Origin of the sequence: Clostridiisalibacter paucivorans DSM 22131, from assembly GCF_000620125.1 — a bacterium.
Classification (GTDB): domain Bacteria; phylum Bacillota; class Clostridia; order Tissierellales; family Clostridiisalibacteraceae; genus Clostridiisalibacter; species Clostridiisalibacter paucivorans.
The window spans coordinates 1-49161 of sequence record NZ_JHVL01000017.1 but is presented as its reverse complement, the minus strand read 5'-3'; the positions used below and the strand labels follow the sequence as shown (position 1 = coordinate 49161).

General features: G+C 32.3%; 37 protein-coding genes. All 37 read right to left on the bottom strand.

Going from position 1 to position 49161, the window contains the following annotated elements:
- Positions 1–123 precede the first annotated feature (123 nt).
- The 37 genes from Q326_RS0107170 to Q326_RS0106995 all read right to left on the bottom strand — a co-directional run bounded on the left by Q326_RS0107170 (position 124) and on the right by Q326_RS0106995 (position 48587).
- Complete coding sequence (locus tag Q326_RS0107170) at positions 124–1563, bottom strand: NAD(P)/FAD-dependent oxidoreductase (RefSeq protein WP_026894758.1); 1440 nt, start codon at positions 1561–1563, stop codon at positions 124–126.
- 125 nt (positions 1564–1688) lie between these two features.
- Positions 1689–3188, bottom strand: a complete 1500-nt coding sequence (gene glpK / locus Q326_RS0107165; RefSeq protein WP_026894757.1) for a glycerol kinase GlpK — start codon at positions 3186–3188, stop codon at positions 1689–1691.
- 94 nt (positions 3189–3282) lie between these two features.
- Positions 3283–4011, bottom strand: coding sequence for an MIP/aquaporin family protein (locus Q326_RS0107160; protein ID WP_026894756.1), 729 nt, complete (start codon positions 4009–4011; stop codon positions 3283–3285).
- A gap of 104 nt (positions 4012–4115) precedes the next feature.
- Positions 4116–4682 carry a glycerol-3-phosphate responsive antiterminator gene (locus Q326_RS0107155; RefSeq protein ID WP_026894755.1) on the bottom strand — a complete coding sequence of 189 codons (567 nt, stop codon included), beginning with the start codon at positions 4680–4682 and terminating at the stop codon, positions 4116–4118.
- Between the two features lie 283 nt (positions 4683–4965).
- Positions 4966–6414: an NAD(P)/FAD-dependent oxidoreductase gene (locus Q326_RS0107150; RefSeq protein ID WP_026894754.1), complete on the bottom strand. Its 1449-nt coding sequence runs from the start codon at positions 6412–6414 to the stop codon at positions 4966–4968.
- A 100-nt stretch (positions 6415–6514) separates the two neighbouring features.
- A complete protein-coding gene (locus Q326_RS16945; RefSeq protein WP_051531281.1) occupies positions 6515–7564 on the bottom strand; it encodes a glycoside hydrolase family 18 protein in 1050 nt (349 codons plus the stop codon).
- Between the two features lie 32 nt (positions 7565–7596).
- Complete coding sequence (locus tag Q326_RS0107140; RefSeq protein ID WP_026894753.1) at positions 7597–9468, bottom strand: polysaccharide deacetylase family protein; 1872 nt, start codon at positions 9466–9468, stop codon at positions 7597–7599.
- 3 nt (positions 9469–9471) lie between these two features.
- Entirely contained in the window at positions 9472–11292 is a 1821-nt protein-coding gene (locus tag Q326_RS0107135) for a glycosyltransferase family 2 protein (RefSeq protein WP_034601502.1), read from the bottom strand.
- A gap of 13 nt (positions 11293–11305) precedes the next feature.
- Positions 11306–13546 carry a polysaccharide deacetylase family protein gene (locus Q326_RS0107130; RefSeq protein WP_026894751.1) on the bottom strand — a complete coding sequence of 747 codons (2241 nt, stop codon included), beginning with the start codon at positions 13544–13546 and terminating at the stop codon, positions 11306–11308.
- Positions 13547–13822: 276 nt separating this feature from the next.
- Positions 13823–14260 (bottom strand): NUDIX domain-containing protein, encoded by a 438-nt coding sequence (locus Q326_RS0107125; protein WP_026894750.1) that lies wholly within the window; start codon positions 14258–14260, stop codon positions 13823–13825.
- A 237-nt stretch (positions 14261–14497) separates the two neighbouring features.
- A complete protein-coding gene (locus Q326_RS0107120) occupies positions 14498–15802 on the bottom strand; it encodes a DUF4830 domain-containing protein (RefSeq protein ID WP_245592070.1) in 1305 nt (434 codons plus the stop codon).
- Between the two features lie 42 nt (positions 15803–15844).
- Positions 15845–16345, bottom strand: a complete 501-nt coding sequence (locus Q326_RS0107115) for a prolyl-tRNA synthetase associated domain-containing protein (protein ID WP_026894748.1) — start codon at positions 16343–16345, stop codon at positions 15845–15847.
- 66 nt (positions 16346–16411) lie between these two features.
- On the bottom strand, positions 16412–16864 hold the full coding sequence (def, locus tag Q326_RS0107110) for a peptide deformylase (RefSeq protein WP_026894747.1): 453 nt from the start codon (positions 16862–16864) through the stop codon (positions 16412–16414).
- A gap of 203 nt (positions 16865–17067) precedes the next feature.
- Positions 17068–17250 (bottom strand): hypothetical protein, encoded by a 183-nt coding sequence (locus Q326_RS0107105; RefSeq protein ID WP_156936267.1) that lies wholly within the window; start codon positions 17248–17250, stop codon positions 17068–17070.
- A gap of 196 nt (positions 17251–17446) precedes the next feature.
- Positions 17447–22180 (bottom strand): S-layer homology domain-containing protein, encoded by a 4734-nt coding sequence (locus Q326_RS0107100; RefSeq protein WP_026894745.1) that lies wholly within the window; start codon positions 22178–22180, stop codon positions 17447–17449.
- Between the two features lie 28 nt (positions 22181–22208).
- Complete coding sequence (locus tag Q326_RS16940; protein WP_034601523.1) at positions 22209–22565, bottom strand: LytR/AlgR family response regulator transcription factor; 357 nt, start codon at positions 22563–22565, stop codon at positions 22209–22211.
- A 245-nt stretch (positions 22566–22810) separates the two neighbouring features.
- Entirely contained in the window at positions 22811–24658 is a 1848-nt protein-coding gene (locus tag Q326_RS17930) for a 7TM diverse intracellular signaling domain-containing protein (protein WP_051531275.1), read from the bottom strand.
- Positions 24659–24763: 105 nt separating this feature from the next.
- The gene (locus tag Q326_RS0107085) at positions 24764–25705 is read right to left on the bottom strand and encodes a response regulator (protein WP_026894744.1); all 942 of its coding nucleotides are present in this window, start codon (positions 25703–25705) and stop codon (positions 24764–24766) included.
- Positions 25706–25923: 218 nt separating this feature from the next.
- Positions 25924–27753 carry a glutamine--fructose-6-phosphate transaminase (isomerizing) gene (gene glmS, locus Q326_RS0107080; RefSeq protein ID WP_026894743.1) on the bottom strand — a complete coding sequence of 610 codons (1830 nt, stop codon included), beginning with the start codon at positions 27751–27753 and terminating at the stop codon, positions 25924–25926.
- A 381-nt stretch (positions 27754–28134) separates the two neighbouring features.
- Positions 28135–29481 carry a phosphoglucosamine mutase gene (gene glmM / locus Q326_RS0107075; protein WP_026894742.1) on the bottom strand — a complete coding sequence of 449 codons (1347 nt, stop codon included), beginning with the start codon at positions 29479–29481 and terminating at the stop codon, positions 28135–28137.
- Positions 29482–29696: 215 nt separating this feature from the next.
- The gene (locus tag Q326_RS0107070) at positions 29697–30587 is read right to left on the bottom strand and encodes a YitT family protein (protein ID WP_026894741.1); all 891 of its coding nucleotides are present in this window, start codon (positions 30585–30587) and stop codon (positions 29697–29699) included.
- A gap of 380 nt (positions 30588–30967) precedes the next feature.
- A complete protein-coding gene (locus Q326_RS0107065) occupies positions 30968–31504 on the bottom strand; it encodes a 2-oxoacid:ferredoxin oxidoreductase subunit gamma family protein (RefSeq protein WP_026894740.1) in 537 nt (178 codons plus the stop codon).
- Positions 31505–32251 carry a thiamine pyrophosphate-dependent enzyme gene (locus Q326_RS0107060; protein WP_026894739.1) on the bottom strand — a complete coding sequence of 249 codons (747 nt, stop codon included), beginning with the start codon at positions 32249–32251 and terminating at the stop codon, positions 31505–31507.
- Positions 32251–33312 (bottom strand): 3-methyl-2-oxobutanoate dehydrogenase subunit VorB, encoded by a 1062-nt coding sequence (locus Q326_RS0107055; RefSeq protein ID WP_026894738.1) that lies wholly within the window; start codon positions 33310–33312, stop codon positions 32251–32253. Before Q326_RS0107055 ends, Q326_RS0107060 begins: the two co-directional genes overlap by 1 nt.
- A 25-nt stretch (positions 33313–33337) precedes the next feature.
- A complete protein-coding gene (locus tag Q326_RS0107050; protein WP_284071428.1) occupies positions 33338–33604 on the bottom strand; it encodes a 4Fe-4S dicluster domain-containing protein in 267 nt (88 codons plus the stop codon).
- A gap of 49 nt (positions 33605–33653) precedes the next feature.
- Positions 33654–34328: a nucleotide-binding protein gene (locus Q326_RS0107045; protein ID WP_026894736.1), complete on the bottom strand. Its 675-nt coding sequence runs from the start codon at positions 34326–34328 to the stop codon at positions 33654–33656.
- 15 nt (positions 34329–34343) lie between these two features.
- Positions 34344–35420, bottom strand: a complete 1077-nt coding sequence (gene buk, locus Q326_RS0107040; protein ID WP_026894735.1) for a butyrate kinase — start codon at positions 35418–35420, stop codon at positions 34344–34346.
- 24 nt (positions 35421–35444) lie between these two features.
- Positions 35445–36356 (bottom strand): phosphate butyryltransferase, encoded by a 912-nt coding sequence (gene ptb / locus Q326_RS0107035; RefSeq protein ID WP_250160321.1) that lies wholly within the window; start codon positions 36354–36356, stop codon positions 35445–35447.
- 256 nt (positions 36357–36612) lie between these two features.
- Positions 36613–38340 (bottom strand): sigma-54 interaction domain-containing protein, encoded by a 1728-nt coding sequence (locus Q326_RS16930; protein WP_051531273.1) that lies wholly within the window; start codon positions 38338–38340, stop codon positions 36613–36615.
- Positions 38341–38352: 12 nt separating this feature from the next.
- On the bottom strand, positions 38353–39597 hold the full coding sequence (locus Q326_RS16925; RefSeq protein WP_034601497.1) for a CdaR family protein: 1245 nt from the start codon (positions 39595–39597) through the stop codon (positions 38353–38355).
- Positions 39578–40411 (bottom strand): diadenylate cyclase CdaA, encoded by an 834-nt coding sequence (cdaA, locus tag Q326_RS0107025; protein ID WP_026894733.1) that lies wholly within the window; start codon positions 40409–40411, stop codon positions 39578–39580. Before cdaA ends, Q326_RS16925 begins: the two co-directional genes overlap by 20 nt.
- A 263-nt stretch (positions 40412–40674) precedes the next feature.
- Positions 40675–41919 (bottom strand): CapA family protein, encoded by a 1245-nt coding sequence (locus tag Q326_RS16920; protein WP_051531271.1) that lies wholly within the window; start codon positions 41917–41919, stop codon positions 40675–40677.
- An 88-nt stretch (positions 41920–42007) separates the two neighbouring features.
- The gene (locus Q326_RS0107015; protein WP_026894732.1) at positions 42008–42568 is read right to left on the bottom strand and encodes a DUF5317 domain-containing protein; all 561 of its coding nucleotides are present in this window, start codon (positions 42566–42568) and stop codon (positions 42008–42010) included.
- Entirely contained in the window at positions 42562–43845 is a 1284-nt protein-coding gene (locus Q326_RS0107010) for an HD-GYP domain-containing protein (protein ID WP_034601493.1), read from the bottom strand. Before Q326_RS0107010 ends, Q326_RS0107015 begins: the two co-directional genes overlap by 7 nt.
- Before the next feature lie 232 nt (positions 43846–44077).
- Positions 44078–44737, bottom strand: a complete 660-nt coding sequence (locus Q326_RS0107005; protein WP_156936266.1) for a hypothetical protein — start codon at positions 44735–44737, stop codon at positions 44078–44080.
- 171 nt (positions 44738–44908) lie between these two features.
- A complete protein-coding gene (locus Q326_RS0107000; RefSeq protein WP_026894729.1) occupies positions 44909–46603 on the bottom strand; it encodes a peptide ABC transporter substrate-binding protein in 1695 nt (564 codons plus the stop codon).
- A 301-nt stretch (positions 46604–46904) separates the two neighbouring features.
- Positions 46905–48587 (bottom strand): peptide ABC transporter substrate-binding protein, encoded by a 1683-nt coding sequence (locus Q326_RS0106995; RefSeq protein ID WP_026894728.1) that lies wholly within the window; start codon positions 48585–48587, stop codon positions 46905–46907.
- Between the last annotated feature and the right edge of the window lie 574 nt (positions 48588–49161).

Below are 49161 nucleotides of genomic sequence, written 5' to 3'. Positions count from 1 at the left end.
CTCTTAGCTCTTAGCTCTTAGCTCTTAGCTCTTAGCTCTTAGCTCTTAGCTCTTAGCTCTTAGGGGGCGCTAGCGCCCCCTTCTTTCCTAAGAACCAAGAACTGAGAACTAGGAACTACTTTACTAACTATCCTTAGTCTCTCCCGTCAATATATAGGACTCTTTTCCATCTTTCACTATATCCTTTGGTTCCTTTTCCAATTCCCTAGCAAGTATCTCCATAACCCTTGGTCCACAAAATCCACCTTGACATCTACCTGTTCCAGGTCTTACTCTCCTCTTAACTCCATCTACTGTAGTAGCTCCCACATTTCTTTTGATACAGTCCACAATTTCACCTTCAGTTATATTTTCACATCTGCATATTATCCTTCCATATCTAGGATCTTTCTTTATCATTTCAGTCTTTTCTTCACTACTTAATTCATCAAATACAACCATTTTTCTATAAGGATTAAAATCTCCTTTTTTATCTAATCCATTAGCAATTTTCTTAATAAATTCAACCACATATTCTGCTATAGCAGGTGCCGAAGATAGACCCGGTGATTTAATACCAGCAACATTTATGAATCCCTTTGCGTCTTCTGCTTCTTCTATTATAAAATCTCCAGTACTTGGTTCCGCCCTCATACCTGCAAAATTAGTTATTGCTTTATTAAACGGTATATTTTTTATACTTCTTTTAGCTGTATTCTTAACATAGTCAAGTCTATTAGATGTTGTCTGTAATTCATCCCGTTGATTGTCATTTAAGTCTTGACTATCTGGACCAACTATAATATTGCCATGAACTGTTGGCGCTATTAAAACACCTTTGCCTAATTCATTGGGGCATTGGAATATTACATGTTTTGCTATATGAGAAGCACTTTTATCTAATATATAATATTGTCCCCTTCGTGGTTTTATCTTAAAGCTTTCTTTATTGACCATATTATTTATTTTATCTGCATATACCCCAGCACAATTTATAACATACTTTGAATCTATATTTCCTGTAGTAGCTGAAATTCTATATCCACCATGTATCTTCTGTATATCCTTCACTTCGTTATTGAGCATAAGTTCCACTCCATTATCTACAGCATTTTCTGCAAGGGCTATAGCCAATTCATATGAACCCACTATACCTGCTGTTGGTGAATATAAGGCTCCTATTACATCTTCATTTATATTTGGCTCCATTTCTTTAATCTTTTCACCATCTATTATCTCAACATTTGGTATGCCATTTTTTATTCCTCTATCATATAATTCTTTTAGTGTGTCCATGTCTTTATCATTGAAAGCCAATACCAATGACCCTATCCTCTTAAATGGAACATCTAGCTCATCACAGAGTCTGTCAAACATAGGATTGCCCTTTGCATTAAACTTCGCCATATTAGTTCCAGGTTTAGCATCATACCCACCATGGACTATGGCACTATTGGCCTTTGTAGTACCATTTGATACATCATTATCCTTTTCTATAATAACTATATCTAAATTATATCTAGATAGTTCTCTTGCTATAGAGTTTCCTATTACACCAGCCCCTATTATTGCTACATCATACATACAGACTGCCTCCTTCTATTTTCATATTAAAAAAACCACACTAAACTATACCTATCTCTCCATAGGATAATCCAGTGTGGTTCTCTTTATCTCAAACCTGTATTATTCTTTTGTATGTTTATATTTTATTCTTCTTCCCAATTCAATGATCTAGTTACAGCCTTCTTCCATCCTTTATATATCTTATCTACTTTATCTTTTTCCATTGATGGTTCGAATACCCTATCTACCATCCACTTTGCTGATATCTCTTCTTTATTCTTCCAGAATCCCACTGCAAGACCTGCCAAATATGCTGCTCCAAGGGCAGTAGTCTCTGTTATTACTGGTCTATGCACTGGAACTCCCAATATATCTGATTGGAATTGCATTAAGAAATTATTTGCTACTGCACCTCCATCAACCTTTAATTCCTTAAGATCTATACCTGAATCTTGTTGCATAGCTCCTAATATATCCTTACTTTGATATGCTATGGATTCCAATGCAGCCCTTATAATATGATTTTTATTAGCTCCCCTTGTAAGGCCTAGCATAGTACCTCTAGCATACATATCCCAATGGGGTGCTCCCAATCCAACAAAAGCTGGAACAATATATACTCCATTGGAATCATCTACCTTAGTGGCAAAATATTCACTATCTGCTGAATCACTTATTAGTCTCAATTCATCCCTTAACCATTGTATAATAGCGCCACCTATAAATATACTTCCCTCTAAAGCGTAATTTACCTTTCCGTCTATTCCCCAAGCTATTGTAGTAAGAAGGCCATTTTTTGAATGTACCATTTTTTCACCAGTATTCATCAACATAAAACATCCTGTTCCATAGGTGTTTTTAGCCATACCGTCTTCATAACATGCCTGCCCAAACAATGCAGCTTGTTGATCTCCTGCAATCCCTGCTATAGGTATCTCTGAACCTCCAAATGTCTTAGGATCAGTTACGCCATATACTTCACTAGATGGTCTAACTTCTGGTAACATTGAGACAGGTATACCTAGTTCCTTCAACAGCTTTTCATCCCATTTAAGCTCTTTAATATTATAAATCATAGTCCTAGAGGCATTGGTATAATCAGTTACATGAACTTTGCCCCTTGTCAGATTCCATATAAGCCAAGTATCTATATTACCAAATAATAGTTCCCCATTATCCGCTTTCTCTCTGGCACCTTCTACATTATCCAGTATCCATTTTATCTTTGTTCCTGAAAAATATGCATCTACAACAAGACCTGTATTTTCTCTTATATAATCTTCTAGTCCTCGTTTCTTCAAATCATCACATATATTAGCAGTTCTCCTACATTGCCAAACTATTGCATTATAAATAGGCTTACCTGTATTTTTATCCCAAACCACTGTGGTTTCTCTTTGGTTTGTTATACCCATAGCTGCTATCTCTTGAGGTCTTATTCCTGTAGTCTCCAATACCTCTCTGGCAACTCCACTTTGAGTACCCCAAATTTCCATTGGGTCATGTTCAACCCAACCACCCTTTGGATAGATCTGTTTAAATTCTTTTTGTGCTACCTTTACTATTTCACCTTCATGATTGAATAATATAGCCCTTGAACTAGTGGTCCCTTGATCCAACGCCATTATATATTTTTTTTCCATTATTTTTTTACCCCCTATATAATACAGTATATTTTTAAAATTTTCAATAAAATCATATATGAATTTCAGTATTATTTCAAATTATCAAATATTGCTATACCCACATATTAAGTACAAATTGATATATAAATGCTCCAATCACTCCACCCACAATAGGTCCAATAACAGGCACCATAGAATATGACCAGTCTGCATCTCTTTTGCCTGGTATAGGTAGTATTGCATGGGCAATTCTAGGTCCTAAATCCCTAGCTGGATTTATTGCATAACCAGTAGGTCCTCCTAAACTCAATCCTATACTCCATACCAAGAAACCTGCCAATAGTGCTCCCAATGGTCCTACTCCATTATTTGAGTGAGCAATACCTAATAAACCTATAACTAACATCGCAGTACCTATAACCTCTGTTATAAAATTCCACTTTATATTTCTTATGGCTGGTGCTGTACAAAATACTCCTAGTTTTGTATCTGCATCATCTGTAGCAGCAAAATGATCCCTAAATGATACATATACTAAAATTCCGCCTGCTATACCTCCAAGAACCTGAGATATTACATATCCAGGAACTAATGACCATGATATATTACCTATAAAAGCGTTTGCAACAGTTACAGCAGGATTTATATGGGCCCCACTCACCCATCCAGTAATATAGGCTGCCATAGCAACAGCAAGACCCCAAGCAGTGGTGACAACAATCCATCCTCCACCTTCACCTTTAGATTTCTTCAAGGAAACGTTTGCTACAACTCCGTCTCCTAACAGAATAAGTATCATTGTGCCAAAAAACTCTGCTAAATACATAGCCATATTCGACATAAAATCTTCCTCCCCTTTTTTTAATTTTTAACTTACCCACAGCTACTTATTAAGTCTATGATACAATTATGATGCAATATTGTTATTTCCACCTCCCTTCGCTCTTACATATACCATACCTTCTTATTGCTTGTAGATATGCCTACTGCTCCTGCATTAAGACTTCCAATCACATCTTCCTTATCCTTTATCAGTCCACCTGTTATTATTGGTATTCTAGTTTCTTCATGTATTGTTTTTACTATCTTAGGCATTATGCCCGGTAGAATTTCCACTGCATCTGGTCTTGCTGATTGTATTAATTTTATCCCTGAATCTAAAGATAATGAATCCAATATAAAAAGCCTTTGGATAGTAAACATATTCAACTCTTTAGATGCCCTTGCCAAATTACTTTTTGTTGTAATTATTCCATCTGGCTCTACATTATTAGCTATATATTCCAAACTCCATTTATCTTTGGAGAATCCTTCCATTAAATCTATATGTACAAAAACTCCCTTATCCTTTGCTTTACATCTGTATACTATCTCCTTGAGGTTTAATATATTGCCTGTAAGCAAAAATATATTTTCCACAGGACAATCCAATGCTTCATTTAAAGTTGATAAGTCATTTATTGCCGCTATTATAGGATTTTCATGTATATTAGTAAAAAATTTAGTAGCCATATTTAACCTCCTATATCATATTTGTATATGTATACTAATTTTATGATATTATGTCATTTATAGTCAACAAGAAACATAGAAAAAAGCGTGCTAAAAAAGCCTATCATTCCATAGGTTTTCTACACGCTCTCTTTGTCTCTACATAATATTATATTTTCTTAATTTTTCGTCAATTACATTATAACATTTTATCGTATGATTGTAAATAAAAGTAGCGTTTTTTATTAAGTTTTTATTTTAACAAAGTCTGTACAATGTTCATCTTACTTTATATAATAGCCCATCACTTGTTGATTTTCCTTATAGCTTTAATATCTACCCTTTGAGGAATAGGTGAAGCCTTTGCACCTCTTACAGTCACTTTATCTATATCAATTCCCTCTTCCCTTGATATCAATTTTTTGACTCTAGATCTACAAAAAGCCCCTTGACAATTACCCATTCCAGCTCTAGTTCTCCTTTTTATAGCATCTGTAGACTTAATAGGTATACCCCTATGCATAGCATCCACTATTTCTGCCTCAGTAACTTTCTCACATCTGCATATTATGTTTTTTTCAGGGTCATGATGATCTATTTTCCCTTTGAATCCATCTTTCTTTACTATAATAGGTGTCCGATAGCTGTCAAATTTATCTTTCTTTTCCATTTCCACACCAACATCTTTTAAAATACCTATAACCTTTTCTGCTATGGCTGGTGAAGATGTCAATCCTGGTGAATCTATACCTGCCACATTTATAAATCCTCTAACATCACTTTCTTCTATTATAAAATCTCCAGTACTACTTCTAGCTCTAATACCAGAAAAAGTAGTAAGTGCCCTCTTAATATTAAAATCAGGTATAGATTTTCTTGCTGTTTCAACAACATACTCAAGGACATCTATAGTTGTATCTATGTCCTCTCTCTCATTTATATCTTCTGCATCAGGTCCCAACATGAAATTACCATGGTATGTAGTCGTAACTAAAATACCCTTTCCCTTTTTTGTTGGAGTTTGAAACACTACAGTATTAACAAGATCTCCCTGATCCTTTCCAAATAATACATACTGACCTCTTCTTGGCAATATTTTAAATTTATCGATTCCTACCATATTAGCTATTTTATCACTATAAATACCTGCAGCATTTATAATATATTTAGTAGCTATATTACCTCTATTGGTTTCTATAACAAAACCCTCTGATTTTTGACCTATATTTAAAACTTCTGTTTCGAGTTTTAGATCTATGCCATTTTGTATTGCATTCTCCACAAGGGCTATGGTCATTTCATAGGGTGATGTCACTCCTACACTTTTACAATAGAATGCCACTTTTACTTCATCATTTATATGAGGCTCTATTTCTTTTATTTTGTCACTATATATTATTCCAATATCATCTTTTTTATGACCTACTTTTATAGCATTTTCATAAAGTTCATGGATTTTTTCTTCATCATCTTTATCAAATCCTATAACAATAGCTCCAGTTCTTTTAAAGCCAAAATTTAATTCTCTATCTAATCTTTCAAACATACTATTTCCCTTTATACAGAGTTCTCCTTTTTCAGTGCCATATTTTCCAACATAACCACCATGAACAATACCACTATTTGCCTTTGAAGCCCCTATAGAAACGTCTTCATCCTTTTCGATTAAACAGACTTTCAAATCATATTTAGATAGTTCTCTAGCAATAGCTGCTCCTACAACTCCTGCCCCTATTATACCAATATCATACATAGATATCATCCTTTCATATAATACTTAGTTATATTTCTACCCATTTTTCATTTACATAATAAAAAATAGTCAATATTCAATTGACTATTTTGTCTTGTTTTCATATTTCAACTGTCTTTATATATTTATCAATCTTATATAAAGATTCTTCAGTATTTCCATTGAGTCTCCAAAGAGAAAAATTATTATTTCCTCTTTTTCTTACAATATCCATCCAAAATGTCAATGTCTTTCCATCTGCAAACCATACTTCATGCTCCACATTATTTTCATCTATATAATTAAACGTAATACTCTTACTTTTTTCATCTCTTTTAGGCGTTATATTATACTTCTTTAGTATATCCTTGGCTTCCTTTTCCGTAATAGCCCATATTTCACCTTGATTATCCCAGTCAAAACCTCCAGTTGCAAATGCAAAATATTTTTTACCTTCTATATAATCCATCCTATCTACTAAATCTAGTATAAATCCCTCATCGGCTTTAGGTCCAGGACCACTATGTTTACCATATAAATTATAACACATCATAACATAATCAGGACCAACTGGAAGTCTAATATCTTGTAAAGGTGCTGTAGGTCCCAATACAATGCGCATCTTTATATTATTTTCTGCTAATCTAAAATAGAGCTTATTACAAAAATCAGCAAATAAATCCCATAAATCCATGTCCTTTTTGATATTTTCGTAATCTATCTCTACTCCATCATATCCCTCTTCCATAACCAATTTCAAAATCTCTTCAATATGTTCTTCCATTGTTTTTTCATTTAAAAATAATTCATACAATAATTTTGTATCCTTTAATGACGACGAACCATCTATATTTATTTTGTCATTCACAATAGTAAGGTAATGATCATAATCTTTTCCACTAAAATTAGTACTTGTATATTCAAATGTCTTTTCTGTTTTCTCTGGAATAAAAATATTGTTATTACTATCAAAGTATGCTGCAAAATAAGATATCTCTTTTGCAGCATCTCGTAACAGTTCTATCTCATAGTCAACATTTTCAGTATCCCAATACACATTCCATACCGATAAATATAAGTCTTCTTTATCTTCATTACTATTTTCTGTATACCATATAATTATAACAGCTATCATGCATATAGCTAAAAAAAACATAATTGATTTTTTCATTATTTCCCCCATAGATACTCATATTGTAGAGACTACAAAGTCTCTATAAACCAATTAAGCACAGATTCCCACTTTGATTTTATACTATACTTTATCTTAACCATACCCGACAATCTATTGTCATAAAGCACATCTCCATCTTTAGACAATTGACTCTCGGCCTTTTTTATCACAAGGTTCTTAAAAACGCCATCATAGACATCATCAGATAAATTTCTCTGACTATAGCCATACCCACTAAAGGAAGACTCTAAATAAACAGCACCTTTGCCCAAAATATCTACTTGTAAATTTTCAACTAATAATTTTTCATCCACATATATATTAATCTTATTTCCCATTAAATTAATATCAAACAATCTATCTCCAGGTTCAGAAATTTCTATTTCAGGTATATAAGCCGTATTTCCATCTTCTATGGATTGGGCTTTTTCTTTCATCTTTTCTTTCAACAATATTCCCTTCTCTTTAGCCTCTTCTGCATCCTCTGCATACTTAATCTCTGTATTTAATTCTTGAATTTCCGCCTCTAATCTATTTTCATCTTTAGATTGAAAATCTATCCCATCATGTACATTTAAATCTACAGAAAACAATGTCCTTTGTTTCTCTCCTTGTATCTTTTCACATATATAAACAATATTATCTCTCAACTGAACAGATATATAACTCTTCAAGCCTTCATCTGCTCTTAAATAAATTGTTTGGGTACCCACTTTATTTCCTTTCAATTCCACTGAAAGGTTCACATCTTTGTAGTTATTACTATTCTTTAAAAACATTAAACCTCTATCTTTAGGTAGAGAAGTCAAGATAATTGTATCTTTTATAAATTCTGATTGTCCCAGTAGAGTATCCCAATATGACTTCCTTTCCATATCTCCAGATATAAATGCCACATCCTGTTTTGTATCATCCCATATTTTCATTAATAAATGATTGGTATACCAATAGGGTTGAACTTGAAGTCTATTTAAATTATAAATGGATGCTTTGTTGGTATTTAATGCATTTCCTTCCCTATTAAAATTTATTTTAAATAGATCGTATATCCATTTTTCATTTTCATTACTTACTTTATCATTAGTTCCAAATTGTCCTGTATTAGCATGCATAAGTGTATACAATATTGGAACCCTTCCCATAATTTCTGTATAAACTTCATCTATCTGTCCATAATCATAGGCTATTCTCTGTTGCATTTGTTTAAAGTCTTCCATTGGTACTCCATATTCATCCCTTATATAATCCATAAGATAATGATTATATCTTCGATCTAAATAGGGTGAAATCCTCTGAAATTCTTTATTATTTAACCTATTTAAAAATTTTCCATATCTATCAAATACATTTATAAATTCTAGACGATAACCATTTGTTCCAAATTCCCAAAAATCACCTTTATCCATATCTAATAAATCATCACCATCTAAAAATTTGGGGTCTTTTTTCTCCAAATTCTGTGCATATGTCAATATAGTGGATTTATAATTCAATTTTTCTAATATCTTTTGTGAGAAGATTGCAGTGTCTCTTCTTCCATCCTCAAACATTAAAAAAAGTCCTTTTGACGGCAACTTTTCATCATTATTATAATAATTTAAAATATCTTGTTGAGTAATGGTAACATATCCAGAATCCTTTAATGCATTTAGATGCTTTTCAAGACGATTAGTACTTATTAGAGTCTCTGAACCTGTACGATCTACTCCAAAATATGACAATGCAATAAAACCATCTTTAGTCTGTACATATTTCTCTTTATCAATATGCTCATACCCCTTTGCTGGATATAATGTCACTACAATCAACCATATTAGCCCTATTAATATAATGCCCTGAATAATACTTCGAATTACTTTTTTTAGATCTTTCTTTCTTGGAGAGAATTCATGTCTTTTCATATATTATATTGCCCTCTCTTTTTTCTTTCTTTTCTTTTCCTTCTTTTCTCTTTCTTTTATATCTTCTGGAGTCATACGAGTTCCCCATGTGGACTTCCAAAATGTCACCCATGCTATGGGCATCTGCCATAATAATACTGCTTCATAGTAAAGACAAAAGAACATACCAAAAACCCATGTTGTGCTTTTTCTAAACAACAACTGGGTAAAACTCATCAATAAAGACATCATTAAGAGTCCCATTAAAAAAGTTGATGGAATGAAGCGATATACAATTGGAACATATATTAAATTATATAATACAATAATAGGTGCAGCTATGGGTACTATAAGTCCCATATAGAAAAATAAAGATGCAAAGGGCTCTTTTTTCCACATATATTTAGCTGCTATAATAGACTCTCTCAACCACGAACGCTTCCAACGCATTTGTTGCTTTAAAAACATCTTATATGTGTTTGGAACAATGGTTGAACATACAGCTGTATCTTGGTAACTGGTTCTATGATTTTTCAATACAAAATTTGTTAGACTTCTATCATCTCCAAAAGTAGCCCGTTGGCCTAAAAACTTTTGATTTAACCAGTCGTCCATATTTTCTTCAATAATATCTTTCCTATAGCAAGACAATGGACCTGAAAGACAAGTTACTGTATCAAAATATGCCTCTGCTGCCTTCATAATTCTAAATGCAATATAATATCTAACTGATTGCATCTTCGTTAAAACATTGGTATAGGTATTTGCAACATCAGTCCTTCCAGATACCCCTCCCATTTTAGGATCTTGAAAAGGTTGAACTAAATTCCTAATTGCAAAGGGATCTAAAAAACTATCAGAATCTACAAAAACAAGTAATTCATGCTTGGACATCCTTATTCCTTGAGATAATGCCTCTCTTTTGCCCATATTTTTTTCCTGTGCAATATACTTCAACCTCTCCTTTGTCTTAAATCTATCTGCTTCATTATGAATCCTTTCAACTATATTGCGAATCCTTTCCAATGAATTGTCATTGGAACTATCATCAACAACTATAACCTCTAACTTATCTATGGGATAATCTTGATTCATACAACTTCTTATGGTATTTTCTATCCATTTTTCTTCATTAAAGCAAGGTATAACAATAGTAACACCAGGTGTAAATTCTGGATTTATTTTCATAGATCGATATAGGGTACCAATAAAATATCTACTCAATAAAAATACTGCTGCAATAATACTGTACAAGTAAAGATATTTATTAAATTTAAAATATATTATACTTTCAGTACGCATCAACACTATAACTAAAGAAATAAACAATAATAATAGACTAGACATGAAAAGGGTATATCGATCTTTTTTTCTATTTATATATTCTGCGAGGGTCTCAGAAAATTCAAATCCACAATATATCTTCCCATCATCTGACTTAACAGTACGAATAAATCTAGATGAAATATCAATCTTTGTCTCATATCCTTCTGGCATAGTCCCTGGTATAATTTCAAATTTCAACTTTATCTTCTCTGCTGACTTTATAGTTTCAAGCTGTTTCTCACTATCTATCTCTAAAAGAATACCTGTGCCAGAAATATCCACACTATTAAATGTATAATTTACTATTGATTTATCTTTAGCAATAAAAGTTCCTTGTACTTTATAAGTATTTAAATATCGAGTACCCATTTCATTTATTTTTTTTGCATTTTCAACACTGGAATTTTCTTTCCTCGAGCCCCTTCTATCTATATTATTTCTTATTTTTTCTGCATCTGGTACATTGGGCAAAATTCTTCTATCTGGTTTAGGTTTTAAAAAAACGTCTTTAATCTTCATATAAAATCTCCTCTTAATTCAAATACTGACTCAATTTGCCAAAGTTATAGCCCTGTTTCCTCAATTTTTCAATAATAATAGGTAATGCCTCTGAAGCACTGGCAGTATCATTTAGATGCATTACAATTATACTTCCTGGCTGTACGTTGTTTAGAACATTTTCTACAACTTCATTTGCTGGTAATTTATAGTCATGGGTATTTATATCTCCTATCACGATGTATTCAAATCCCGATGCCAATATGGCATTTAAAGATGTATTATCTGTAATTAATCTAGGTGGTCTAAAGAGCAGTTCTGGTTGTCTATTTATGGCCTTTGTGAGACTTTGATGACCCTTCACAATATCCTTCAGTAGATCTTCTGGACTCATATCAGGTATTTCCTCATGGGAATAAGTATGATTGCCTATATCATGTCCAGCTTCAGATATTGCCCTTGCTAGATTGGGGTTTAAATCGACTCCATCTACCCTTAAGAAAAAGCTAGCTTTGACCTCATATTTATTCAGTGTATCAAGTATATTAGTAATTGTTGGGTCCATTCCCCAATCATCAAAGGTTATAAAGACTGTTTTTGTCTCTACTGGTATAGTGTTTATAACCTTTTCACTAGCATCCAAATCTGAATCATAATCTTTAGTCATTTTTACAGCATCCCATCCAGGTATATTCTTTAAAGGACGTGTTTCAAATCTATTACTATACAAATTCTCTACTGATTCAAAACCATAATTAGATTTTTCCACCCTATTTATAATCTTTTCCAATACCTTGTCTAAATTTTGATATAAATCTAATCGAAAATATAAAATATCACCTCTTCGAAATTTGTTCTCAAAATATTTTAATATTTCTTTAATAGACATGTTCTCATTAGTTATGGGATTTTTATTATACGTAACTACTATATGGTTAAGAGCTGAAGCTGCTTCTAACACTGTATCATTTACTTGACCGTAAGCTGGCATGAATAAATTATTCTTTACACCAAATTTATCCTTGAGAAGTTTATCACATTTATATATATCAAAGGCAATTTGGTTAAACGATTTTTCTGTCATCACATCATTGTTCATTCCACCATTGGCGACAGCATGTCCACGTTTTAAAATTCGTTGTATTCTTTTTTCATATTCTATTATTTCATTCCCTGTAACAATAAAAGTTGCGTTAGTGCCCTTTTTATCTAAAGTATCTAATACCTTAGATACCATCTCTTCATCATTAATATACCTAAATGTCAATGCCAAATCCTTCTGAGTTGTATTTATATTAGTTATAACAGGTGCTAATACACCATTATTAGATTGTCGTATTTTATTGAAATCAATATTAAAATCTGCATCTTCATGGGACATAAACTGATCTATGGGAATTATTTTATAATCCTCTTCTTTTAATTCACTTAGCAACATATCTACATTTTTTATCAATATTTCCTCTTTACTAATGGATTTCACATCTTTTTTTTCTATTTCTTGCTGAAAATCTTTAACTACTTCTTTATCATCTAACTTTTCCTCTTGTGGTTTGTTAATGCCATATTCCGATTGATCCAATACACTGTCAACTTTGATGGATATAATAGCACCCTTTTCGATCCCTTTCACATAATGCTTAGCATCTTCCTTAGAAGAAAAACTTTGATAATTTAAAAAACGTTTATTATCTATTATGGCCTCCAGTCCAGATGCACTGGCAGATTTTAATATTTCATCATTATATTTTGTAACATTGCACTTTAAATACTTTGGAATTTCTCCTGATATTTGACTTAAAATAACATTGGTACGAGAAAAATCCTCCACTAGCTCTGTATTACTATACCTATGCATCTCCTTATTGGCATTCAATGTGAAATTTCCAATTTTTTGTCCTCTATTTACGATGTTTTTTATATTTTCCGGATCTTCTGCACTTTTAATGCCTGAAACAAAAAAAATAGACTGAATCCCATGCTTATCAAGCACATCTAAAAGTTTATCTGTAGTTTTTCTATCTGATAATCCTTCAAATGTTATTGATATAATATTCTCTACTGTATTAATATCCTTAATCAAATATGCCTTTTTATCTTCTTTTAATCTTTTTAAACTCTCCTCTATCTCATTCTTTGCATCATATACAGACTCTCTCTCAGCAAAAGTTTCTTCTTCATTAACCCCACTTTTTGAGCAGGATATAGTAAATAAAATACTAATACAATAAAAAAGAATAAACATATATCTCATATTTTTTGTGAATCTATTCATAAAATACCCTCACCCTCTAGACCATTATTATAATTTTTTTATATATACCCTATTTTTTATTTCCAAATTATATAATCATATATAAAACCGACAATATTATCCCTAATTATACCATATCCAATTATTTTCTGTCATTTTTCATATGATATATTATTTTTTTTACATTTTTCACATTCTTTTTTATAATTCAACTTTATCATAAGTAAAAAATAGAGGATGGAAATTTAAGTACTGTTAAACTTCCATCCATTTAATAAAGTTCTTATCATCGGTAATTTATCTTATATGAGGTCCATTATTAGATAATGCGTCTTTTAGCCAATTGGGATGCATTTTTATTATATTTGAAGGTAAGGCATCTATAGGAAAAAATTTTACTTCAAGAGTCTCTGGAGAATCACAGGAAATCTTTCCACCTACTATCTTAGCCTCAAAACAACAAGTTATAAAGTGAGTAATTCTACCATCAGGATATTTAAAGACTTGAGACTTTGGATCCGAATACACTCCAACTAATCTTAAAATTTCAATATGTAGACCTGTCTCTTCAAAAACTTCCCTTATTGCAGCATTAGTTATTGTTTCTCCTATCTCCACATGTCCTGAGGGTATACCCCAAAACCCCACATCTGCTCTTTTTTGTAATAAAATATCCTTTTTATCATTAAAAATTATAACTGCTATACCTGGACAAATATCTTTTATCTGTTGCATAATACGTCCTCCTTTATTTTAAAATATAAAAAACCGAGGGGTGAAAATTCAGCGCATAAAAACACGCTGAACCTTCCCCCTCGGGCATTTTATTCCAGTAGGTGCCTCTTGTAAAACAAGAGATGTAGCGCTCGGTCACAATCCCTTAGTAGTTTAAGGTGGAACCCTAGCTACCTAATCCCAGTTCAGTAATAATTATATGATTTTTTTACAGTCTATAACCAAATATTCTATTTGTCAAGGACCTGTACCGATACCATCAATTCTCCAGCCACTCTTTTCAGATTCTTTTTTCATTATAACAAATCTAGACGCTATTCCATCTTCTGATGTTATAGATTTTTTGAAATCAAAATCTACTTCTACTTTATATTCCAATATATCTGATCCATTGTCCATCCCTGTAAATTCTTCTATATCTAACAACTTTGCACTTTTAATATTATTATCTATTTTGTCATCATTAAATAAATTATGATTATTTAAATTAGTTGATAAATACTGAACCAAGTTTTTCCTAGTCAAACATGCCAACATCTTTTTAGTATCATTTTTATCTAATGCATTAAAATATTCTTTAATAATATCTTCTGGCCCCATATTAGATAATTCAATTTCCAAATCATCATTATAATCTATGTAGTCTATAACCCATCTATCCCATTGTTTCCCCGTAATCTCTTTTAAACCTTTTCTATCAAGAGAACAAGCAAAAGAGTAATGTCTACCAGCATCTATATATGCTCCAATAATTTTATTATCATATTTCAGCACAATCCCTCTAGCATCTCTTCTTGGTTTCATAAATTCTGGCAATTGTTCCCTTAACCTATAAATCTCCACAACCACATCTCTCCCAAGATATCCAGTAAAATCAAATTGTATTTTTTTAGAAAGCTCATTATTATACGCCCAATATATTTTTATTGGATATTCTCCTGCTTTATGTTTGAGATTTTCAGGTAATTTCCATGTCGATGTATTTATTTTATAATCTACAGTCCAATTATACTTGTCAAACAGCTCAACTATACGCTGTTCAATCTTTGTATCAGAATTTGTATATTCTTCTAGTTCATAAACATATCTAAAAAAACTATAATCGGGCTTGATTTTTTCTCCATCTATGTCTATATAACCTACTTCATACAAAGTATCATAGGAAAAAGCCATCTCATTTTTACTTCCATCTACTTTAGTAATAATCATCTTATTGTTTTCCCTAGCCATTCCACTCATTTTGTCATTTATTTTAGATTCATCTGTCAATGGTTCGCTTTCTTCTATCATTGACATGATATCATATATCTTTTTATCTTGTGTAACTAAGATATTATTTGCCATATGAGGTCCACCATCCACAAGCATAAATTCAATCTTTATAATATCTTTAAATTCGTCTGGAGTTTTATACATATGGTATTGAATATCATAATTTAGATTCTCTTGCTGCGAAGAAGCTTGATTTTTTTCTATAGTTCTACAACCTACTAAAAAAAGTACAGTAGACATAAATAGAATTATAAAATATCTTTTTTTCAAATTATTCACTTCCCCATTATAATAATTAAAATGCTTTTATTATTAATTATTTATAGAAATATAGGTAGCCTTATTGCCACACCATTTTATGAATTTCTCAAAATCTGCATATGAAATACTAATAGTTGCTGTATTTACATTTGGAGAAAAATTGATTTCATTAGCACCTATTAGATCCTTATCTATCAAAACTTGGACAGCATTATCAGTATCATTTATCAATCCAAAAGGACTAACAGAGCCTGGTGTAACACCTAGATATTTGTATAATCTTTTTGTTGAAGCAAAAGATAGACGACTACATCCTATTTTCTCAGATAGTGATTTTAAATCTAACTGCTTTAATTCATCTACTATCACAAGGTAGTGTACATCGCCCTTTTTATTGCGAAGAAAAAGATTTTTGCAATGCTGTCCTGGAATATTTATGTCTAACTGGTTGGCTTCATCAATAGTATATATTGGTTCATGTCTATATATGTTATACTGAATTTTCAACTTATTTAAGATATCATATACCTTTTCTTCATCTCTATTTGACAAATTATCACTCCCATTCCTATTATCAAATTATATAGTAGATTAACCAAATTCTCGTAAATAATATTATTACTTAATATATTCAGTAACCAAATCAGTAAAAAGAATACCATCTAAGTGATCTATTTCATGACAAAAACATTTTGCTAAATCTCCTTTACCTGTCAATATAATCTCTTTACCATTTTCATCCAATGCTTTTACTATAACTTTAGCAGGTCTTTCTAGCTTTCCCCATATATTAGGAATACTTAGACACCCCTCTATAACCTGTTGCTTTCCTTCCTGACTAATTATTTTTGGATTAACTAATTTCATAAGTCCTTTCCCCATATCTATTACAACTAATCGTTTTAATATACCCACTTGCGGTGCTGCTAATCCTCCACCATTTCCTGTATTATACATTGTATCTACCATATCATCTAATATTTGTCTTGTTTTATCATCTACCACTTCAACTTCTTTACTTTTCTTTCTCAGTATAGAATCATCAGAAAATCTAATTTGTCTCAATGCCATTTTAAATACACCCCTACTTTTCTATGCTCTAAATTAAATTCCTCTATCAATTTAATTAAATAACTTATTAATCTTATCATATTCTAATATCCAATTGTTTATCTCCATTTTCATTCTATCTCTTATTCATACTCTTTCACTCAAATTATGAATCTAATCATCAAATATAAATTTACTATAGACCTTAGTTAAAATCTATTTTATCAATTAATATATCCACTCTTAAATTTCCTAAATACTTCAATACAAATCATCACAAAAACTATAAACATTATAGCCCCATTGAAATAGTGGCTAGATCTTACATTCAATATACTCACCATTAACGAAAGGGTGGAAGATATTATAAGCCAAATTTTTCCTTGCCCTTTTTCCTCTTTCATCATAGCATTCACCTCTATCTTTAAATTCTATAACAATTTTTAATATTTTATTGTGAAATCAATTCCATCAATATGATATCTCTATAGTAATCTAATTTCAAGCATTTCCTTTGATAAGATTAATAATTTTCAGAATTAAACTTCTTAAAAAGCTAAAACCCAATACATACCAATGTATTGGGTTTTCTCGTTAAGGATTTTATTTATTAATTAACTTTGATCCAACAAGTAAATTTCTTATTGCTGTTGCTGCTTCTGCATAGGTAAAGGTTCCTTTAGGTGCTATTGTATCTTTGGTTCTTCCATTAAATACTCCTGCTCCTATAGTTTTCTTTACGTCTTCATATGCCCAGTCTGGTACATTTCCTTTGTCTTTGTAGTTTTCAATTCTACTGTTGTCTATTTCTTCTAGCTTTACAATATCCATTGCCCTTGCATACATAACCATAGTTTCTTCCCTTGTTATCTTTGCATTAGGTTTGAATCTTCCGTCTTGGTATCCTTTGATTATGCCGTATTCTACTGCTATTGTTATGGCATCTGCATATTCATCTGTTACAGGTATGTCTGTAAATTGTCTTTCTTTAGCTACTTCGGTTCTATATACTCCAACAGCCTTGGTAATGTATTCTGCAAATTCTGCTCTTGTTATAGATTCATCTGGGTTAAATATGTCTGGATTTTTTATTACTAGCCTTGATGCCATATCATTTACATATTCCTTTGACCAATGGTTTTCTACTGATGCTACTGTAATTGGGTTCCAAATTACTGAGTAGCTTGAGTTTGTAAGGGAGTTTAGTTTTGCATAATATGCTCCATCTTTTCTGAATACCTCCGTTGGTATATGGGAAAATGCACCATCTTTGTTGTAAACTATACCTGTTGTAATATTATCTGGGTCTACTCCTTTAGGTATTTCTAATACTCTCTTTACGTATTGTTTGAATTTACCTATCTTTACTTCTCTTTTTTCTCCCTTTGTTGATTTTGTTTTTGCTACCACTTCAAAATCAACTGGTGGAAATACTACTTCATATTTATTTTCTTTTGCATTTTTTTCTATTTGTCTAGCTATTTTTTCGTATGTTTTGTTAATATTGATTTCTACTTCTATTTCTTCTAAATCTCTTTTGTCTACTTCTAATACTTTTGCTACTTTTTCAATGCCAATTTCTTTTGCTGGTATTATATAGTCAATTCCTTTTGTTTCAACAGCTAGATTAAATTTATTCTCATCCATTTTTTTGACAATGTCTCCTGTTAAGCTTGTCTTAACTTTATCGTAATCTTTTTGTGCTACTGGTATTTCTACAATGTTTTCAGCTTTTTCCTGTTCTTCTTTTGTAAGGTTTTCTTTTTCCTTAAGTACTTCGTCTATCTTTTTATCTACTGCCTTTGATTCTACCTCTAATTTTACTATTGTTTTACCCTTTTCTTTCTCTACTGTTTCTTTTCCTGCCGTTTGCTTTTCTCCGTTTACTATTATATATATTCCTTTTTCTTTTTTAGTCTTATTTCTTGATCTACTAGATTTATTATTTGATTTGTCATCGTCTTTGTCTTCATATATATATACTGTTTTTTCTTCTATTAGGCTATTTCCAAATTCATCTATTACTTTGGCTACTATTTTTGTTTCTCCTTTTTGGGTTATAGTAAATGGTTCTTTGTATACTTTGAAGTCTCCATCATTTAGTTTGTATTTTACATTTGAATATACACTGTCTTCTACTGTTTTATCTTTGTGGTCTGTAACTAAAGTTACTGTATAATCTTCGTAGCTATATTTTGTGTCTGGGTCTGTCTTTATGGTTAAAGATATATCTATGTCTTTGTTTATTGTTATTGTTTCCGTTGCTATTTTACTTTCATTTCCTGTATTATCTATTGTCTTGGCTTGTATCTTTGTTGTTCCTTCCCTTGTTATTGTAAAGGGTTTTGTGTATGTTTCCCACGATGAGTATACTTCTCCGTATACTGTCCTGCTTACTGTTTCTTTTACTCCTGAGTCTCCATCTGTTCCTGATATTAGCTCTATTGTATAGTCATCATTATGCATATCCTTGTCTGGATTTCTTATGATTCTTGGTTTTGTAGGTGCTATGTTATCTACAAAGTTAATGGTTATACTTACCTTTGCTATGTTTGATGAATATTCTATTCCGTCGTATCCTTTCCATGTAAAGGATGTACTGCCATTCCAGTTTGCATCTGGTTCAAATATTATGCTGGATAATTCTGCTAGTATTATTTCATCATTTTTGTTTATAGGTGTACTGTTTTTTTTCAATATCCCATTTGCTGGTAGTGTTGTAATTTGTATCTTGGTTAACGCATCTCCATCTACATCATTGTAATGATTTGTGAAGTCTGCTTCTATAAAGGTTACTATGTTATCTTCCGCCCCATTTTTATTTATGTTTGTTACGATTGAGGCTGTATTTGCACTGGCTGTCATCTCATGACTTTCGCCACTTGTTAGCCCTGTTGATGCTACTTGTAGATTAAAAATTTCATTCCTATCTTCTACTAACATATATTTAATTTGTAATCCTTTAAATTCTGCTACTCCTGATGTTGGTGTGAGGGTTACAGTATCAGATTTATCATCTTTGTCCCCTGTGCAGGATAATGTAGCACTGCCTGCTCCATTTATTTTTGAAAGAGTTATATTTTTTGTATAATCTGTGTCGACCAAATTATGTTTATCTACTGCTTGAACTATTGGTACAGTTGTAAAGCTTGTTGCTTTTCCATTATTGACTATAGCTGGTAACGGCTCGGCTTTTAAAATTAATTTGGTTGCTTGTACATCAGATGAGATCGCATCAGATGTAACGCTTGTTAACCCTTCACTTCTAGCTGTTAGGGCAAAGTTTTCTCCATCATTTGTTGCGATATAGACAATATCTGTAAATGTAGCTATGCCATTTGATGCTATAACATCTATATCTCCACTTAATGCCCCCTCACTATTTTCTGTTAGGGTAATTGCTTTATTAAAGTCAGTATCTATATTTCCAGCTTCATCTGTAGTTCTTACTATAGGCTGAATCATAGAAACACCACTTACTGAATCAGATGGCTGTGTAGAAAACTCAAGTTTTGTTGCCTTTACATCTATGGTGCTGCCTGTTTCATTGGTCACTGGTGATGTTGTTCTCATTTGCGTACCTATTTTTGATACTGTAACATCTGTATCCCCATCTATTGATAGTATTATTGTTTTTCCATCTGTTAAGTTAGTATTATCATTATAATATGCGTTTATTGTGTAGACTTCACTCTCTCCATGGGCTATGGATATGTTTAATCCTTTAAAACTTATGGTGTCCGTATCGGCATCATAGGTTCCAATTACGTTAGATTCATCATTTCCATTTAGTCTATAGGTTAATTGACTACGCTGCGTATCTCCCATGGTTCCACTAACGCTCAGTTTTATTTCTGATATCTTTAATGGACTATTATCACTTGTTCCTTTATCAGTGATTGTAAAGTCAAATATATCTATTGCTTGTTCTTCTGAGTTAATTGTCGTTGATATGGCTACTGGTTCGGTTACTCCTATGGCTGTGGTTATTTCTCCATCTCTATCCAATTGTAGTATATCAGTTGTCTCTAACTGTTTTTGATAAAATCCTGCTACTTTTCCCTTTGTATCTATATCATATACCTGCAGATACTTTCCTTCTTCTACCCCTGTTATTATGTTATTTTCAGATATGTAACTATCAACAAGATTATCTCCACTAGCTGGTCCTTCTTCTACTATGCTTGGTACAGTAACTGGACTTTCTGTGATATTTACTACAAATTTTGAGGTTGCATCCTTTGTAATTTCTACTTTTATTGAACCTAAAACTGTACCTGGTAATACGTTTACTGGTAATTCTTCTGCTAATGGTACGAATTTTGGGTATCCGTCGTTTTTGCCTTCTATGATTGTCCATGGTTTCCAGCCATCTTGTAAGTTTGTATTTAGGATGCTTACGAATTCTTGAGATTGCATGTATGTTGATGTCTTTCCTTTTGCATTGTCAGTACCATATCCAACACCTTTGGATTCTTGTGGCGAATTAGCAACCTCCTGTTTTGCACTAGCATTATAATATCCATTTTTTACTGTTCCATATAAATCATATCCTAGTAGTCCTCCTACTTTTGCGTCATCTCCTCCTGTCACATCCCCTGTGGCATAGCTGTTGTTTATTTTTCCATAATAATTATATCCTACTAGGCCTCCTACGTATACTGGGTATGCGTTTCCACTATTTCCTCCTGTCACATCCCCTGTGGCGTAGCTGTTATTTATTGTTCCAGAATATCCATAATTATATCCTAGTAGTCCTCCTACTTTTGCTTCGTCTCCTCCTATTACATTCCCTGTGGCATAGCTGTTGTTTATTGGACCGTTTTTGTTGTATCCTATTAGGCCTCCTACATATCCAGACTCTTTTGAAGAATATATACTTACACTTACTCCTATATTTTCTATTGTTCCTTTTGAATAACCAAATAGTCCGACATATTTATAACTATCATTAGGGCTTGATTCTGTTCCTATATATACATTATTTATCTCATGTCCTTTTCCATCAAAATGTCCTTTGAAAGTCTTATTATAATCAATCCCTATCGGTGCCCAATAATGGCCTGATAAGTCTATATCTGCTGTTAGTTCGTAGTACTTATCTGTTGTATCTGTACCTTCATTGACTTGTTTCGTTAGATAGGCTAGCTCTTCTGCACTACTTATTTGATATGGTTCATCTGCTGTTCCCGAGCCTTCACTAAAACTTGTCGTTGCATAATCTTTCCAATTACCTGTTGTTTCTGCATTTGCTGGTATTGATGATATGATTGTAAAAATTATTGCCATCATAAAAATCCAAAGCATGTGCCTTTTTAAGTTTAGTAAATTATTCATTATATAATTCCTCCTTCTATAAATTGATTTAAAATTTTAGTCTTTTTAAAGTTTTTGCTAATCTTTCTTTTTTCACAGGCTTTATAATATAATCCAATGCCCCTAATTCAAAAGCCTTCTCTGCATACTGATGATAGGCTGTTACAAATACAATCTTAGTGTTTGGACTTTGAACTACTATCTTATTAAATAATTCTAATCCATCCATTTCTTCCATTTCTATATCCAAAAAAACCACATCTGGCTTCATAGCTGAAATTTTTTTAAGTGCATCTCTTCCGTATGTATATGTTCCCATCACTTTTAGTTCTGAAAACACTTCTAATTCCATCTTAAGTACTTCTAAAGCACAGTATTCATCATCTATTAATACAGCTGTAAGCAATTTTCTCTCCCCCCTTTTTACTATTTGTTGGAAAACTTAATTGCTCCTATACAATAATAACTTTCTGCTTAATTATTACTGGCTATTATCTGCCAATTACAAACTACTTTTGACTTATTTTTTATTATACAAAACTAAACCTTTACAAAACCTTTACAAAACGACTTGATTTGATAATTTTCATTAAAAAAACAGCTAAAAATAGCTGTTTTTGAATATCTACTTAAAATTTTATATGAAAATATTTAATTATAATTTTTACTCTTTCTCCGTATAATCATAGAAATCTTCGTTCCTTTATTAGGGCTGCTTTTTATTGTAAGTCCTTCCCCATAGAATCTATGAAGCCTTTTATTTATATTTGTAAGACCTACACCTTTACCTTTGTCTATATCATCATGAATAACTTTATCTATTTCTTCCTCTGTCATTCCTAAACCATCATCTTCCACTTCTATCCTAAAATTATCATCTTCTTTTTTTACTCTTAAAATAATTTTACCAACACCGTTTCGTTTTCTAATCCCATGAATTATTGCATTCTCTACTAGGGGTTGTAAAATAAGTGGAGGAATTTTCAAATCAATAATTTCATCTAATTCATATATCACATTAAGCTTGTCTCTAAATCTAGCCTGTTCAATATTAACATATGTCTGTACATATTCAAGTTCATCTTTTAAATATACTAAATTACATTCTTTCTTAAAATCAAATGTATGTCGCAAGAATCCTGATAAATCTAATAATAATTCTCTTGCTTTTTCAGGGTCAATCCTGCATAAAATAACAATTACATTAAGAGCATTATACAAAAAATGAGGCTTAATTTGAGCATGTAAAAATGCCATTTCATTTGATTCAGCTTCTTTTTCTGCATCTTTATACAATAATAAGGCATTTTCTTTTTCTTTAGTTAAACTTTTTACCATCTGTACTAAAGCTGTAGATAATAAAACAGCTTGAATTGCAACTGCTATAAAAGTTATATTAATTGTCATAACATTATTGGGAATAACTCCATAATGCCTTAGAAAACTGATTCCTAAACTTATCAATATAAAAAGCCATCCAAGTATGAACAGTTTGGCTTGTCTAAAGCCTTTGTTATAAGCCTTAAAAGCTACAAACATCATAAATATAGATCCTATATTGGAAATACTATGTGCATATAAATTTGCTAAAACAGTCTGATTTCCTATTAAAAAAATAAATCCTAATAAAATGAGTAAAAATAATACTTTTAACATTTTATTATATATAGGGAAAAAATTTTTTATCCGAAAAAATTCTCTAAAAAATAAAACCATCGCAATCATTGCCATTAGAGAAATTGTAATAGTATTTGCCATAATCCACCTAGTATATTTGGGAAAAAAGAAATTATAAACACCTAATAAGTTGCCCTGATATAAAAACATAAATATAATATATATTCCAAAATAAAGACTAGATCTATCCCTTAGCTCCATATAAATAATAATATTTTGAATAGCTACTGCTAAAAGAATGCCGAAAAGAATGCCATGGATCATAAGATTATTTTTTTCAGCTTGATTAAATTCATCTTCTGACAAAAAAGTTATTTTATAATTTTGTGTGAAATCAGAATATACCTTAATATAAATATCTCTATCAAAATCTATATTTCCATCTAACTTAAATACTGGATAAAAAAAATCCTCATCCTCTCTATTTTCTCCAAAATACCACCCTGAAGAAAATTCTCTATATTCAGAAACATTCTCTTTTAAAACAGGCATATATAATCTTACTTCTGTTACAGTAGGATTATATATGGAAATATATTCTTTATATATACTAGAGTCTATTTTGTCTAGAGGTATTCGTATCCAATATGTAGAAGCACTTTTCCCAAACGAAAATAGATTCCCTTTATTTGTAATTGCTTTGTCTAACTTAAACTTCTCCCGCACTTCTTCAAAATCCATATTCCCACTAGTATCCTCATAATACTCAAACTCAACATTATATAAATAACTAGATTTTTTTTCTATTTCTTTTATTTTTAAAAAGCTTACTAATACTATCATTAAAATTAAAAATACTTTTTTCAAATTTATATTTGCCATTTTCTAACCTCTATTCATTTATATGAGTCAAACTATTAGCAACAATTACTTAATTTAGGAATTACAGATATATGGGGATTGCTTTTGAAGAAATTTATCTATGTATCAAAGTTTATTATGTAACTTATTCATATAGTAATTCTCTTTATCTATGTCTTTTTTTGCTTTAAAATATTTCACCATTTTTTTTAAAAGCTTAATATATATAATCTCATAATATTGACCTTGTTCTATACTCCAATCATAACAATGTTCATCTAGTAACATACCTTTATATCGCTTAACTACTTTTTCAGCACAGTCTATATTTTCATCTGTAATCTTTTCCAGTTTTTTAATTTCTTCTTTAAACTTTATAATATCCACATCTACTTCTTCTATTTTTAATCGTATTTTACCTCTAACTGATTCTAATGGAATTTCAAACCCCAATTCTTTCGATTGTTTTTTTAGATAATGATATGCCAAGTAAAAATTAGATTTGCTCTTCTTCATATCTAAATCTGGCCATAATGCTTCTGCTATCTTATTTTTTAAAACAAAGTTCCCTTCTCCACATGCTAAATATGCCAATAACTCTTCTACTTTTTTTGTTCTCCATACTATGTCCAATTCCTTCTCATCAATATTTATAGATAAATGTCCAAAGCAATTTATAGAAATTGACCTATTTGATATAGATGGAGTATACATCTTTTGCAAACGATTTGTAGTTTTTTCTAATCTTTCTTTACGTACAGGTTTTACGATATAATCCTTTGCATTGAGTTCAAATGCCTCAACCGCATATTCATTATATGCCGTAACAAAAACAATTTCGGTTTCAGGTGAAAGTTCTAATAATTTACTAAACAATTCAAGTCCGTCCATTTCTGGCATATCAATATCTAAAAAAACTACATCTGGCCTCAATCTCTTTATATTTTCAATTGCCTTTTGCCCCTCTTCATACATAGCAATTACTCTTACTCCTCCTATATCTTCTAATTCCATTTTAAGACCTTCCAAAGCATAATATTCATCATCAATTAATATGGCATCAAGCATAATTTCCACTCCTTTTTATATGCTAAAAATAACTTTGTCTTTAAAAATATTTATTTATATTATATCAAAATATACTGTATAGTTCAGTGTACAATCACAAAAAAATCATGATTCATACAGCCTGAAAAGGCACTGAATCATGATTTTCTAGGACGACTTTTTTATTATTCAGTCGCATTTTTATTGTTTTACAATATCATTTCCCAGGAAATATTACATTATTCTACGGTAACTGACTTTGCTAGATTTCTTGGTTTATCTACATCATTTCCTCTTGCTACTGAAACATAATATGCAAAAAGCTGCAATGGTATTACTGCTAATATTGGTGTGAGTTCATCAAAGGTATCTGGTATATATATTACTGTATCTGCTGATTTTTCTATTTCTGTATTGCCTTCTTTTGCTATTGCTACAACATATGCTCCCCTTGCCTTCACTTCTTTTATATTAGAAAGCATCTTATCATATAATTTATCTTGGGTTGCCAATGCTATTACTAAAGTCCCCTTTTCTATCAACGCTATAGTTCCATGCTTAAGTTCTCCTGCTGCTATGGCAAAGGAATTTATATAAGATATTTCCTTTAACTTTAGGGATCCTTCCAATGAAACCTCCACATCTAATCCTCTACCCATGAAAAATACACTTTCATTATTAAACTGGCTACTTGCTAGATGTTGAGTTGTTTCATATTTATCTAATATATTCTGTATCTTTTCTGGCATATTTTTAAGTTCCTCTATTATTTCATTATACCTCTCTGTAGACAGTGTACCCTTAGTAATTCCCATATTAAGTGCTATCATATACATTGCAACAAGCTGTGTTGTATATGCCTTCGTAGATGCTACTGCTATCTCTGGTCCTGCCCATGTATAGAATACATCATCAGACTCTCTAGCTACTGAACTACCTACAACATTTACTACTGATAATATCCTAGCACCCTTTCTCTTAGCCTCTCTTAGAGCTGCTAATGTGTCAAGGGTTTCTCCCGATTGACTTATGGCTATAAAAAGTGTCTTATCATCTACAAAAGGATCTCTATATCTAAACTCTGAAGCTACATCTACTATTACTGGCACCTTTGCATATTTTTCTATGGCGTTTTTCCCTACTAATCCTGCATGGTATGCCGTACCACATGCTACTATATATATTTTATCTATCCTTTCTAAATCTTCTTTAGTTATCTTTATTCCATCCAGATTAATAATCTTGTCATCTTCTAATCTTCTATTTAATGTCTGACTAACTCCCTTGGGTTGTTCATATATTTCTTTTATCATAAAATGTTCATATCCTTCTTTTTCTGCTGATTCCACATCCCAAGTTACTTTAAAAATATCCCTCTTCTGTTCTTGCCCAAATTCATTAAATATCTTCACATCATCTTTAGTAAGTAATACGACTTCTCCATTTTCTATTAGGTACATATCCCTTGTGTATTTCAACAATGCAGGTATATCCGATGCTATGAAGTTTTCATCTTCTCCTATTCCCACTATAAGGGGACTGTCTTTTCTTACTGCCACTATCTTATCTGGTTCATCTTTAGCTACAACTCCTATGGCATAGGCACCTTCCATCTTATCTATTGCCTTATATACTGCATCTAATAAATCCCCTTCATAATAATAGTCTATTAGATGTGCTATTACCTCTGTATCTGTCTCAGATTTGAAACTATGTCCCTTTTCCTTCATCAACCATTCTTTTAATTTTATATAGTTTTCTATTATCCCATTGTGTATTACTGCTATATTTTGTGAGTAATTGGTATGGGGATGTGCATTGGTATCTGATGGCTCCCCATGGGTAGCCCATCTTGTATGTCCTATACCCACAGTACCAGAAATATCCTTATCCTTAATTTTTTCTTCTAATACGGCTAATCTACCCTTATACTTCTCTACACATATATCTCCGTCATTAAATACTGCTATTCCTGCCGAATCATAACCTCTATATTCAAGTCTTGATAATCCATCTATCAATATATCAGTGGCCTTTTTATCGCCAATATATCCAACTATTCCACACATTTAAATTTCCTCCTCTTTTATTAGTTATTAGTTCCTATGATAAAAATCTCTAGAATTTTTTCCGCAAACTAATAACCACTAACTATTTTTCATCAAAAATAGACCCACTACTAGTGAGTTTAATCCACCTGATTATTTTGTCCCTATAATTACTTATAGGTTTTGTTAATCTTTAAGGGTAGTGGCTTATACCCCAGGGCATCCGCCGAAAACTTCGATAAACCCTGACCTCGTCAACATGATGTGCATCATGTTCTGGCGCTTTTCTATTTGATTTTTTCACTTTTCCATAGGCCTCACCCCTTTCACTAATATATATTTAGTTCCTAGAAAATAATGACGGCCAATGGCCGCCACCATATCTTCTAAGGGTTATTCTTTCTAACCCAATCTATTTTCTATAATCCCTGCTAATTCTTCCGCTAATTTTCTTATTTCTCCTTCATCCTGTCCTTCTATCATAACCCTTACTAGGGGTTCTGTACCTGATGGTCTTATCAATACCCTTCCTTTTCCTTCAAAGGACTTTTCTAGTTTTTCCACCTCAGCTTTCACTACTTCATCTTTCATAAATGTATTTTTATTACCATTTTTTACTTTGGCATTTACTAATACTTGAGGTAGTTGAGTCATTACTGTTGCCAATTGAGATAAAGATTTACCAGTCTCCTTTATTACAGATATAAGTTGTAGGGCTGTAAGTAACCCATCTCCTGTTGTGTTGTAATCTAGGAATATAATATGCCCCGATTGTTCTCCACCTAGAGAATGGCCACCTGATACCATCTCTTCTAATACATATCTATCTCCTACTTTAGTCTTAACTATATTTATATTATTTTTATTTAGACACATGTCCAGTCCCATATTACTCATGACTGTGCCTACCACTGTCTTTGTTCCTAATTTTCCTTTATTAGCTAAATGAATACCACAAATAGCCATGATATGGTCTCCATCTACTATATTTCCTGTTTCATCTACAGCAATAAGCCTATCGGCATCTCCATCAAATGATACTCCTATATCTGCCCCTGTTTCAAGCACTAATTCTTGTACCATCTCAGGATTAGTAGATCCACAATTCACATTTATATTCACTCCATTGGGTGTATTATGTATTACTTCAACTTCTGCTCCTAATTCTTTTAATAATATAGGAGCTGCTTCATAAGATGCCCCATTCCCACAGTCTATTGCTATTTTTAGTCCTTCAAAGTTTACATTTATAGTAGTCTTTAAATACTGAGTATATTCTTCTATGGCATTTTTTACAATCATTTTTCTGCCTACTTCTTTTCCTGTAGGTCGAATATCCACATCTGCATTTTCTAATATTATATTCTCTATCCTTTCTTCTACTTCATCTTTCAGTTTATATCCATTGGAATTAAAAAACTTTATTCCATTATATTCTACTGGATTATGAGATGCTGATATTACTATCCCTGCATCAGCATTATGTGCCCTAGTTAGATAGGCTACCGCTGGAGTAGGTACAACTCCTACTGACAACACATCTACTCCTACTGAACATATACCAGCTATTAGAGCTGATTCTAACATATCTCCTGATATCCTTGTATCCATCCCAACTACTATCTTGGGTTGTTTTTTTCCATTAGTCAATATATATGATCCTATTCGTCCTAATTTATATGCTAATTCCGATGTTAATTCCTCATTTGCTATTCCACGAACTCCATCGGTACCAAACAGTGTTCCCATTTTTGCACCTCCTGATATATATACTACTTTATAATACCATATACTGTGCATGTCCACAAGATTATTACAAAAAACACAAAAAAGGCGATCAAAATAACCGCCCACAAATTTTAAACAGACATATAGTTATGACAAAGGTGTAGAATAATACCTACTAACTTATTATACATCTTTATAATTAAACTGAGGATAGTCAATGACTATCCTCTCTCAACCTATATCCCTATGCTCTTAAATCCTCGGCCTTTAACTTCTTCTGTATCATTTATAGTTATAAATGCCTTCTCATCTACTTTTTCTACTATTTCTTTGAGTTTTACTATTTGAGTCGATGTCACCATACAGTATATAATCTTTTTATCGCTTTTACTGTATGCACCTTCTCCATTTAAAAATGTAGCACCTCTATTTAGATTCTCCATTATAGAATTTGCTATATCTAGAGGTTTATCAGAAATAATTATCACGCTTTTACTAGTATCTATTCCCTGCTGCACCTTATCTACTATTTGATACGCTATATATAACCCTATTATAGTATACATAGCTGGTTGAAGCCCAAATAATATTGATGATAGACTTATTATTATGCCATTTACTCCCATCAATGCAGTCCCTATATTCATATTAAGCTTTCTTTTAAATATAGCTGCTATTATATCTAATCCCCCTTGGGAGACCTTATTCCTAAACATTATACCCATTCCTAATCCATTTAACAATCCACCAAATATCGTACTCAACAATAAATCATTCACATTTATATATTGATATATGCCTTCTGTAAAACTCAATAATAGTGAAAGTACTAACATAGATATGAAGCTATATATTGCAAACTTCTTATCTATCATTTTAGCTCCTATTATAAATATAGGTACATTCATAATAAAGACTAGCCACCCTGTGGGCATATCAGTCAAATAATGTACCATTATAGCTGTTCCACCTACTCCTCCACTCAATAATTTATTAGGTATTAAGAAACCATTAAATGCTAAGGCACATAAAAGATTTCCTAAAACAATCGCAAATAATTTGGTTAAGGGTTCCGCTAAGTCAATTGTATTTAGATCTGTCTTATTAACCCTCTTAACTAATTCCACAATAAACCCTCTCTTCTTTCGGGGAAAATCCCCTTTTTTTTAATTAATTATATTATTATTTTCAAGCACATTATACTAAGGACTATTTTTCATATCAATATCGAAAAACAACCGATTACGCTAATCTATAGATACTGTACTCAATATTTGAGATTTTACTATTCAAATCAAGGGCTTAGTGGTTAGTACTCTGTTTTCCTACCAAAGGTGTTTTTTTTGCAAGTTGCATATTTTTTAGTATCTTTTTTCTCTAATATTCATTGATATATAGTACAGATATACCATTTCTATGAATACTATTTTTTTTAAAACTGCAATAGTTTAAATATAATTTCTTTAAAAAAATCATCGGATAATATTATCCGATGATTTTTAATGTTTTATTTAACTACTGATGCGCCTTTTTCAAGGGCCTTCTCATTTATTGGTAAAAGATGGGACTTGTTTTCTCCGAACACTTTCTTAAATGCCTCTAATATTGAATCAACTTTTACTGCATTAGTTAATTCTAAAAATGCTCCCAGCATTACCATATTGGCAACTTTAGCATTTCCTAAGTCATTTGCCAAATCATTCACAGGTACATAGTAAACATCTATATCATCTCTAGAACATTTTTTATCTATTAATGAACTATTTATAAATAATTTGCCTCCTGGCACAACATCTTTTTCAAACTTATCCAATGAAGGTAAATTCATAACTACTGCTGCCGTAGCCTCTGTAACCACTGGTGCTCCTATGGGTTCATCAGAGATTAATACATTACAGTTGGCAGTACCTCCACGCATTTCTGGACCATAGGATGGTAACCAAGCAACATTTTTATCTTCAATCATTCCAGAATAAGTCAAAAGCTGTCCCATAGCCATTACACCTTGACCACCGAATCCAGCTATTATAATTCTCTCATCCATTTACTCCACCTCCTCAGGGGTACGGAAATTTCCCAATGGATAATATGGAATCATATTATCTTCTAACCATTTCAATGCCTCTACAGGAGTTAATCCCCAGTTTGTTGGACATGTAGATAATACTTCTACTATTGCAAAACCTTTACCTTCTAATTGTATTTCAAATGCCTTTTTAATGGCCTTTTTAGCCTTTCTTACATTACCAGGGGTATTTACTGCAACCCTCTCAACAAACTTTGCTCCATCTATTGTAGCAAGCATTTCTGCTATTCTTAAAGGTTTACCACAATGGGCTTCATCCCTACCATATGGTGCTGTAGTAGCCTTTTGTCCTACTAGAGTTGTAGGTGCCATCTGACCACCAGTCATACCATATATGGCATTGTTTATAAATATAGTAGTTATCTTTTCTCCTCTATGGGCAGCATGAACTATCTCTGCTGCACCTATTGAAGCCAAATCTCCATCTCCTTGATAAGTAAATACTACATTTTCAGGAAGCACTCTTTTTATTCCAGTAGCCACAGCAGGTGCTCTACCATGGGCAGCTTCATGCATATCTACATTAAAATATTTATACGCAAGTACTGAACATCCAACAGGTGCAACGCCAACAGCTTTTTCTAACACTCCCAATTCTTCTAATACTTCTCCTACAAGTCTATGGACTATACCATGGGTACATCCTGGACAATAGTGAAACTGAGTATCTGTCAATCCCTTAGTTTTATCAAATACTACTGCCATTACTTTTCACCTCCAATTATAGCTTTTACTTTGTCAATCATTTCATTTGGAGTTGGTACCATACCACCGTATCTTCCATGGAAATGTACAGGATATTTACCTTTAACTGCAATCTTAACATCGTCTACCATCTGTCCTGTATTCATTTCTGTTACTAATATACCTTTACACTTATCATTTATTTTTTCAAATGCATCATAAGGATATGGCCATAATGTTATTGGTCTTATAAGTCCTACTTTTATTCCTTCTTCTTCAAGCTTATCTATGGCAGTTTTAGCTATTCTAGCTGTAGTTCCATATGCTGCTATAACTACTTCAGCATCTTCTATATTATAGGTTTCAACCTTAACTTCATTATGCTTTATTTCATCATATTTCTTTTGAAGATGAATATTATGCTCTTCTAAATCTTCTGGTTGTAGATATAGAGAATTTATTATATTAGGTTTTCTTTTTCCTTCTGTTCCTGTTGTTGCCCAATCTTTTTGTGGAAGAGCTCTTTTCTTAGGCTCTTTAAATTCAACTGGTTCCATCATTTGTCCTATCATACCGTCTCCTACAACCATTACAGGATTTCTATACTGGTCTGCTATGTCAAATCCTTCTATTATAAGGTCAACTAATTCTTGAACATTGGATGGCGCCAATACTACTAATCTATAATCTCCATTTCCTCCACCTCTGGTAGATTGGAAATAGTCTGTTTGGGAAGGTTGTATACTACCTAGTCCTGGTCCACCTCTCATTACATTTACTATAACACATGGTAACTCTGCACCTGCTATATATGAAATACCTTCTTGCTTCAAAGAAATTCCAGGGCTTGATGAAGATGTCATAACCCTTGCACCTGCACCTGATGCTCCATATACCATATTTATAGCAGCTATTTCACTTTCTGCTTGTAAAAATATTCCTCCTATTTTAGGCAACTCTCTAGCCATATACTCTGGACATTCACTTTGAGGTGTTATAGGGTAACCAAAGAAATATTTGCATCCTGCTTGTATAGCCGCTGCACCTATGGCTTCATTACCCTTCATTAAAACTTTAGCCATTGATTTTTACCTCCTTTAAATTTATTTATTCGGTTATTCTCTCTACCTTTATAACTACATCTGGACACATAGTAGCACAATTTGCGCAACCTATGCATTTATCCATATCTGTAACTACTGCTGGGTGATATCCCTTTACGTTTATTCTCTCTGTATCCAATGTAATTATTTTCACTGGACATACGGTAGTACATAGCCCACAGCCCTTACATCTGTCTTCACTAAAAGTCACCTTTCCTTTTGCCTTTGCCATTTTCAACCCTCCCTTATTAATACAATTTAATTGACAAATATTGAATGTTAAATTATATAAAAAAACTCATATGAGTTTTTTATTAACTTTAACTCATCCATTCTTCCCTCATATACATCTTTATAGGGAATATTTCTCCTTCAATCTCATCGGGATTTAAGTCTTTAGCTACTTTTTCAATAACAGATGTGTATCTTATGGGTATATTTAGCCTTTCAGATAATTCTTTAGCCAATTTTTGTCCCTTTAACACATCTTCTACTGTTGTACTTTTGAGGAGATGTGTATTGTTTATTATGCCAGTGACATTGGCCCTCGCAACTACTTCTATATTTTTAAGATAATGTATTGCACCTTCCACAGTAGAAGTTTCCTTTCTGTTGGCATTTAGTACAAAAAACATATCATACTTACCTTTTTCAAAATAATCTACATATCTACCCAAAGCCCTAGCACCTATAGGGTCTCCTCCTACATCAAGTACCGCTTCATATTGTTCATTTTGAAGAGGGGCTGCCACTTCTGATGATATAGCGGGAATATCTACTGCTGATGCACGGACTGAACTACCTATAACTTTTACACCATATTTAGCTAATTGTTCAGTTTTTTCACGACTTCTAAAATAAGGGTTTACAACATCTAAATCTGATATGACTACTTTTTTTCCAGACTGTGCCAATTTGACAGCATAATTCACAGCAAATTCTGTTTTTCCACTGCCATAATGCCCCGTTATTATCCTGATCCTTTTATCATTCATTCTAATAATCACATCCTACTCGTATATTTTAGCCCTTTCTTCACCCTTCAATATTCTAAGTCCTCCTTGGGCCAAAGCACCCAATTCATCTTCTCCTGAATATATATATACTGGACCTATGAAACTTACCTTTTCTTTAACCCAATTAGTAAATCTTTCATCATAGGCTATACCACCTGTAAGTACTATAGCATCTACCTTACCATCTAATACTACTGCACAACTACCTATATTTTTGGCTACTTGATATGCCATAGACCTATATATTAGTTCTGCTTTTTTATTGCCTTCATCTATCATTTTACCTACTTCTCTTGCATCATTTGTATCTAGATATGCAACTAGACCACCATTACCCTTTAATCTCTTCTTAATATCCTCATGGGTATACTTGCCAGAAAAACACATCTTAGCCAAATCTCCTGCTGGTAATCCCCCAGCTCTTTCAGGTGAAAAAGGTCCTTCTCCATCAAGGGCATTGTTTACATCTATTACTCTTCCCTTTTTATGTGCCCCTACAGACACACCTCCACCTAAATGAGCCACTATTACATTTATATCTTCATATCCCTTTTCCAATTCTACTGCTACCCTTCTAGCAACCGCCTTTTGATTCAATGCATGGAATATGCTCTTTCTCTCCAACTCCGGAATCCCTGATACCCTTGCTACATCATCCATCTCGTCTACTACTACAGGATCCACTATAAATGAGGGAATATTGAGTTGAGATGCTATCTCATGGGCTATTATTCCTCCAAGATTAGATGCATGTTCTCCCATTATACCTATCTTTAAGTCTTCAATCATTCTCTTATTTACTTCATAAGTACCACCATCTATAGGCTTTAAAAGTCCTCCTCTTCCTACTACTGCACTGAGTTTAGTTACATTTATACCCTGTTCATTTAATGTCTCCAAAATGATATCCTTTCTAAATTCATACTGATCATATACCTTATCATATTTAGAAAGCTCCTCCGAAGAATGTCTCAATGTCTTCTCAAATACATTCCTTTCATTATCAAATATAGCTATCTTAGTCGATGTAGAACCTGGATTTATCACCAATAGTCTATATGATTCTCCCATATTGATTCCTCCTAATTAACCTCTTTATTTTTTATTATTTGATGCCATCAAAACTCCCAATGCTATGGAATTCAGTTTTGCTTTATCACTATCTGCTCTAGATGTAAGTATTACCGGTGCCTTAGCCCCTACTATTACTCCTGCATTCTCAGCCTCTGTCAAGAATACCAGTGCCTTATACAGAATATTTCCTGCTTCTATATCTGGAACTAATAAAATATCTGTATCTCCTGCAACTTCATGGGTTATCCCCTTATGTTTAGCTGCCTCCATAGATATGGCATTGTCCAATGCAAAGGGTCCCCCAACAATACACTGCTGTATTTCATTTTTTTCACACATAGACACAAGACTTTGAGCATCTAATGTGTCTGGCATTTTAGGGTTAACCTTTTCCTTGGCACATAAAACCGCCACTTTAGGTCTTTCTATATCTAAAGAATGAGCTACATATACACCATTCTCCAATATCTCTTTTTTCTCTTTAAGTCCTGGAGCTATATTCATAGCTGCATCAGTTATAAATAAAAGCTTGTCGTATTTTTCCAAATCAAATACTGCCACATGACTTAGAACCTTACCAGTCTTCAATCCAACTTCATTGTTAAGCACTGCCTTTAATACTATAGATGTATCAACTAATCCCTTCATTACCATATGAGCCTTCCCTGTGCTAACTAATTCCACTGCCTTCAAGGATGCTTTAGTAATGTCTTTTTCATCTATAATCTTTACATCTTCTATATTTAATTTTATTTGTTCTGCTATTTGTACAATCTTTTCCCTGTCTCCAACCAATATACTATTGGCTATTTTAAAATCTAAAGCCCTTTTAATAGCCAGCAACACCTCTTTATCATGGGCAACTGCAACAGCTATAGTCTTTGGCCCTTTCTTTCTAGCCATATTTATTACATCTTCAAATCTCTTTATCACCAAATCACCCCATAAATACATTTCTATATTTTCATATCTTTTCTATATTTTCATATCTATTATATTAATAGTTGCAATAGATATGCCAATTTTCTCATAATTCGAAATTGACATATCTTAACATCTGTATTTTACTTACATTGACTTTTATATTTTAAATAAAATATTTTTTAAAGTCTACAATTTATTTTGGATTTTGAAATCAGTTGCATGCAATTATTTGCGTATTTAAAAATAGTATGCAAATTGTTGCATACTATTTTTTGATTTTATATTTTTCCATTTTATAATATAGACTTCTTATGGATATATCCAATGCTTTGGCAGTTTCCGTTTTATTGTGATTATATTTATCCAGTACTCTAAGTATATGTTCCTTTTCCGTATCCTCTACCACATTTTGTAGTGATGTAGTATCTTCAAAATCCTTTGATTTATCTGTGCTAAACTCCTTAGTTCTATCTTTTATTATATCAGTATCTCCCATGGTGGGCAAGTGTCTATACAATATAATCTTTTCTTGCACCCTCATATTTATAATTGCCCTACCTATTACATTTTCTAACTCTCTTACATTTCCTGGCCAATCATGTTCCTTCAATGCCTCCACTGCATCAAATGATATATCCTCTATATTTCTTCCATATTCTACATTTAGCTTCTTTATGCAATTCAATGCAAGTACATATATGTCATCTATCCTATATCTAAGTGGAGGTATTTCTATAGGCATTACATTCAATCTATAATATAGATCTTCTCTAAAAGTACCTTGTTCCATAGCCTTTTCCAGGTCCATATTAGTGGCAGCTATAAGTCTCACATCTACATCTATAGCATCTGTTCCCCCAACTCTAACTATTTCTTTTTCTTGCAATACCCTCAATAATTTAACTTGAGTGTTTTGATTAATCTCTCCTATTTCATCTAAAAATAAAGTTCCTCCACATGCCTGTTCAAAGAATCCCTTTTTTCCGCCTTTTTTAGCCCCTGTAAATGCTCCTTCTTCATATCCAAAGAGTTCACTTTCCAATAAGTTTTCATTTAATGCAGCACAATTAACCCTTATAAATTGATTAAATTTCCTATCACTGGCATTATGTATAGCATGGGCAAACAACTCCTTACCTGTACCACTTTCTCCTCTAAGCACTACATTTGCAGGTACCTTTGCTGCCTTTTTAGCCTTTTCAACCGCTTCAACTATTAATGAATTCTCACCAACTATATCGTCAAAGGTATATTTTCCTTCTAATTTCCTTATTATCTGTTTTGCTACTTTTAACTCATTGGTCAAATTCATTATCTCAGTCACATCATGTAATACTGCCACACTCCCCCTCAATTCTTCATCTACTATTATTGGAGAAGCCGTTGCCAACACTTCCTTTTTTTTAGGCCCTAATTTTAATCTGGCGTTTCTCACTGATTTCTTAGTCTCTAACACCTTTAAATGTATACTTTCTCCTTCAGCTATATCGGCTGTGGCTATCTTTCCTATAATATCACTTTCTCCTAGCCCTGTTAGTCTAGTATAGGCTGGATTGATTATCACATTTATACCATTTTGATCTACCACCGATATGGCATCTTGAGCTGCATGTAACACTGCTTCTAACATACTTTGTATCTCTTTAAGTCTAGCAATTTTAGAATTAAGTCTAACTGTTCCAGTTATATCTCTAAATATAGCAGCTGCACCTATGATCTTACCCATACCATCCCTTATTAGTATTCTGCTAGTTATAATCTTTAAGTTGCCTAAATCTTGATCTCTATTTAATTCAGGTTCTTCGTTTTCCAATACATTGGGTAATCTAGTATTTAGTATGACCTTTTTTACTGGCTTACCCAATGCATATTGACTATTTATTCCTGTAAGATGCTCAGCCAATTTATTAAATAAAGTTATTGTCTCATCTTTATCTATAGCTATTATGGCATCATTAGTAGAATTTAATATTACTTCTAACTCCCTTTTCAAGGCATACGCCTCCTATTCTTCTTCCTTTAATTCATTAGTTTTTTCATCTTTTAATTCTATTTTTATAGATTTAGGTGTAATATTTATAAATTCAATCATTTGAGGCTTATCTATAGCTAAATCTACCCTATGTTCCCCCTCTCCAAGCTGATTAAAGTCTATATATGGAACTAAATCTTGTTTATCTATATTTTCAATTACCTTTTCTACAGCCTTAACAGTTACTGTTATATCTTTATCTTCATCTAAGGTTTCAATCTTTAGATCAGAAGACAAATTTCTTAAATCTATATCTTCAAATCCATATTGAAATTCTTTTTCCTTTATCTCTTCAACAGTTACGGTTACTACTGGTTTATCTATATCGGTCATTAGCTGGACCCCTTCTGGTATCTCCAGAGCTGTTTCTGCTATTATATCTCCCTTGGCAAAGTTTATATCTACAGGTACTGTGTTTATCTCCGATACTTCTGAAATATATTTATCATATCCTTTAATCCTTACCAACGGAGGATTTGATATTACATTACTTACCTTATATCCATTCAATACTTCTCCCTTTAATATTGGGTTAATAGGTACATCCTTTACCTTCTTTACAGGTAAATATACCTCTACTATTTCTGGCTCCTTTTCCACACCTACCAATTCATTCCCCTTATCGTCTAATACCTTAAAGGGTACCGTAGTATTTATATCCTTAGAAGCCCCAGTTACATTTACTGTAGCTACTACTTTTTTTATAGAATTAATCCATGATCTAGGTCCCCTTATTATTACATTATTAGGTTTAGCTGTACCCTTTTCAACTGTATGACCTTTGCCTATATTTCCTGATATATTTACATTTACAGGTAATTGTTTCTCTATTATTTTATCAAATTCAAAAAGTACTGACTTTGGGTAATAATCCTCTACCTTATCTGAATTTATAGTATTTGCAATCTCTATCGGCACTTTATGTACCCCTTCTTGATAACCTGTTAAATCCGCTTGTGCAACTATATCATCTCTGTCTATATTATATATTTCATTCCTTCTTCCCGATATTTTTACAGTTATACTTACACTTTCAGGACTCATCAATTTAAGATTAGACCGTCTTACCTTATCTACATTTAATAACTCCACATTTACATTTGGGATCTCTTTATCTATTATGGGATTTATATCTGTCATTACATATGTCCATAATATAATGGCAAAAAAAGCAGCTACTACTTTCATAGTAAAATTTTTATCCTTGATGATTTTCATCTTTATTCCTCCATTTTAACAACAGTCCCTGTTTCTTTTTCTCTTTTTCATATATCTTGTTCAATATCTCTCTTAATGTCTGGATATCCACATATCTAGAGAGGGACCCATTTTCCGCTACCGATATGGCACCTGTCTCTTCAGAAACCACTATAGCCAAGCAATCTGATTTCTCTGTTACTCCCAATGCTGCCCTATGTCTAGTACCCAATTCTTTATTTATATTCATGTTTTCTGATAATGGGAGCAAACAAGACGCTGCCTTCACCCTATCCTCTTTTATTACTACTGCCCCATCATGCAATGGAGTATTAGGAATAAATATATTTATCAATAGTCCACTAGATACAAGCCCATTTATACTAGTTCCTGTTTCAACGATTTCGTTTAATCCCGTCTCCCTTTCCAATACCACCAATGCTCCAATTTTTTGTCTAGACAGAGATGCCATAGCATCAGTTATTTCTTCGATAACTTGATTTATATCTTCTTTCTCTATTTCTATAAAGGATTTAGAAAGAAATTTAGTTCTACCTATATATTCTAGCCCTCTTCTGAGTTCAGGTTGAAAGACTATCAGCAAAGCTATTACCCCTACAGTCATAGTCTTTTCTAATATCCAATTGGTTGTAAAGAGTTTTAGAAGTTCACTGGCCTTGGTAGCTATCAACAACACTACTATACCTTTTATCAACTGCTCTGCCCTAGTCTCTTTAATCAATGTATATATCTTATAAAAAGCAAAGGCCACTATAAATATATCTATGATATCCCTTATTCCAATATTTAAAAATATATCCTTTATATATTCCAATTTATAACACCTCATTAGTCATCAAGTATTATTGTCATAATACATATTTTATTTATATATATATCCTTAAACTATTTCCCGGGAATAAATCCCGAAATATATTTTTCGTTAAACTTCTAATATCTTACTCTTTATGAAAATATTTGTCTTTCTAGCCATTTTATTAACACCTATATAAAAATTATATAATTTTTATTGAATATTTAAAACATATAATTTAACTATTTTTATTTTTTGTGAAAAAAAACCAAAAATAAGTATCCTTATTCTTGGTCATCTTCTTCTTTCTTTTCTGTGTCCATAAGAGATATAGTATTTTTATATGACCCTTCCATTTTATTTATTACTTCCTTGGCCAATGTAGTTTCCTCTGAATTTATATATTCTTCTACAGGTAATATCTCATATTTGTATTTACCCTCAGCTCTATATCTGTGAACCCATGTGGGCACATAGGAAACTTCTTTGATTTTAGTTTTTCCTGCTTTTAAGTCTTTATCCAAAGTTATTTGAACTATTACTCCATCTTCTGTATATACTTTACTGCTATTAGTTAAAGTTTCCCTACGTTGGTTAGATACAAAATTACCCATGGAATATATGACAAACTTATCTTCTCCATTATGATCTATTTTTTCAGATTTCTGTATAACATGGGGGTGACTACCCAATATTATATCTGCTCCCCAATCAAACATCTTCTGAGCTAAATCAGTTTGATACTGAGATGGAGTCCTCTGATACTCATTTCCCCAATGAATAAATACCACTGTTGAATCTACATCTTGTTCATTAGCTTTATTTATATCATTCATTATTCTATCTTCATCTATTCTATTTACCATAGCATCTAATTCGTCTTTGGTCAATCTTGCTTCTAATCCATTACAACCATATGTGTAAGATAATATAGCTATTTTTATCCCATTTATATCTTTTATCAATATATCATCTGTCTTTTCTTTATAAGTACCTACATTTTCCATGCCATATTTATTTATATTGTCGATAGTTTCTATAATACCCTCTTTTCCACCATCTAATGAATGATTATTTGCTGTAGTCAATATATCAAACCCCGTATTTCCAAGGGCTTCCAATGTCGACTCTGGGCTATTAAATGTGGGAAAACCCCTATAGCCATGCTCTGGTCCAGCAGTTACAGTCTCAAAATTGCCCAATGCTAAATCTGCAGATTCTATATATTTTTTTACACTTTTAAATACATTATCAAATACATACTTGTCCTGTTCTTCATTATAAGCACCCTTTATCTGAGTAGAATGAAACATTATATCTCCAGTGGCAACTAATGTAGCCTCTATATTAGTCACCTCTTCAACAGGTTCTTTAGTTTCTTCTTTTTGTGTATCACTTTCTGCCTTCTTTAAAATATTAGGCTCTATTATAGGCCCATTGGAAATTTCATTAAAGAAATATATCCCCAATACTGCGATCAACATAACTATGAATAGTGCTACGGAAAATCCTGTCTTTCTTCTTCTCATCTGTTATTATCTCCTCTAAAAATGTATTTGCCACTAATATTATATATAACATTAAAATACTATAAAATCAACTAAAATCCATGCCCTTTTATTTCCTATTAATCATAAGATTTTGTATATATGCAAATATTCCTATACCCAAAAATACATCTCCTATGCTAATCATTTTAGGTAATGGATAAGGTTTGAGTAACGGTATTATATCTCCTAAAAAGGCCAATTTTGTTGACTTATTTATCAATGCATGAGTTAAAACCATATTATTTTTTAGCATCGCTAGATTGTCCATAAGCCCTAATTTCAATAGACCTTCTTCAGATACAGGCATTTGTCCTCCATTTACAACTATAACTATAAAATTGAACAATGCACCTACAAATATTATTTTCATTGACAGCTTCTCAACGTTTAAATATATACCTATAAATATTAATATATATGACAATATATGTATATATACAAAATATCTATCTAATATCGAGGATATCCCCGATATATCTTTTAATCTAATATATACAGACAAAAACTCCATACCAAATCCTATTATAAATAAATACCATCCCTTTATATATTGCTCTCCTATACGTTTAATCTTCCCTCCCCTTACCTTGCCTACAGCTATAGATGTTACCATAGATTCCATCAACATATCAGTACATCTCCCTCTGTATCTTCATTTTTCATCATATCCACAAATAGATGGGCTAATTCAGGATCAAATTGGGTACCTGCATTTCTCTCTATTTCCTGTAATGCTATCCTCTTAGATAGTGCCTTCCTATAGGGCCTATCAGAAGTCATTGCATCATATACATCTGCTATGGACAATATACAGGCCTCCAAAGGTATTTCCTTGCCCTTTATTTTAGACGGATATCCTTTACCATCATATCTTTCGTGATGGGATTTTATAATATCTGTTATTTGCTTTAAAAATTTCACATCGCTAAGTATTTCTGCACCTATCAATGGATGCTTTTGTATAATCTCATATTCATAATTAGTTAGTTTGCCTGGCTTTTTTAATATATTATCATCTATGCCTATCTTACCTATATCATGCAAAATAGCTGCTATTCTTATGTCTTCTATCTTTTTATCTGGCAATTCTAATTTTTTAGCAAGCATTACTGCATATTCTCCTACCCTAGAAGAATGTCCACTGGTATATTTATCCTTTGCCTCCATTGTATTAGCTAGTACATGTATAGTATCCATATATATATTTTTCATATCTATATATAATCTGAAAGAGTATCGAGCCAAAAGTAAAGGCCCAAAAAACAATACTACCGCAATTATTCCATAGCTTATATAGGCCAATGCTATTATTATTCCCAATATACCCACTGCTAGGGAACTAGCCAATGTTCCCCTTATACTTTCCAACCACATCTTTATAAAGCTCTTTCCCATAAGAAATGACATGAGTCTAGTCATAATTATAGTATTCAATGCAGCATCTACCAATAGAGCCATCAGTACGGCAACTATGGAAAATTTGAAACTCTCTTTCCCCACAACTCCTCCAAACTTAATATATGCAAGTCCTGATAATCCCGTTATTATTATACTTTGGGATACATTAAATAGTGTTTTATAAATAGGGGTATTAAATAAATGTACATAACCCCTTTCAGGTATCTTAGGAATTCTAAGCATAAATCCCATTCCAGAAACCAATGCAGATGTCAATGGTCCTGCAACTATTATTGATGCCAATCCTATGGCAAATCCCACCGAAACTGCCATAGTACTAGATATAGTTATAAAAAAACTTTCTGCTATTATAGCAAGTATTGTAAAATGCACCAATACTTTATAGTCATTTATGTCATAATTATGAAATAAATATATTAATAATGCAGATGCTAAAAAAAATATTAAAATTATATATATGATTGCTTTTTGAGGTAATTTTTCCATAGTTCCCTCCTTTAAGTATATATAAAAGGCCAGCTATAATTAAATTAATACCATGAATAATGAGCTCCACTTGCTAACAATAAAGCTAATAAGCTTAATAAAGTCATCATAACTCTTCTCATTGAATATAGCCCCCTTTTCTATTCTCTGCTGGTACGCTATAGCAGCAGGCTATATTCGCTACGCTAAAATTTATATATTAGCTGGCCTTTTTAACTTATTTATAATCTATTTAAGATAATTGCCCAATAAAACTGTCTTCCTCTCTTAGATTATATAATTTTATAATTCTTCTATTTATACCGTCAAGGGTTGATTTTACTATGGACTCTCTAAAATCTTTACCTACAAATGCACATCCACAGAAAGCCTCCTCATCCATAGGAGACAAAAATGCTATAGCCGTTACTATTACATCTTTTCCTGCTAAAGCTACAGTCTTTATATCCTCCAATATAAATTTTTCCTCTATATTAAGAAATCTTTCCACTGCCCTCAATGTAGCAGTAGCAAAAAGTTTTTTTACATTAAACTCTGTATTGGGTCCTACAGCCTGGCCTTCAAAAATATCTTCGCCTCTTGCCAATATTACCCTAGCCACAGCCTTAGTAGCAGTAGTGGTTAATGATATGGAATGTACTCTCAGCCTAAAATGCATATCTCTTATGGTCTTCTGATCTATTTGAGCTATACTGATTTTTCTATGGTCAATCTTTATACCAAATTTCGAAACAAGTCCTGTCTGTACATCTCGTGACAGCTGTTTGGCGCTTCTATTTATATCTGCCAATATATGCATTTCAATTATTTCATCGCTTTCATTACTAATAGCCTTGCATGTCATTACTGATTGTATCTTTTTTATAAAGTTTTCTATTTCTTTTACATCCATTTCCAATCACCACACCTTAATTATTATTAGTTAAATATTCTACTAATTTCAGTGCTTTTCCTTCTTAATTTTTTATGTATATTAAATTTTTTTCAAAATAAAAGACAAGCCTGGAAACATACCCGACTTGTCTTTATAATTTTATTATTTTTATATACCTCTAATTGTACATTACTTTACTATTTCAGCATTTCCAAAATACCAATATCCCAATTTAGTCTTATACCAATCCTTAATATGGTCCTTAACTGCTGTTGGGTCTGTATAATAATACACAGGCATAACAACCATATCTTCCATTATCAGTTTTTCTGCCTCATATAATAATTCATCCCTTTCTTCTCCTGTGGCAACTTTAGACTTTTCTACTAATTCTGTATATTTCTCATTATTAGGGAATTTATGTTCATCTGTGGTCTTCCACTGAGCATCATTGTTTCCAGAATATGATGTCCATAGATCTAAGAATGTCATAGGATCAGCATAATCTGCAAACCATCCCCTTCTAGCTATTACAAAGTTTCCTTGAGCCCTTGTATCTTGGAATACTGCCCACTCTTGATTAGCAAGCTCTATATCTATACCAAGATTCTTTCTCCACATCTCTTGTATAGCCTCTGCTACTGCCTTATGACTTTCACTAGTATTATATAACATTGTAGTCTTAGGGAATCCTTTACCATCTGGGTATCCCGCCTTTGCCAAATACTCTTTAGCCTTTTCTATTTGAGCCTTTTGTGGATCTATTCCAAAATTCCCATTGACATCTCTAAAATTATTTCCCTTTGAATCAGTAAGTCCTGGAGGTACTAGCCCAGCGGCTGGCATTTCTCCACCTTTAGTTACGGTCTCAACTATGGCCTTTCTATCTATTGCATAGGTCAATGCCTTTCTTACATTGATATCATCTACTGGTGGCTCAGTAACATTAAATATATAGAAATATGTTGCTAATATTGGTCTAATTTCAAATGTAGGATCTTCCACTAACAGTTTCGGTATTTCCTGTTTTGGCACATTATCTATAGCATCCAACTCTCCATTTTCATAAGCAGTAAGTATGGTAGATGACTCCACTATCATACTGGCAACTAGCTTATCAATTTTAATGTTTTCTACATTCCAATAGTTTTCGTTTTTAGTTAGCACAAACTTGTCTCCAGTAACATATTCTTCTAACTTAAATGGCCCATTTGCTACTACTACATCGGGATTCCTTGACCATCCATCGGAATCCTTTGCTATTATATCCTCTCTAACAGGCATATAGGTAAAAAATGCAGTTAAATCTAAAAAGTATGGAGTAGGTCCTGTAAGTTCAACTTCTAATGTCTTTTCATCTACGGCCTTTACAGCTACATCTTCTCTAGAGCCTTTACCTTCATAAAACTCTTGGCCACCTTTAATATAAAATAATTGTGTTGCATATTCAGAACCAGTATTGGGATCTAATGCCCTCTTCCATGCAAATTCAAAGTCATGGGCTGTAACTGGTTCTCCATCTGACCACTTGGCGTCTCTTAAATTAAAAGTATATTTAAGTCCATCATCAGATACATCATAAGTCTCTGCTATAGCAGGTTCCATCTTACCATCTATTTCTCTCATCAATCCTTCATACATATGCATAATTATATTCCCACCATCAATAGCAGAATTTAATTGAGGATCTATAGTTTTCGGATCGGAATTAATATTAACTCTAATTATATTTTCATCTTTACCTTCTGTATCTTGTGCACTATTAGTACCCTCTTCTTGGTTTTCAGCAGTTTCATCAGTAGTCGTAGATTCAGAGCTACACCCTGCAAATGCACCCGCCACCAATACAAGCACCAACAATAAAATCAAACTCTTTTTATACATTTTATTCCCCCTCTTCTATTATTAATTATACTTTTCTTTTCTACTCCATAGACTATATTATTCTACATATTTAATTAAACTCCTTCTGAATTTTCAAAAATATAATTAAAAATAATTTCTACTTGCAATAAATATGTTGTTTGCCCTAAAAACAGTTTTATATACGTATATAATTGCAACATTTTAAAAAATATCAGTCAAGTTATAACTCAAATCATTGACAAAATATCTTTATAACAAAAGTTAATAGTAGAATAATAAATAAAAAAAGTAGCAGACAAGCTGCTACTTTTTTTATTTATTATTCTACTATATCAGCAAAACCAAACCACCAGTGACCTAGTTTTGTCTTTTCCCATCCTTGTACACGTTCTTTAACAGCTGTTGGATCTGTGTAATAGTAAATAGGCATTACTATCAAGTCATCCATCATCAACTTCTCTGCTTCATATAATAAGTTATCTCTTTCTTCTCCACTAACAACCTTAGATTGCTCTATTACTTCTGTAAACCTATCATTAGCAGGGCAATCAAATGTGTCTGTAGTTCTCCACTGAGCATCGTTGTTTCCTGAATATGATGTCCACATATCTAGGAATGTCATTGGGTCAGCATAGTCCCCTAACCAACCTGCTCTGGCTATTTCAAAGTTACCTTCATGTCTTGTATCTTGGAATACTGCCCACTCTTGGTTAGTAAGTTCTACTTCTATACCAAGGTTCTTTCTCCACATCTCTTGAATAGCCTCTGCTACTGCCTTATGTTTTTCGTTTGTATTATAAATTAAAGTTATTTTAGGGAATCCTTCGCCTTCTGGATATCCTGCTTCAGCTAATAATGCTTTAGCTTCTTCCAATTTAGGTTTAGCTTCTATATTAAAGTCTCCATTAACTTCTCTGAAATTTCTGCCTTGAGAATCTGTTAAACTTGGTGGCACATAACCAGTAGCTGGTGTCTCTCCACCCTTAGTAACAGTGTCAACTATAGCTTTTCTATCTATTGCATAAGTCAACGCCTTTCTTACTCTTAAATCATCAGTAGGCTCTTTAGTTACATTGAATATATAGTAATAAGTACCTACAAGAGGTCTAATTTCAAATGTTGGATCTTCTACTACTAATCTTGGTATCTCTTGTACTGGAAATTCATCCATTGCATCTAATTCATCATTTTGATATGCAGTAAGAGCAGTAGATGCCTCTACTATCATACTTGCTATAATCTTATCAACTTTAACCTTATCTGCTTGCCAATAATGCTCATTTTTAGTAAGTACTATTTTATCTCCTGTTGAATACTCTTCTAATTTAAATGGTCCATTAGTAACGGCCAATTCAGGATCCTTAGCCCATCCCTCTGGATCTTGTTCTACCATATCTTTCCTTACAGGCATAAGAGTATAGAATGTTGTTAAATCTAAGAAATATGGAGTAGGTCCTGTCAATTCAACCTCTAATGTCTTTTCATCAACAGCCTTAACTGCTACATCTTCAATTTTTCCATTGTTTTCAAAGTAGTCTTGACCACCTTTAACATAGAAAAGTTGGAATGCATATTCAGAAGCAACTTCAGGGTTTAATGCTCTCTTCCATGCATATTCAAAGTCTTGAGCTGTTACAGGTTTTCCATCAGACCATTTTGCATCTCTCAAATGGAAAGTGTATTTAAGCCCATCATCAGATACATCATAAGTCTCTGCCATAGCAGGCTCAAGTTTACCATTTACCTCTCTCATTAATCCCTCAAAAATATTGTTAACTATGTGACCACCATCAGCAGCACTATTAAGCTGTGGGTCAATAGTCTTAGGATCTGAGTTCAGATTCCATCTTATAACCTTCTCTCCACCTTCTGACACATCACCTTGGTCTTCGCCATTTTGCTGTTCTTCTGCTGGCTCATTTGTAGAGTCTGACGAGCAGCCTGCAAATGCACCGACTACTAATACTAGCACAAGAAGCAAAATCAAGCTTTTTTTATACATCTTGTAATCCCCTCCTAAGTTTTCTTTTTTATTTAATGCATCTAATAAAATCATATTCATAAATTGATTTTATTAGACCCACTCCATAACTTATATAATTCTACAATCATTTGATAAATCCTCTTAATATTTTTAAATCTTCACACTATTATTTAAATATTTTTTAATATCTGTTAAGTATAGCAAATAATCTGTAATATTTCAATATAAGGAAAAATAAGGTTACTGTCAAGTAATAGTTGGCAATTATTTTTCTTTAGATTTAATCATCCAATAACTATTGATTTTTAGGTTTTAAATTTATGTATTTAACACCCGTTAGGGCGAAATTATTTTAGACATTGTTATATTTCAATTTTATATCCTCATTACTGACCGTTAGGGCATAGATATCCTGTATTTAATATTATTAGAAACGATATCTTTAAAAGCTTAGCTTTAGGTTACTTGCACATCTATCACCTAGCATTTTCTGTATTGCCCTTCTTCCATTGGTTACAGCGCATTTCCTAAATGGAATAGAGGCTGTTTTATGCTTATATATTTTACTCTTTTTAGGCTTTCTATTTACTTC

What these genes read in the sequence shown, in the direction of transcription:
- Q326_RS0107170 (WP_026894758.1), bottom strand. Translation starts at nt 1,563, where the DNA reads ATGTATGATGTAGCAATAATAGGGGCTGGTGTAATAGGAAACTCTATA.
- glpK (WP_026894757.1), bottom strand. Translation starts at nt 3,188, where the DNA reads ATGGAAAAAAAATATATAATGGCGTTGGATCAAGGGACCACTAGTTCA.
- Q326_RS0107160 (WP_026894756.1), bottom strand. Translation starts at nt 4,011, where the DNA reads ATGTCGAATATGGCTATGTATTTAGCAGAGTTTTTTGGCACAATGATA.
- Q326_RS0107155 (WP_026894755.1), bottom strand. Translation starts at nt 4,682, where the DNA reads ATGGCTACTAAATTTTTTACTAATATACATGAAAATCCTATAATAGCG.
- Q326_RS0107150 (WP_026894754.1), bottom strand. Translation starts at nt 6,414, where the DNA reads ATGTATGATATTGGTATAATAGGGGCAGGAGTTGTAGGAGCAGCTATT.
- Q326_RS16945 (WP_051531281.1), bottom strand. Translation starts at nt 7,564, where the DNA reads ATGAAAAAATCAATTATGTTTTTTTTAGCTATATGCATGATAGCTGTT.
- Q326_RS0107140 (WP_026894753.1), bottom strand. Translation starts at nt 9,468, where the DNA reads ATGAAAAGACATGAATTCTCTCCAAGAAAGAAAGATCTAAAAAAAGTA.
- Q326_RS0107135 (WP_034601502.1), bottom strand. Translation starts at nt 11,292, where the DNA reads ATGAAGATTAAAGACGTTTTTTTAAAACCTAAACCAGATAGAAGAATT.
- Q326_RS0107130 (WP_026894751.1), bottom strand. Translation starts at nt 13,546, where the DNA reads ATGAATAGATTCACAAAAAATATGAGATATATGTTTATTCTTTTTTAT.
- Q326_RS0107125 (WP_026894750.1), bottom strand. Translation starts at nt 14,260, where the DNA reads ATGCAACAGATAAAAGATATTTGTCCAGGTATAGCAGTTATAATTTTT.
- def (WP_026894747.1), bottom strand. Translation starts at nt 16,864, where the DNA reads ATGGCATTGAGACAAATTAGATTTTCTGATGATTCTATACTGAGAAAG.
- Q326_RS0107105 (WP_156936267.1), bottom strand. Translation starts at nt 17,250, where the DNA reads ATGATGAAAGAGGAAAAAGGGCAAGGAAAAATTTGGCTTATAATATCT.
- Q326_RS0107100 (WP_026894745.1), bottom strand. Translation starts at nt 22,180, where the DNA reads ATGAATAATTTACTAAACTTAAAAAGGCACATGCTTTGGATTTTTATG.
- Q326_RS17930 (WP_051531275.1), bottom strand. Translation starts at nt 24,658, where the DNA reads ATGGCAAATATAAATTTGAAAAAAGTATTTTTAATTTTAATGATAGTA.
- Q326_RS0107085 (WP_026894744.1), bottom strand. Translation starts at nt 25,705, where the DNA reads ATGCTTGATGCCATATTAATTGATGATGAATATTATGCTTTGGAAGGT.
- glmS (WP_026894743.1), bottom strand. Translation starts at nt 27,753, where the DNA reads ATGTGTGGAATAGTTGGATATATTGGCGATAAAAAGGCCACTGATATA.
- glmM (WP_026894742.1), bottom strand. Translation starts at nt 29,481, where the DNA reads ATGGGAACACTGTTTGGTACCGATGGAGTTCGTGGAATAGCAAATGAG.
- Q326_RS0107065 (WP_026894740.1), bottom strand. Translation starts at nt 31,504, where the DNA reads ATGGATGAGAGAATTATAATAGCTGGATTCGGTGGTCAAGGTGTAATG.
- Q326_RS0107060 (WP_026894739.1), bottom strand. Translation starts at nt 32,251, where the DNA reads ATGGCAGTAGTATTTGATAAAACTAAGGGATTGACAGATACTCAGTTT.
- Q326_RS0107055 (WP_026894738.1), bottom strand. Translation starts at nt 33,312, where the DNA reads ATGGCTAAAGTTTTAATGAAGGGTAATGAAGCCATAGGTGCAGCGGCT.
- Q326_RS0107045 (WP_026894736.1), bottom strand. Translation starts at nt 34,328, where the DNA reads ATGAATGATAAAAGGATCAGGATAATAACGGGGCATTATGGCAGTGGA.
- buk (WP_026894735.1), bottom strand. Translation starts at nt 35,420, where the DNA reads ATGGGAGAATCATATAGACTATTGGTGATAAATCCAGGTTCTACATCG.
- Q326_RS16925 (WP_034601497.1), bottom strand. Translation starts at nt 39,597, where the DNA reads ATGAAAATCATCAAGGATAAAAATTTTACTATGAAAGTAGTAGCTGCT.
- Q326_RS16920 (WP_051531271.1), bottom strand. Translation starts at nt 41,919, where the DNA reads ATGAGAAGAAGAAAGACAGGATTTTCCGTAGCACTATTCATAGTTATG.
- Q326_RS0107015 (WP_026894732.1), bottom strand. Translation starts at nt 42,568, where the DNA reads ATGTTGATGGAATCTATGGTAACATCTATAGCTGTAGGCAAGGTAAGG.
- Q326_RS0107010 (WP_034601493.1), bottom strand. Translation starts at nt 43,845, where the DNA reads ATGGAAAAATTACCTCAAAAAGCAATCATATATATAATTTTAATATTT.
- Q326_RS0107005 (WP_156936266.1), bottom strand. Translation starts at nt 44,737, where the DNA reads ATGGATGTAAAAGAAATAGAAAACTTTATAAAAAAGATACAATCAGTA.
- Q326_RS0107000 (WP_026894729.1), bottom strand. Translation starts at nt 46,603, where the DNA reads ATGTATAAAAAGAGTTTGATTTTATTGTTGGTGCTTGTATTGGTGGCG.
- Q326_RS0106995 (WP_026894728.1), bottom strand. Translation starts at nt 48,587, where the DNA reads ATGTATAAAAAAAGCTTGATTTTGCTTCTTGTGCTAGTATTAGTAGTC.